This window comes from Sphingomonas sp. 28-62-11 (assembly GCF_002278865.1).
GTDB lineage: Bacteria > Pseudomonadota > Alphaproteobacteria > Sphingomonadales > Sphingomonadaceae > Sphingomonas.
This window is the reverse complement of the sequence record NZ_NCGB01000012.1, coordinates 69,541-114,983: the sequence shown is the minus strand read 5'-3', so window position 1 is coordinate 114,983 and position 45,443 is coordinate 69,541. Positions and strand designations below refer to the sequence as shown.

Below are 45,443 nucleotides of genomic sequence, written 5' to 3'. Positions count from 1 at the left end.
AAATTGAATTTAGGTGTTGGTAGTTTTCCGACCTTTACGCCGTACATTGAGCACGATGTGATTAAAAATATGTTTTGCTCGGTTGAAATGAATATTGTTATTAATGATCTGATAGGAGAGCAATTGGGTTTGCATTTTAATCTTTCGCCTTTTGTAAGCACAGAACGGGGTTGGCACCAGGACGAATATCTTAATCCTCCGGGAACAAACGGAAGGTATCTTGCGGTTTGGATCGCTGTCGATGATATCCCTGAAGAATCTGGTCCTTTCGAGTTCATTCGTGGATCACATAAATATTTACCGGTCAGTCGAGATAAAGTCATGCCTTATTTAAAGGAAGAATTTCAGGCTGGTACTGAGAACTTGCAGGACTGGTCAGTTCATTCTTCGATGTTTATCAATCCTGCATATTTTTATAAATTTTGCCTCGAACAGAAAAAGGTAACTAAATTTTTAGGTAAGAAGGGTGACGTACTATTATGGCATTCTCGTCTAATTCATCGTGGATCACCGCCGACAAGTGACGCTCAACGGCCGGGCATAATTGGACACTTTAGTCCGATACGCACGGCTCGGTGGTTTGGTGGCGGCGTACGACGCAATGGCAATGGCGGCTATTATTGGTATGATGATGAATGGACCGAAGCGTCTCGAAGCCGGCAGAAAGGCGCATCGGGCTTGGTCTGAGCCCCGACGATCCTCCACCTATTAGTAGAGCCGGAGGCCCTGCTGTTGTCGTTGCGAGGGCGTGATGGCATCCGGGTTGGGGTTAACCACCAACCCGGTTGCCAGCTGATCGGGCCGCCATCTCGGCCGGGGTCATGTTACCCAGGCTCGATTGTGGCCTCTGTTGATTGTAATCATGCCGACAGGCTGCAAGCACCGCACGGGCCCGCGCCAGGCTGGTGAAGGGCGTCTTGATCTTCCCTCGCTTTGGCGGACACTGATGATAGGCTTTTTGGAGCCAGGAGGTGAACGATGGCGAGGGTTGGGAAGAGGTATTTTACACCCGAGTTCAAGCGCGAGGCGGTTGCCCTGTGGGAGACGAGCGGGCGGACACAGGCCGAGATTGCAGGCGAGTTGGGGATCATGCCGACGATGCTGCGTCGCTGGCAGCTCGGGATCGGTGTTGGCGCGGTGAAGACGGCGGCGCAGCCGCCCACATCGATCATGTCGTCGCCGTCGGATCAGGCGTCGGAGATCGCCAAGCTGCGGCGCGAACTCGACCGCATGCGGATGGAGCGCGACATCTTAAAAAAAGTCGTCGGCATCTTTGCGGAGATGCCACGATGAGGTTCAGCTTTATCGAGCAGCATGCCGCGACCTATTCGGTGCGCGTCATGTGCCGCGTGCTCGAGGTGTCGGCCAGCGGATATTATGGCTGGCGCGGTCGCCCACCGAGCGCGTGCACGATGGCGAACGTCAAGCTGCTGGGCGATGTCCGTCGCATCCAGGCGCGGCACCATGGGCGTTACGGGATTCCTCGGATGAATGCCGCCCTGCGGGCGGAAGGGCGCGGTTGCAGCTGTGGTCGCGTCGAGCGGCTGATGCGCCGGCATGGCATCCGTGCGCTTGCTGGTCGCCGGTTCCGGCCCTGTACGACTGACAGTCGACATTATCTGCCGATCGCCCCGAACCTGCTCGCGCAGCGCTTTATTGCCCCTGCGCCGAACCGGATCTGGCTGGCGGATATCACCTATATCGCAACCGGCGAGGGCTGGCTCTATCTGGCGGCGGTGCTCGATCTGGCAACCCGCAAGATCGTGGGCTGGGCGACTCTCGACCATATGCGGACCGAGTTGCCGCTGGCAGCATTGATTATGGCCGCGCAGCGGCAAAGACCAGCATCCGGCCTGATCCACCATTCGGACAGGGGATCGCAATACGCGGCCGGGGCCTATGTCGATCACCTGGCCGCCATCGGAGCAACGCCGTCGATGAGCCGGACCGGCAACTGCTATGATATGCCCCGATGGAAAGCTTCTTCCACACATTGAAGGTGGAACTGGTCCATCAATGCCGCTGGGCGACGCATGCCGAAGCAAGGCAGGCCCTGTTCGGCTACATCGAAGGATACTACAATCGGCACCGCATGCACTCGGCCCCCGGGTATCTCACCCCCGAACAGGCCGAGCAAAGCATGACAGGCTAACCCAAGGTGTCCGTGCAAACGGAGGAAGATCATCATCGTCGTCCTCCTTCTGGAAGGACTCTAGCTCAGACTGGCGGAGTTTCAGGGGAGCACGTCAGGCCGGAACAGGTCTGCCAGGCTGCGGTCGTGTTGGGGCGGCCTCTCGACATCACAGGTCGTTAATGTTGTGAAGCAACCAACTCCAGATCATCAAAATGGCCTCATGAGCGCGCCAGCTTCCAGGCGATGGTGTTTAACGCCTTGAGAACTGCGATGAACATCAACAGGCAAGTGCAGCGAAGTTATTAACCCGGGAATACTATCTCTCCCGACCACCGCGCCAATAACTAAACGTGCTAAGCTATTCCTACGCGAGCAGCGGCTGCCACCAGCGCTCATTATCAAGGTACCATCGCAACGTCTGACGCAGTCCCTCATCGAAGCTGTTGAGGGGTGCGTAGCTAAGTTCGGCCCGTGCCTTGGTCTCGTCGATCGCATAGCGACGGTCATGTCCCGCCCTATCGGTGACGAACGTCTTAAGGCTCGAGGTTGGTTTTCCTTGGGCGGCGGGCGCATCGGGATAGCGTGCAGCCAAACCGTCCACCTCAGCAAAAGCGCGGTCAACCTCGCGGCAGATTGCGTCGATCACTTCCATGTTTGGCAGTTCTGCCCCCCCACCAATATTGTAGGTCTCACCTGGCAGACCATGCAAAAGGCATGCCTCGATCCCGCGGCAGTGATCTTCGACATGGAGCCAGTCGCGCACGTTCATCCCGTCGCCGTAGATCGGTAACGCCCGACCATGCAGTGCGTTCAGAAGGAACAGCGGGATCAGTTTTTCTGGATATTGATATGGCCCATAATTGTTCGAGCAATTGCTCGTTGTTACTTCCAGCCCATATGTGTGGTGATAGGCACGGACCAGATGGTCCGATGCAGCCTTGCTGGCGGAATAGGGCGAGTTCGGCGCGTATGGTGTGGTCTCGCTAAAGGCGGGATCGCGAGGTCCTAATGACCCGAACACTTCGTCGGTCGAGATATGATGAAACCGATGCGCGCGTCGGCCATTTGAAAGCCATACCGATCGAGCCGCTTTCAAAAGGCTATTGGTGCCAAGAATATTGGTTTCGATGAAAGCATCTGGTCCGCTGATCGAACGGTCAACATGGCTTTCTGCGGCGAAGTGAACGATCGTGGCGATATCGTGGTTGCGCAGCAATGTTTCGACCAGCGCGGTGTCTCGGATATCGCCTTCCACCAACTCGGCATTGGGCGCGCCCGCGATCGTTGAACGGTTGCCCGCATAGGTCAATGCATCGAGCACGATTACCCGGGTATCGGGGTGATGCGCGTTCCAATAGTGCACAAAGTTGCCGCCGATAAAACCGGCGCCGCCAGTAACGAGCAAATTAGCCAAGCTTCGCTTCCTCTTTCAGCATCAGACGCAGGTTGGTCCGCCAATGAACCGGTTCGTCACCCAAAGTCGAGCGCGTGGCACGACAATCTAGCAGTGAAAACGCTGGGCGCTGTGCTGGGGTGGGATAATCGCTAGCTGTAATCGGCCGAATTCTCGGGATGCGCGCCAACAAGCCGAGCGCGTGCGCTTCCTCTGCGATCGCAACAGCGAAATCGTACCAGCTGGCGACTCCTGCATCACTGTGATGGAAGGTGCCGCTCGCGCCCATGGCCACCAGGTCCCATATCGTGCGTCCAAGGGAGGAGGCCCAGGTCGGCGCCCCGATTTGGTCGGCAACAATGCCCAACTCGTCGCGTTCTGACATTAAGCGGATCATGGTCCGCACAAAATTCGCACCGCCTGCTTCGTAGACCCAGGCGGTGCGCACCAGCAGGTCTTCAGGTCGCAGATGATCCTCGCCTTCGGCCTTGGTGCGACCATAGGCAGACAGCGGATTGCGGACATCATCTGGCAGGTAAGCCCGGGCCGACGTGCCGTCGAACACAAAATCAGTCGAGACGTGGACCATGCGCCCGCCCGATCCGGTCATTGCCTCGACCATCGCAGCGACCGCCTCGGCGTTAATCGCTCGGGCCAAGTGTTCTTCGCTCTCGGCCCTGTCCACCGCAGTATAGGCCGCGGCGTTCAGGATGACATCGGGTGCCTCTGCTGCCAGCCGGGCACGCAGCAAGGGCAGGTCGGTCAGGTCGCAATCCTGAACATCAATCGCCGTGATGTCTGTATGCGCGGGCGCCAGCCGTCTCAACGCACCGCCCAACTGGCCATTCGCGCCGGTGATCAGCACTCTCATGCGAACGCCGGTACGATAGCAAGGGTCAACCCTCGGGTGTCTTTTTCAGAAATTATTGGATCAAGCCCGGCTAACGGCCACTCCACCCCTACCGCCGGATCGTCCCACGCCAGCGTAAACTCTGATTGCGGGGCATATGGGGCGGTACATTTGTAAAGAAAATCAGTATCATCGGCGAGCGTCAGGAAGCCGTGGGCAAATCCTTCGGGTACCCAGAACATGCGCTTGTTGTCGGCGTTGAGTTCAACGCCGACCCACTGACCGAAATGGGCTGAGGATGCGCGAAGATCGACTGCCACGTCAAATACCGCCCCGCGGGTCACACGCACCAGTTTACCTTGAGGCCCCGGATTCTGAAAATGCAGGCCGCGAAGCACGCCCTTTTGCGAATGGCTATGATTGTCTTGCACAAACGAAAGATCCAATCCGGCCTCTGCAAATGCAGCTGCATTCCAGGTTTCCGTAAAGAATCCACGCGCGTCGCCAAATACACGCGGTTCAATGATTAATGGGCCCGGAATTCGGGTTTCAATAACATTCACGGCTGCGTCGGGCTTTCCAGGAGTTTGAGCATGTACTCTCCATAGCCTGACTTGCGGAGCGGCTCTGCGATTTCCCGCAACCGGTCGGCAGTAATAAAACCCTGCCGCCAGGCGATTTCTTCAGGGCAGCAGATTTTCAGCCCCTGCCGTTCTTCGGTAATGCGAACATAGGTCGCCGCATCCAACAAGGAAACATGGGTGCCGGTATCAAGCCAGGCAAAACCGCGCCCCATAATCTCGACCGACATCGCGCCCTCATCGAGGTACAGTCGGTTGAGATCGGTAATTTCTAGCTCGCCGCGCGACGATGGTTTGAGATCGCGGGCGCGATCAACCACTGTCTCGTCGTAGAAGTATAGCCCGGTGACGGCATAGTTCGACTTGGGAACCTTGGGTTTTTCCTCGATCGAGACCGCCTTGCCAGACGCGTCAAATTCGACCACGCCGAATGCTTGCGGGTCATCAACACGGTATGCGAACACGGTGGAACCGGTGTCGCGTGCATCGGCATTGCGCAACAGATCAGGCAGACCATGGCCGTAGAAAATATTGTCGCCTAGGATTAACGCGCTCGGCCCGCCGCGCACGAAATCAGCTCCAATCTGGAAAGCCTGCGCCAATCCTTCAGGGCGCGGCTGCTGGGCATAGGACAAAGATACGCCGAATTCCGATCCATCACCCAGCACCCGCTGGAATTGGGCTGAATCCTCTGGAGTCGTGATGATCAAGATGTCGCGGATCCCCGCCAGCATCAGCGTACTGAGGGGGTAATAGATCATTGGCTTGTCGAATATCGGCATCAACTGTTTAGAAACGCCGCGGGTAAGTGGGTAAAGCCGGGTTCCAGAACCTCCCGCAAGGATGATTCCACGTCTTGCTTGTGTCATAACCAATCGAATAGCGCCGTCAGCCGACTGCGCCAAGCAAAAAAGCAGCTAACCCAAAAAATGATTCCATCGATGAGCTCACTGGCAGCGCTCAACGAATGAAAAAACCAACAGCGTCATATATTTCAAAAATGGTCAAAACAAAACTGAATTATCACCTGCGTCTATAGGGTGATCATTTCGATTAAGGATCGAAGAGTAGGTGTTAATTTGCTGTTTCTGACAATATAGGTTAAATTGAGATCGCCCAACTGACGGAAGATGCCTTAACGTTAGTCCGGTGAATCACTTTTCACCAGGTCATCAATCGCCAGCAATCGCTCCAGGAGCGCTTCTGCCTGATTAAGCGGAATAGCGTTCGGCCCGTCGGACTTTGCATTTTCCGGATCGGGGTGCATCTCCATGAACAGCCCCGAAATCCCGACGGCAACCGCAGCGCGGGCCAGCGGTGCGACGAATTCGCGCTGGCCGCCGCTGGTGGCGCCCATGCCGCCGGGCAGCTGCACCGAATGGGTCGCATCGAACACGACCGGGCAACCCGTTTCGCGCATGATCACCAGCCCGCGCATGTCGGACACTAGATTATTATAGCCGAAAGTGGCGCCGCGATCGGTGACCAGCATTGGCGCGGCCGTGCCGGCCTCGCTGGCGGCGGTGCGTGCCTTGGCCGCGACATGGATCATGTCATGTGGGGCCATGAACTGGCCCTTCTTGATGTTGGCTGCCTTACCGCATGTGGCCACTGCCTCGATCAGGTCGGTCTGTCGGGCAAGAAAGGCGGGGGTCTGTAATACGTCAACAACGCTGGCTACAGCGGCGACCTGGGCGGTTTCGTGCACGTCGGTCAGCACCGGCATGCCGATTTCGCGGCGGACTTTTTCCAAAATGCGCAGACCCTCATCAAGGCCCGGGCCCCGGAACGAGCTGCCCGATGTGCGGTTAGCTTTGTCGAACGAACTTTTGTAGATCAGCAAAATCCCCAGCCGCTCTCCAATCCCCTTCAGCGTTTCGGCGGTAGAGAGCGCCATCGCCTCGCTCTCGATCACGCAGGGCCCTGCGATGACGAACAAGCGCTGATCGATGCCGACGGCGCGGCCGCACAACATGGTGGTTCCATCCTTCATCATCATCATCACTTGCCACGTTGTGCCAGGATAGCCTCGATAAAAGGGATATCCTCGGGATTGTTGAGTTCCCAAAGGTCATGGCCCGGATCGCGCACGTCGACAATGCGTACCGGCTTGCCAGCCTCCAGAAAACGAAGTTGTTCGAGTCCTTCGAGCAGTTCCAATGTGCCCACCGGCAGATCAGCATAGGCACGCAGCGCCGGGACCCGGTAGGCGTAGACGCCGATATGGAAGAATAGCGGCAGTGCAGGGTCACCGATCCGGGCGGGCGGCAGATGCGGGATAACCGATTTCGAGAAGTACAGCGCGTCGCGGCTATGGCCAAACGTCACCGTGGTACCGCCAACGCGGCCGGCGCGCTGATCATCGATCAGGCGGCGCTGCACAGCAGGGGAGGCGCGGATAACGGGTGTCGCCACGTCGATGCTCGGGTCCGCTACCATCGCGGCGATTAGCGATTCGATGACGAAAGGCGGCGTCAGCAGCGCATCGCCTTGAAAGTTGACGACGATATCGGGGATGTCGGTGAGCTCATCGAGTGCGGCGGCGCAGCGTTCGGTGCCGTTGGCGCAGGACTCGGGGGTCATCAGCACCGATGCACCCGCTGCCTCTGCTGCCGCAGCAATCGCCGAATGATCGGTGGCGACATACACGTTTGCCCCGCCGGGCACGGCGCGGGCGGCATCAATTGTCCATTCGATCAGTGGTTTTGACACGCCATCCGGGCCGTGGAGAAACGCAAGCGGCTTGGCCGGGTACCGCGTTGATGCGTACCGCGACGGAATGATGATGGCGACGCGCGCGGGGCCGCCTGAACCCTTATCAATCATGTAAAGTCAGAGTCTTGAGGCGCGCAAGATGTCGTGCACATGGATGAGGCCGACGGGCAGCCTGGGGTTGAGCGCGTGCGTGACGAACAGCGACGTGATCTTGCCAGCTTCCATCAAACTCAGCGCGTCTTCGGCGAAGGCCGATGCCTCGGTGGTCGCTGGATCGCGCGTCATCACGACAGCCGCGTTCGACTCGAGCAGCTGATCGGCGTGGCGGCGCAAATCGCCATCGGTGATCACACCGACCAGCAGGCCATCGTGATCGACCACCCCGGCAATACCGAAGCTGTGCGCCGTCATCTTAAGGATCACGTCGCGCATCGCCGTTTCCTGTGTCACCAGCGGCAGTTCGTCCTGCGCATGCATCAGCGCGGAAACGCGCGTCAGCCGGTGGCCAATATTGCCACCCGGATGCAGCGTATTCAACTTCGTGCGCGATACCCCGCGCAGCTTCATCATCGCGATGGCCAGGGCATCCCCCATCGCCAGCATCATAATTGCTGATGTGGTGGGGGAGATATTCTCAGGGCAGGCTTCGCGTACCGAGGGCAGTACAAGCCGAACAGTGGCCAGCCGCATAATTGTCGAACCCGGCTTAGAGCCAATGCCCACCACCGTGATGCCGTTTTCGGCCGCATAACCGATCAGGTGTTTCAACTCACGCGTTTCGCCTGAAAGCGATAGCAGTAACAGCGTGTCGCCCCGCATCACCATGCCCAGATCGCCGTGCCCGGCCTCTGCTGCATGGACAAAGAATGCCGGCGTGCCGGTTGATGCAAAGCTGGCGGCGATCTTGCGGCCGACATGGCCCGACTTGCCGATACCTGAAACGACAATGCGGCCACGAGTGGACATCAGCGCATCGACGGCAGCCACAAAACTATCGTCAAGCGTATGGCTCAGCGACTCAAGCGCCTCGGCCTCTTCGTTAACGACGCCGCGTCCAAAGGCAATGATGTCCTCGCGCCTTTCCGCAATAGCGTTGCTGGCCCCTTGGGGCCTTTCCATCGCTAACATCAACCTGTCCCCCGATCATCGTGACGTCTGCTTTTTCCGATTTGCTGGTCGCCCAATGCATCAAGTGATGCAAGCCGGATTCCCGCAATCAGTGTTTCCTTGCGCGGGACGCACATTTTTTTGCGTCGAATTGAGCATCGTGTTGCGCCGCAATCACGGCATCAATGCGGCGAATGCGTTTCTGCATGATGCCCTCAGCCCGATCATCGCGCCCACTGACCCGACTGCTGTCAGAGTCGGATGCGGTCAACGCTTGTGCGCTAAAAGCCCAATCGCCTCAATCGTTCCCACCGATCAGGTCGCCCAGTCCGCCGAGAACCGATCCTTCGCCGCGATTGCTGCCGCGTCCGCCCGCTGCCGCGAGCATCCGGCCGGCCAGGCGCGAGAAGGGCAGCGACTGGATCCACACCTTGCCCGGCCCGGTCAGCCGCGCAAAGAACAGGCCTTCGCCGCCGAACAACACGCTGCGCACCCCGCCTGCGGTCACCAGATCGAAATCGACGCTCGGGGTATAGGCGGCCAGGCACCCGGTATCGACATGGAGCTGTTCGCCCGGCTGCAAAATGCGCTCTACCACGGTGCCGCCCATCTGGACGAACACCCAGCCATCGCCGTCCAGCTTTTGCATGATAAAGCCCTCGCCGCCGAACAGCCCGGTCATCACCCGGCGCTGGAACGCGATTCCGATCGACACGCCTTTGGCAGCCGCCAGAAACGCATCCTTCTGGCAGATCAATGTGCCGCCCAGATCAGACAGCTTGATCGGCAGGATCGCGCCAGGCGTGGGCGCGGCAAAGGCGACGCGGGCCTTGCCGGTGCCGTTATGGGTGAACACGGTGGTGAACAGGCTTTCCCCTGTCACCAGCCTTTTGCCTGCACCCAGCAGCTTGCCCATGAACCCGCCACCTGCATCGCCGCTGCCGTCGCCGAACACCGTCGTCATGCCGATCAATGCGTCCTTCCACACAAACGCCCCGGCTTCAGCGACCGCGCTTTCGCCCGGATCGAGCTCGATCTCGACGAATTGAAGCTCCTGGCCCTTGATCTCGAAATCGATATCGTCGGCCACGCCTGCGGATCGGTTATGCTGCCAGGGGCTCTGGGTCATCGGAATCACTCCATTTTAGACTAAGGAGATTATAGCCGGACAGGCGAGATTCGCCACTAGGCCAAATGGGTGGTTTGGCCGAAAACGGCGGTGAAGCGGCATCCAACTTCACGGCCGGCTTTTTCCTACACCCAGCTACTAGGCAGGGCGGAGCACTTCGTAACTTGTCCCATTCATCAGTTTTCAGGCTGAGAGGAATTTGAGCGAGTTCAAAGTGGCGACCGAACTGTTTGCGGCGCGGCGTAACGACTTTACCTGTCGTCCTGATCTGGCAAGATGGAAAGATGACCCTGACGATTGCCACCACCCCGTTCCCCGACCAGAAACCAGGGACCTCCGGCCTGCGGAAGAAGGTTCGGGTGTTTCAGCAACTGCATTACACTGAGAATTTCGTGCAGTCCGTGTTCGACGTGCTCGAGGATTTTGCCGGGCAGACGCTCGTGCTGGGGGGGGATGGTCGATTCCTCAACCGGGAGGTAATCCAGACGGCAATCAGGATGGCCGCCGCCAACGGCTTCGGCCGGGTCATAGTCGGCCTAGGTGGGATCCTCTCGACACCCGCTGCCAGTAACATCATCCGGAAATATGGGGCGTTCGGCGGCCTTATCCTCTCCGCCAGCCATAATCCCGGTGGCCCGGACGAGGATTTTGGCATCAAGTACAACATTGGTAACGGCGGCCCGGCTCCCGAAAGGGTTACTGACGCCATCTACGCTCAATCAAGGGTGATCAACCGTTACATGACCGTTGACGCCCCCGACGTCGATCTCGACCGGCTCGGCGAAACGCAGGTAGCGGGACTAACGGTCGCGGTAATCGATTCCGTTGTCGATTACGCCGAGTTGATGGAGCAGCTGTTCGATTTTGGCGCAATCCGCCAACTAATCGCCGGGGGCTTCCGCCTGAGCTTCGATGCTATGCACGCCGTCACCGGTCCCTATGCACGCGAAATTCTAGAGCAGCGCCTCGGCGCGCCAGCCGGGACGGTCGTAAATGGAACACCGCTGCCGAATTTCGGTGGTCATCATCCGGACCCCAACATGGTCCATGCACACGAGCTGTTCGGGCGGATGTTCGGCGCCGATGCGCCCGATTTCGGCGCCGCCTCGGATGGGGATGGCGATCGCAACCTGATCCTCGGCCGGAAAATTTTCGTTACGCCATCGGATTCACTGGCGGTACTCGCCGCCAACGCCCACCTCGCTCCCGGGTATGCGAGCGGTCTCAAGGGTATTGCCCGCTCAATGCCGACCAGCGGTGCCGCCGATCGTGTGGCGCTAGAACTCGGCTTGTCGCTGTATGAGACGCCGACTGGCTGGAAGTTCTTCGGCAATTTGCTGGATGCCGGCATGGCGACGATCTGTGGCGAGGAAAGCGCTGGCACCGGGTCTGACCATGTGCGCGAGAAGGACGGGTTATGGGCTGTGCTGCTCTGGCTCAACATATTGGCAGTGAGACGTGAGAGCGTGGCGGAGATCATGGCCGGGCACTGGGCACGGTTCGGCCGCAATTATTATGAGCGGCACGATTACGAGGGGCTTGAAATCGTCTCAGCGGAGCGACTTGTGAACGAACTGCGTATCGCCCTGCCTACTCTTCCTGGGCGCATGTCAAACAACCTCACCGTTACGGAGGCGGACGAGTTCGAATATTTGGACCCGGTCGACGGCTCGCTGAGCCGCGGTCAGGGGCTTCGGTTGCAATTCGGGGGCGGTACACGGATCGTGTTCCGCTTGTCCGGCACCGGCACCAGCGGCGCAACCCTTCGCGTCTATCTCGAACGCTTTGAGGGGCCAGACGGCATTCTGGATGCCGAAACTGCATCAGCGCTAGCCGATCTTGTCGCCACTGCGAATGATCTCGCCGGAATCACCCATCATACAGGCCGGCAGGCCCCAACTGTTATCACCTGATCATACTCACCCTGTTCGCCCCTGGAAGGATCGCTCAGCATGTCTGTACGTGGATTTCGGGCGTATGCTCAGCTCGCCCATTTGCGGAAGCGTCAGCCTTGATCCAGCTTTCTAGAACGGAGACATGGAATCAGCGTCCAATCGAAAATTCAGAGGGCCGCTGTTTAATCTGGTAATGAACGCTGGATATTCACGTTAGGCTTGGATGAGCAACCGAGGTACCCTCACAGCGCGAACGTCTATTATGACAATAGCCGCATTTCGGTCGTTGGCCGCCGCCGACGACGCCGTATCCTCTCATTGCAGGATCTTGACGTCATAATCCCTAGGCTCAAATTTGTGGATTCTATTTCCAAATTGTCCAAATTTCCTGCGAGAGTACCGGGTGTGTCCAATAGGCATAAGACAGCATCATGATTTCGCCGTCTTCGTGAGAAGAGTCTGCAGACTGCTTCACTACAAGAAATGCGTCTTGTTGGTCGTCATAACCAACCGCCGTAGCCGCATACACTTCGGCATATTCATCGCTAACAGCACACGCCTCGTTGCTGTTAGTTGGCTGCACTACTGATGCAGTACCGGCATAATTCAGAAATAAGAAAGAGAAGGGCTGCCCTTCAGCCAAACTCGCCTTTAATTGACACAGTGTGAGCGGGGCCACCTGAAGCCCCAAATCAATCAAACCTGTCGTAGGATCATCATTTGCGGCAATCGGGCTTTCCGCCTTACCCGACCCCGCAGCGAGGATTAGCCCCGATGACACAGCGCCAATAGCAGGCGCTGCGTCACCACGGTGTAAACCGGCACCGGGTCCGCGTCCTGCGTTCGCGCCACAAGGCCAGCGTGCCCTGGCGACCTGCGGCGCAAACCCTGCAATGACCAGTTCGCCATATTGAATGAAGAGAGGTGAAGGGTCGGCAGACGATTGAGAAGTTGATTGTCGCCGCACATCCTGAATACATGCCGCAATCGCTTTCAAGGCACTTGGCCCGATACGATCCCGATCGCGAATTGCAAACTTGACGTCTCGCAAATCGGCTGATTGGGGAATCTGTTGCAATGCCATCGGTTGTTCCTCGTCCAATCAATTCGACAATCCATCTATCGATAGAGCCTTGGCAAATCGTCGGTCATCCCCCCATAGGGGCATGCAGACCGTCAGGGCAGCCAGGCTCTTTCTTGTTGACATTGGCCTGCACTCACACTGGATTGATAAAATGCAGGCGCGCGTAATTTGCGCTGTGGATGCCGATTATTGATTGGGGGTTCTATGAAATCGGCTCTTCGCGTGGATTGGGACGACGTGTTCTTCGGTGCTGCGCTCGAGCCAGAACGTTGGCCAGAAGTCCTGGGAATAATGGCGAACCATACCGGCTCGGGGCACGGCCAATTGATCGGCGTTGGGGGTGGTGGTGCGCGGGACATTCCGTTCAATATTCTGACAGGTTTTTCGCAATCGGACGCGCAGGATTTTGTCGCAATAGGGGGTGGCTCGCCGCTGCTGAACTTTAGGATCGCGGCGTGCAACGCAGGTTTAGAGCGCGGCGACTTCGACAGCGTGTTATACGAGCGGGATTACGCTGCAGTTATCCCGTCGCTGCAGTCGGACCGCTATGTTCAGTTTTGCGAGCAGTTGGATATCCCGTTCGGATGCCAGGCCAATTTGGTGGTGGACCGGATGGGGCTTATTGGCCTGGCTGTTCTGCGCAAGCGTAAGGACGGACGCACAAATGCAGAGCAGCGGCGCGTTTTCACTGAAGCCGCGAAGGCCGCCCGACGTGCGGTGCGGCTGCAGGAGCGGCTGGAAGGCGATCAGGCGCGCTTGCTAGCCGGTGCTTTCGAAGCCATCCGCGCGACCGCCTTCATCTTGGATGCGCGCGGCCGGGTCCAAGCGATGACGGAAGGAGCTGAGCAGATTGTGTCGGCAGGCCGCGTCGGCTTGAGCGGCGGCTTTCTCAATGCAGAGGGAACGCCGCTGTCGCTGGCGCAAGGGATCAGTGCAATTGTAACCGATGGCGGGCTGGATCATGTGCGGTTGCGGATCGATGACGCGCAAGCCGAGCAACCGCTGTTCCTAGAAGGTTTCCGTTTGCCGCGACGCGCCTGGTCACTTGGAAATCTACCCCATGCGATCTTGCTGGCGAAGCCGCCACAACGGGACCGGGTTGGCATCGCTGCGTTCCTTACCGCGATCTATCGGCTAACTCCAAGTGAGGCGGACGTCGCTATGCGCATGTACGATGGGGCAAGCCGGCCGGATATCGCGGCGGTGCGCATGGTCAAGGATGAAACCCTTCGCGGGCAGATCAAGAGAATCTGTGCCAAGACAGGGTCGCGCAATGAAGCAGATCTGATGCGCATTCTGAGCGCAATAATGGCGTGAAAAACACTGCTATACTTGTGATTGTTAATCGACCCCCAACACCGAATCTCATAATCGACATTAACAAATTGATTTAAAATGGTTTATAAGGTTGGTTGTCCTGACAGCTACGCCTCTTTGGATATCGCACGACTGGGCCGTTTTCCGGGCCAATTAGTCGCCTGCTGAGATGATCAAAGGTATCTTAACTGGGATACCGATCCACGGGCAGCTTTTTGGGTTCATCGCGGCTGGATGTTTCTTTCTTCTAACGGGCAAGGTCGTTCGATCCCCGATGACATGTAAGCATAGCCAAACCCTGGCTCCTGACGAACGCCGTCGGGCGCGGATGAAGTCGGGAACGGCGACTAACTCCCACGAATGGACAATCGCTGCGGGTCGGTAAAAGCCGGTGTCGCCCTAGAACAACCCCTCGATCCGCCCCTCGTCATCGAACCCAATCGCCTCAGCGGCCGGCACGCGCGGCAGGCCCGGCATTGTCATGGTCTCCCCGCACACCGCCACCACAAAGCCCGCCCCTGCAGACAGCCGCACTTCGCGGATGTGGACGGTGTGGCCGGTCGGCGCGCCGAGCGCGGTTGGATCGGTGGAGAAGCTGTACTGGGTTTTGGCGATGCAGACCGGCAGATGGCCGAATCCCGCCGCCTCGAACCGGGCCAGCTGCGCGACGATTGCCGGTTCGGCATCGACGTTCCCGGCGCGGTAGAGCCGGGTGGCAACCGTCTTGATCTTGTCGAGCAATGGTAGGCCATCGTCATAAAGCGGCGCGAACTGCGCCGATCCGCTTTCCGAGAGTGCGGCGACCGCATCGGCAAGCTGGGTTGCGCCCGCGCCGCCTTCGGCCCAGTGGCGGCACAGGATCGCCTGTACGCCGTGCGCGGCGGCAATATCGCGCAGCGCCTGGATTTCGGCGTCGCTGTCCGTGCCGAAATGGTTGATCGCCACCACAGCGGGCACGCCGAACTGACGGACATTTTCGATATGGCGCACCAGATTGGCCGCCCCGCGAGAGACCGCGTCGACGTCCTCATGGGCAAGATCGGTCTTCGCCAACCCGCCATTCATCTTCAGCGCACGCACCGTCGCCACAATCACGACGGCGGCAGGCGCCAGCCCGGCCTGGCGGCATTTGATGTCGAAAAATTTCTCCGCGCCCAAATCGGCTCCGAACCCCGCTTCGGTGACGACATAATCCGCCAGCCCCAGCGCGGCGCGTGTCGCGATCACTGAATTGCAGCCATGCGCGATATTCGCGAAGGGCCCGCCATGAATGAACGCGGGATTGCCGCCGAGTGTCTGCACCAGATTGGGCTTGATCGCCTCGGCCAGTAGCACCGCCATTGCGCCGTCGGCCTTCAGGTCGTGCGCGGTCACCGGCGTCCGGTCGCGGGTATAGCCCACTACGATCCGCGCGAGCCGATCGCGCAGATCGGCGGGGTCGCGCGCGAGGCAGAGAATGGCCATCACTTCGGACGCGACGGTGATGTCGAAGCCCGATTCGCGCGGATATCCATTGCCGGTGCCGCCCAGCGACTGGACGATCTGGCGCAGCGCGCGATCATTCATGTCCATGGCACGCCGCCAGACGACGCGGCGCACGTCGATACCAAGCGCGTTGCCCCAATGGATATGATTATCGAGCATCGCCGCGAGCAGATTATGCGCCGCCGTGATCGCGTGAAAATCGCCGGTAAAGTGCAGGTTGATGTCCTCCATCGGCACCACCTGCGCATGGCCGCCCCCGGTCGCGCCGCCCTTTTGCCCGAAGCACGGCCCAAGCGACGGCTCGCGCAGGCACAGCATCGTCTTGCGCCCGGTCAGGTTGAGCGCATCGGCCAAGCCCACCGACGTGGTCGTCTTGCCCTCCCCCGCAGGCGTCGGGCTGATGGCGGTGACCAGAATGAGGTGGCCGGTCTTGCCCCCGGCTGGCAGCGGCAGCGCGGCAGGATCGATCTTCGCCTTATGGCGGCCATAGGGCTCGACTGCGCTTTCGGGGATACCGGCCTTGACGGCGATATCGGCGATTGGGTGGAGCGGATAGCCACGGGCGATTTCAATGTCGGTCTGCATGGATGCTTTCTTAGATCATTTCTGAGCAACAAATCATCCCTTCCCGTTCGTGTCGAGCGAAGTCGAGACACCCTGCGCAGCGCGTGGGGCACGTCCCTCGACTTCGCTCGGGACAAACGGGGAAAATGGGCAAACCAGATGCGTTGCCAGCTACCGCCGCACGCCGCTATGCCCCCACTCATGAGCCAGCCCGACACCATCGTTCCCGACAGCGAAATGCGCGGCCTGCTCGGCTGGTTGCCAGCAGCGGCGCGGCCCTTCGCGTCGCTCGCGCGATTCGATCGGCCGATCGGCTGGTGGCTGTTGTTCTGGCCTGGCGCCTGGGGTGTTGCGCTGGCGGGCGGGGCGATCGAGCGCTGGGATTTGCTTCTCTGGCTGCTGCTCGGCGCGATTGCGATGCGCGGCGCGGGCTGCGTGTACAACGATATCGTCGACCGCGATCTCGATGCGCAGGTCGAACGCACCCGGCACCGCCCGCTCGCCAGCGGTGCCGTGTCGCTCCGCGCGGCGTGGATCTGGCTGGTGATGCTGTGCCTGATCGGGCTGGTGGTCCTGCTGCAACTCACTCCATGGGCAGCGTTGGTCGCCGTCCTCAGCCTCGCCCTGGTCGCCGCTTACCCGTTCATGAAGCGGATCACCTGGTGGCCACAAGCTTGGCTCGGCATGGTGTTTTCCTGGGCCGCTTTGGTCGGCTGGGTCGATGTCGCGGGCGCACTGACGATGCCGGGAGTACTGCTCTATCTCGGCTCGATCGCCTGGGTGGTCGGCTATGACACCATCTACGCGCTGCAGGACCGCGACGACGATGCGATGATCGGGGTGCGCTCCTCGGCGCGGGCAATGGGCAGCAAAGTCCGCCCCGGCGTGGCGATCTTCTACGCGCTTGCGATCGCGCTTTGGGCAGCGGCGATCTGGCTCGTGCGGCCAGACTGGTTGGCGGTCGCGGCGTTGTTGCCGATTGCCTGCCATCTCGGCTTGCAAGTGCTAACGCTCCAGCCCGATGACGGCGACAATGCACTCGCGCGCTTCCGATCGAACCGGGGGGCAGGGCTGTTGATGGCCGCCGCATGCTTCGTCGTAGGTACCTCGACGGCTTTATAATCGGCTGGTGGTTCTCATTTCGGTGGATGCTGCCTAAATCAGGGGCATGCACACACCTGACCATGCCTGTGACCGGGCGCATGACATTGTTGCCCGCGCGATTGCTGCCGGGGCCGACGCCGCCGATGCCGTTTTTGCCGCAGATACCGCGCTTGACGTGTCGGTTCGCCTTGGGGCGCTGGAGGATGTCGGGCGTTCGGAAGGGGCAGAGCTTGGTCTGCGGGTGTTTGTCGGGCGCCGCAACGCGAGCGTCTCGACATCCGATCTTTCCATCGAAGCACTTGATACGCTGGTCGAACGCGCGATTGCGATGGCGCGGGAGGCACCCGAGGATGACTGGGCGGGCCTTGCCCCCGCCGACCGGCTGTTGCACGGTAAACCACCGCATCTTAATCTCGACGACGGCGTCGAAGTATCGCCCGAAGCTTTGAAGGCGCGCGCGCTGGCCGCAGAGGATGCCGCCCGCGCGGTGCCCGGTGTCTCGAACAGCGAAGGCGGCAGCGCCAGCGCCGCGCGATCGGTGATGGGGCTCGCGACGAGTCACGGCTTTGCCCATGGCTATGCGGTGTCGAGCCACGGCGTGTCGGCCAGCGTGCTGGCGGGTAGCGGCGGCGATATGCAGCGCGATTACGCCTATCATTCGGCGCGTCATCTCGATCGGCTGGAGGATGCCGCGCTGGTCGGCACCAAGGCCGGCGAGCGCGCGGTACGGCGGATGAATCCCGGGCGGCTGGAGAGCGGGCCGATGCCGGTGGTGTTCGATCCGCGCGTCGGCAACAGCCTGCTCGGCCATCTGATCGGCGCGATTGCCGGATCGTCGATCACCCGCAAGACGAGCTTCCTGCTCGATGCGCTGGGCACCGCTGTGTTTGCCAGCGGGGTTACCGTGCGTGACGATCCGCACCGCCCGCATGGCATGCGATCGCGCCCGTTCGACGGTGAGGGGCTGGCGGTGTCGCCGTGCTGCCTGATCGAGGCCGGCGTGCTCGAAACCTGGCTGCTCGACAGCGCATCGGCGCGGCAATTGGGGCTGGAGCCGACCGGCCATGCCTCGCGCGGTGTCGGCGGTGGGCCGGGCGTTTCGTCGAGCAACCTGCACATGGAACCCGGCCATGTGCCGCCCGCGACGCTGATCGGCGATATCAAGCGCGGTGTGTACATCACCGAACTGATCGGCATGGGTGTGAACGGCGTGACCGGCGATTACAGCCGGGGCGCATCGGGTTTCCTCATCGAGGATGGCGTGGTGACAACGCCGGTTGCCGAATTCACCATTGCCGGTAACCTGCGTGATATGTTCTTGGCGCTAACCCCGGCCAATGATTTGGAATTCCGATACGGCATCAACGTGCCGACCCTATTGATTGACGGGATGACGGTGGCCAGTGGCTAAAGCGTCGGCTGAAACGCTGGCCGATGCGGTCGCCGCGATCGCGGGTGAAGCGGGCAGGCTGGCCATGGCGCGCTGGAGCGATGATTTCAGCCGCTGGGAAAAATCCCCCGGCAATCCGGTGAGCGATATCGATCTTGAGGTGGACGAGCTGCTCCGCCGACGCCTGTCAGCGCTCGATCCGGCGGCTGGCTGGCTCTCCGAGGAAACCGCCGACAATGCCGATCGGCTGGCGTGTGAGCGGCTCTGGGTGGTCGATCCGATCGACGGCACGCGGGATTATCTGCGCGGGCGGCCTGGCTGGGCGGTGTCGGTGGCGCTGGTCGACCGGGGGTTGCCGGTGATCGGTGTGCTCGATGCCCCGGCACGCGGCGAGGTATGGCTGGCGACGACCGGAAGCGGCGCGACGCGCAATGGCGTGCCGGTGCGGGCCGGGGGCTGCGCGATTTTTCCAGGCGCGCGTGTGCCGAGCGATACGCTACCGAGCGCAGACAGCGATCTGGTGCTGGTGCCCAAGCCCAATTCGATTGCGCTGCGGATCGCGATGGTCGCCGCCGATGAGGCTGATCTGGTCGCCACTTTGCGCTGGGGTTTCGAATGGGACATCGCCGCCGCCGCGTTGATCGCGATGGAGGCTGGCGCGACCGTGACCGATGCTTTTGGCGCACCGCTTGCGTTCAACACCCCGAGCGCGCAGGCCTTTGGCGTGCTGGCGACCGCGCCAGGAATCCATACCGATGCAGTGGCGCGGCTGGCGGACCGGGCAAAGGCGCTGGTCGGCACCCGTGCTTGAAGGTCGGGTAAAGGGAAGAACGTGATGACTGCACCCGTAGTGACTTGGGACGATATTCTCGAAGTCGGCCAGGGCGGTCCGGGCTGCGGCCTGCTCCACATCGACGGCAAACAGCCACGCGGCAATTACCGCTATCTGCCGCCCGCGCTGGTCCACAATGGCAAAGTCTATGCCTCCACCTTCGTCTCGGGCGGCTTCATCATCTGCGCCGTCGATCCGGTGACGCTGGTGCGACAGGAACTGTCAAAGCGCATCCCCTATGCGCGGCTGAAGTCCGTCGAGGACGGCCGGATCACCTATTTCGATCACCACTCCGGCGATAGCGAAAGCGTGCTGGAGATCGTGCCGAGACAGGGCCTGCTCGCCCGCCTTTCGGCGCGGCGGGCGAAGGGGTGAGAGGGCGGATGTCTGCTAATGGTGGATAGTTCTCGGGCAGCCTTTGGTTCGCAAACCTCGCATAGCTGCCGTTCGATCGCGCCGCACTGTTCCAGCGGCTATTGCGCCAGTTCAAGCCGTTCTGCTGTGGGAGCGCGAAGGTCTGATCCGGACGGGAGCCGCCGCTCGCTTTCCATCGATCAGTCAGGCGGCTGAGCGCCCCATCGCGGCGATGCCGATACACTAAGTCGAATCCTGGAGCCCATTGGTCGGGTTTTCAAATTAGCGCAGCCGGTCGCCCACGATGTCGACGTTCAACTCCATTGTGCCGTCGGCCTGCCGCTGCAAGATTGCCACCCACTTGCCAGCCATCTCGATTAGGTTGTGCGACTCGATTAAACCTCGCGAGCATAGCTCATCAGCGGTGCACTCGACCCATTTACGAAATGGATTCCGCCTGTCCATCCATGCACTTGAAGTCAGTTCATTGACTCGATGGCACATTCCTGTTGCCCTCATCTTTCTTGTACCGCGTAAAACATAAAAATATCAGGAGCAGGAATCATGAAAGCTATATTCTACTTTGTAGCCTCTGTCGGGGTGATTGCTTGTTGTGGCACGGCTAGTGCGCAATCTTTTACATATACTTCAACGGCTTCCGCGCCCAGCACGTCAGTCGGCGGCGTTAGAGATGATGGAACCGCGTACGGCGCACAGGTCTCGGCCAGCACCGCTGAGGCAATGATGGACGGGAAAATGATGAAGTCCACCTCAAAGTGCATCACGATGACCCAACCGGCAAGGTCCTCGATTTATGACTCTCACATGATGTGTAATACAGAGGATGCAACCGGAACTTGGACATCGGCGTGGGGATGCTCCAATGTCGGCACGACCGTCATTTCCTGCGTCGGCGGTATGCGGGGACTGACAGGGGCTTATGCCAAGCGCCGTGGCAATATCACCGCCCAGATCAAAGGAAACATGGCAACCGGTGCGGGCGAATGGTTCAAATGAGTTTGAGCTGATTTCACGGGGTCGGTCGAGCATGGCTGACCCCGTACTTCACACCGTCCGTCTGAGCCATCTGGCCCCCTCACATCGCAATCGCGTCTGCTTTCCCCGATGCCAATCAAGCCATGAGGACAGTGCGCGTCAAGTGCCGCGCATCGGCTCGGGCAGGGTCCGCGGCCGGCACGCATGAATGGCTGGTTATAGGGATTCAGATCGACGCACCGAGCGACCGACTTTGGGGCAAAAGCCGAATGGCAGCTATATGCGCGAATGCCGCCGCCCATTAAACGGCCCTGCAGCCAACCCGACCCCCGCTACCCTTCCGCCGCGATACCCCGCAGCGCCCGTTCGAAGGTCTCAGCGGGCTGGCCGCCCATGATGACGTATTTGTCGTTGATGACGACGGCAGGTACTGCGCTGATGCCCGCGCCCTGCCAATGGCGTTCTTCAGTGCGAACCGCCTCGGCATAGCGATCGGACGCTAGGATCGCCCGCGCTTCATCCGGGTCGAGCCCGACATCGGCCGCAGCGGCGACCAGCGCATCGGGATCGGAAGGATTGCCGCCCTCCGTAAAATACAGCGCGAACAACCGGTTCTTGAGTGCCGCCTGCTTCCCCTCGATCTGCGCCCAGTGGAGCAGCCGGTGCGCGTCGAACGTGTTGTAGATGCGGCTGTCGGCGGTGCCGTTCATCGCAAAGCCAAGCTCGGCGGCGCGCGCGCGGATACCGGCGCGGTTGCTCGCCGATTGTTCGGGGGTCGCGCCATATTTCTCGGCGACATGCTCGACGATGTTCTGCCCCTCGGGTGGCATCGCGGGGTTCAGCTCGAACGGGTGAAAGGTGATCGTCGGCGCCACCACGTCGCTCGCCGCCGCGATCGCCTGCTCCAGCGCGCGCAGCCCGATGATGCACCAGGGGCAGACAATGTCCGACACGAAATCGATCTTCATCGGGCGCGCCGAAGATATGGTCACGCCTGCGTCTCGTCACCGCGATATTTGATTTCCAGAAACCGCCCCCGTGTCGCCAACTGGTCCAGATCGCCTTCGGCCAGCTGCGTCGTCATTTCGCCGATTTGGCTTTCGATCAGCCGCAGCCCGTCGAGCAATTGCGCATCGGGGGTCGATCCATTGCGTTCGGTGCGGCGCAGCTCGGGCGGCACGCGGGTATAGCCCTTGATAAATTCGGGTAGCTGCTCGCCTACCAGCTTGCGGACCTCAGTCGCGGCAAGTTCATTCTCGTCGAGCGTCGCGAGCTGCGGGCTCAACGTTTCGAGCCGAACGCTGATCTGGTCGATCAGGGTGATGGCGGGCGCGGGCAGTGCGGCGCGCTGGGTGCTGAGCCAGCGCTCGGTTTGCGCCGGCAGCGCCTTTAGCGGCACTTCGCGGAGCTTTTCGGGGGTAGGGGCGGGAGCGCCAGGCAAGACCGCGAGCGCAATCGTCGTCGCGATCATCAGCGCCATCACGCCCACCGCGCCCAGCAACCCGAGCGGCCCGATGACGATCGCGAAGATGATCGCGGCCAGCAGGATCGCGCCGTCGGCAATTGCGATCCGCGTGATCCGCTGGCCAATGCCATCTGCACGCTGCTTGCGGACCATGCCCGCGCGGTGGCGCTCATTCGTCCGCTCCAGCAATTCGGCAGAACGCGCGATCTGGCGATCGACGTCGGTCATCTCACACCGCCTCTAGCTTGAACGGATCGCTGTTCGGCCCGGTCAGCGCACCCTGGGCCTGGCCCTCGGCCCGCGCGATATAGCCCTTGGATTTCTCCACCTCGACACCGAGCGAATTGACCGTCGTCTTCATGCTGTCGAGTGCCTTCAGCTTGAAGGCATCGATCGCATCCATCGTGTCATAGATGTTCTGGAAGGCACGCTGGAGCGTCTCCAACGGGATCGTGGAGGCCGCCGCCTGTTCATGGATCGTCGCGGTCTGGCTTTTCAGCAGCTTGCCGGTCGAATCGATGATATTCGCGGTGGTCGTGTTGAGCGACGTGATTTGTTCGAGCACGAGCCGCTGGTTGGTCAGCGCCTGCGCGACCGTCACCGCGGTGCGCAACGCGGCCACCGTGGTGGTGCTCGCGCGGTCGACGCCCTTCACCAGCTCGACATTGTTCTTCTTGACCAGATCGAGCGCGAGATAACCCTGCACCGTCACCGCCATTTGCGTCAGCAGATCCTGGGTGCGCTGGCGGACATAGAACAACGCAGTCTCGCGGATCGCCTTGGCTTTGGCGGGATCGGTGTGGTCGAGCTCGTTGGCGGTTTCCTCGAGCTTCGTATCCATCGTCTGTGCCAGCACGATCATCTGTTCGAGCCGCCCCATCGAGGTCCACAGATTGGCGCGCTCGACGTCGATCGCGGCGTTATCCATCAACAGCTCGTCCTTGCCCGAGCCGAGCGACTTCAGGATCGACGAAATGTGCCCCTGTGACGATTTATAGCCGTCAAAATAATCGCGCATCTTGTTGCCGAACGGGATGATCCCGAAAATCTTCTTGGGCGCGAGCAGGCTGCCCTTCTTGCCGGGATCGAGATCCTCGATCGTGCGGCGCAGTTCGGCCAGATCAGCACCGACGCCCGATTCCTGGTCCATCGCGCGGACGGGCCGATCGAGGAAGCGGTTCGATTGCCCGGCGGCGTCGCGGATTTCCTTTTGCCCCATCGCGCTGATCGCATCGACGCGCTTGCCGAATTCGGGCGAGTTTACATCCTGCGCGACCAGATCATCGACAAAGCTGTCGACCTTGAGCTGCAACTGCGTGCGTGTGCCATCGTCCACCGGCACCAGCCCCACGGCCTTTTCGGGCGCGACAACGGGCACGGGATCGGGCGGGGTCAGCACCAGGCCAGTCGTTGCGGTATCGGTCGCGGTCGCCATTATCTTCTCCAGCGAAAAGCCCAGTTCGTCGTCCCAGTTCGTCGTCAATGCAGCGGATCGGCCCGCCGCACAACTGTGCCATATAACTAATACGCCTTGCCGTGATGTTCAATCCATTGCCGCGCAACCTGTGGTCTCAGGCCATATTTACCATAACGGCTGCGTTATGATATCATTGGAGAATCAAGTTGTTGAGGAGAAAGTCGATGCAGGGCTTGGCAAAGGTTTCGCGCTCACCATTGTTCCGAACGGGCGTGTTTGCGTCCGCACTAATCGCCACGGCGGCGATGCTCGGGGCCGCATCGGGCGGTGGTGGGGGGGGAAGCGTGGGCATGGACGCGCCTTCATCGACAACGCCAGTATACGATCCTGTGATCGAGTACCAAAAGGGCAGGGCCGCGCTCGATCAAAAGAATTTCAAGGATGCCAGCAAGCATTTCGGCCATGTTCTCTCTGTTGATCCGCGCAACGCCAACAGCCATTATCTGCAGGGCATGGCGCTGGTTGGCCTGGGCAACGCAAAGAAGGCAGCAGGGGCGTTTGAAAAAGCGACCAAATATGACGCGCGGCTAACCCCGGCGTTCCAGCAGCTTGGCGTCGCGCGCGCGCGGCTGGGCGAGATGGACAAGGCAAAGGTCGCGCGTGATGCGCTGGCCCAGAAGCTCGCCGAATGTGGCGAGACGTGCAGCACCGCCGGTGAACTCAAAGCCGCAATCGCTGCCATCGACGAAGCGATTGCCGCTGGCCCCCAGGCGCGGATCGACACGCGTCTGCCTGCCGCTTTTGCCCATCCGGCGGATGGTGATCGCTCCTATTTGGCAGCGGCACGCCTGATCAACCAGCGGCGCTTTGGTGCAGCAATCGATTCGCTAGACGATGCGCTCAAAAGCAGCGGCCCGCACCCCGATGTGCTGACCTATCTGGGCTTTGCGAACCGCAAGCTCGGCAATCATGCAACCGCCGAACGCTATTACCAGGCAGCGCTTGCCATCGCGCCCACCCACCGTGGCGCATTGGAATATTACGGCGAGCTAAAGGTTGAGCGCGGTGATCTGGCCGGGGCACGCCGCCATCTGGCGCTGCTCGATCAGGCATGCAGCTTTGGATGCCACCAGGCCGAGGAACTGCGCCGATGGATTCGCGCTGGTCGCGCCCCCGAAAGCTGATCGGGCGGGTTTTCGGGTCGATCGGCGCCGTTGCGCTGATCGCGGCGGCGGCACCGCTTTCCGAAGCACAGCCCAGTTTGCGGGCAGCCCAGTGGCTTTTACCCGCTGATCGCGTTTCGGCGCTGGGCAGTCGGCCGCGTGAATGCCTTGCCCCGTCGGCGTTGGTTGACGACGCCGATGCCGTGGCGATTGGTCGCGTTGCATTTCGCACCCCGGTCCTGCTCGGCGGGCAGGCAGCACGGGGCGGGATCAGCTGTGCGAGCTGTCATAGCAATGGCCGGCGCAACGCTGCCTTCTTCCTCGCCGGGCTTTCGGGGGCGCCCGGGACGGCCGATGTGACGTCGGCCATGATGAGCACGCGGCGCGACAATGGCGTGTTCGATCCACTGCCGATTCCCGATCTCGCCGCACCGGGGCGTATTTCGCGCGCGCCCGGCGATGGGGCGCTCGAGGCGTTTGTGCGAAGCGTGATCATTGACGAATTCGATGGTAGCCCACCCACCAGCGCCACCATGGCGGGCTTGGTCTCTTATTTGCGCCATTTGCGCCCCTGTGCGCCTGAGAAGCGCGAGGCTATTACGCTCGCGACAGCGACCGCCGATATCGAGTCGGCGATCGGGGCGGCGCGGGCGGCGCTCCGCCGTGATGATCAGGAGACGGCACGATTGATGCTGGCGGGCGCGCGCTGGACGCTGGGCGAGATGGATGAGCGCTATCCGGGGGAGGAATTGGCGCGCCACCGTGCCGCGATCCGCATGGCGGATCGGTCGTTGGCGGCCCTTCAGCAGCAGCTGGACCGCGATCCTGTTGCAGCAGCACGCGCGTTGGGCGCATGGCGACTCAAACCAGCGACCCTGGCAGCGCTGCGCCGTGCAGAACCGGACTCGCTTTATGCGGCTGGGGTGATGGCGGCGGCGTTTGGCGTAGCGGCGGTTCGCCCGTGAACGGTGGCATTTAGTGTTCTGACGGCGGCTCGCCCGCCATCCCGGGCGCGATCCACGCCGATAGCATCAGCTGCAATTGGTGATAGATCAGCAACGGTAGAATAACTGCACCGGCAATCGCAGGCGGAAACAGAATGCGCGCCATTGGCGCACCGGTCGCCAGGCTCTTTTGCGCGCCGGAGAAGAGCAAGGTCACCCGGTCTTCGCGGTTCAGTCCAAGCGCTGCGCCAAGGCCCCAGGCGGCCGCAAAGGTGATCAGCAGTAAAGCGAATACCAGCGCCATCAAGGCGCCCAGTTCGCCTGCCCCGATCCGCTGCCACAGCCCTTGTGCCGCTGCCTCGGCAAAAGCGGTGTAAACCGCAAGCACGATCGTCAGCTTGTCCATCATGCCCGCGATCTTCGCGTGCCGTTGAATACTGGGCAGCACGAGGCGGCGTAAAATCTGCCCCAGCGCGAACGGCAGCAACAGCAGCATCGCCACCCGCCCGATGCTCGACAGCGAAAATTCGCCGAACGCGGTGCTTGCCAGTACCGCCAGCAGCAGGGGCGCGAGTACAACGCCAAGCACATTCGATACCGCCGATGCAATCACTGACGCGGCGATGTTGCCCCGCGCCATCGATGCATAGGCGATCGAAGACTGCACCGTGGTCGGCAGCACCCCCAGAAAGATCAGCCCGAGCAGCAACCCCGGCGTGAACTGGCCATGCAATGCGTGGCTAACCCCCAGCATCATCGCAGGCATGGCGACATAGCCAAAGCCCAGGATCGCCGCGTGCAACCGCCAGCGCTTTGCCCCGTCGAGCACCGCCTGCGGGCTCAGCCGCGCGCCGTGGAGGAAAAACAGCAGGAAAATCGCCGCGTTCGATGTCCAGCCAATCGCCGCCAGCACCTGCCCGCGCGCTGGAAACAGCGTGGCGGCAACCAGCGTCGCCATCAACAACAGAATGAACCGATCGGGCAGCAGGCGGCGGAGCAGGGTCATACCATCGCCCTAGTCGATATAAGGGTGACCGGCAAAACCCTGTAACCGTGCCATCTTTACCCAAAATGGGGCGCGCGTGACCGGTGGTGGGGCATTGTTTACGCCACTTTCATCATTGTCCTGCCATGCCGTCCAAGGGTGGCGGAGGCGACAATGAAGGGTGTAATTTTCAATCTTCTCGAAGAAGCTGTCGTCGATCAGTTCGGCGATGCCACCTGGGATGATCTGCTTGATGCCGCCGAGCTCGAAGGGGCCTATACATCGCTGGGCAGCTACCCTGATAGCGAGATCATGGCGCTGGTGGCTGCTGCTTCAGAGAAGCTGTCGCTTTCACCCGCAGCAATCCTGCGCTGGTTCGGGAAAAGCGCCATTCCGTCGCTGGCCGTCCATTATCCTGACTTTTTTACATCACCGGGCAATGTCCGTAATTTCTTGCTGAGCGTGAACACAATCATCCACCCCGAAGTCCGCAAGCTCTATTCGGGGGCCGGGTGCCCGCATTTCCAGTTTCAGGAACTGGGCACGGGCGAACTGATCATTGGCTATTCCTCACCGCGCAAGATGTGCGCCTTGGCGGAAGGTTTTATCGATGGCGCCGCTGATCATTTCGGCGAGAAGGTGACGGTTGCCCATCGTGGTTGCATGCATGATGGCAGCCCCGAATGTTCCCTGGTGGTCGAATGGGTGTCCTGAACCCCAGCGACTTCGTCAATTCGACAGATGTCGACGAAGAAATCGTTCGGCTCCGCCGCCGCCTTGCCCGTGAACGTACCGCTCGGACAACCGCTGAGGGGATTGCCGAACGCGGGCTGCGCGCGCTCTATCTCTCGCAACAGCGCATCGAGCTGCTCCACCGCATCGCCGCCAAAGCCAATGCGGCTGCCGATACGCGCGAAGCCTTGTCCTACGTGATTGCAGAGATTTGCACGCATACCGGCTGGGCGTTCGGCCATGTCTATCTCGCCGATGAAACCAATCGCGACCTGCTCGTGGCGCCGCAGATCTGGTTTTCGGCAAATCCCGAACCCCTGATGCCGTTCATCACCGAATCGCTCGAACTGCAATTCGCCCGCGGTGTCGGGCTGCCGGGGCGGGTGCTCGACACGCTGATGCCGATCTGGCTGGTCGATCTCGGCAATGCCGATAACTTTCTTCGCCGCGATGTCGCAGGGCAATGCGGTTTGCATTCCGCCTTTGCCTTCCCGGTCTGCGTGCAGGACGAAGTCGTCGCGGTCATGGAATTTTTCGCGCGCGAGAATCTGGCCGAGGATGCAGAATTTCTGGAGCTGATGGCGCAGATCGGCGTCCAGCTGGGCCGCGTGATCGAACGGGAACGTTTTACCGCGAAACTCTATTTCGATGCGCTGCACGATTCCCTGACGGGCCTTCCCAATCGCGCGCTGTTTGCCGAGCGCGTCGCGATAGCGCTTGAGCGCCGCGAACGGCGCCCCGAATATGGCGTCGCTGTGCTGTTTCTCGATCTCGACGGATTCAAGTTCATCAACGACAGCCTTGGCCATCAGGTCGGCGATGATGTGCTGGTGGCCACCGGGCGGCGGCTCGCCGATGTGCTGGCGGCACAAGCGGCGGCACAGGCTGCAGCGGGGGCGGATTGGCCAATGATAACGCTCGCGCGGCTTGGCGGGGATGAGTTCACGGTTGTGATCGAGGATTTCGACGATGAAGCCGCCGTGCATGCCGTCGCCAATGCGATGCTGGGCGCGTTGGCCGAACCGCATCTTGTGGACGGCAATGAAATCCATAGTGGTGGCAGCATCGGCCTGGCCTTTGCGCATAAGCCCGGCGCAACCGTGCAGGGTCTGCTTCGAAAGGCTGATACCGCGATGTACGAGGCCAAGGCGCGCGGGCGCGGCCAGGTCGCGGTGTTCGACAAGGTGTTGCAGCAGCGCGCTTCGACCCGGCTTCAAACCGAGAATGATCTGCGCGGTGCGCTCCGGCGGGAAGAATTTCAGCTATACTATCAGCCCATCGTCGAACTGAAGACGGGGACGATTTCTGGGTTCGAGGCGCTGCTGCGCTGGCAGCGCCGTCCTGATGAGCTGGTCGCACCCGGCCATTTCATCGACATTGCCGAGGAAACCGGGCTGATCGTCACCATTGGCAGTTGGGTGCTCCGCGAAGCCTGTGAGGCGACCGCGCGCTGGCACCGCCGGTTTGCACACCGCAAGCCGGTGACCATGAGCATCAACGTGTCACCGCGCCAGTTCCTCCAGCCTGGCTTTGTCGAATTTGTCGAGACGACCATTCGGGAGACAGGAATCGATCCTGCCACGATTTCGCTCGAGATTACCGAGGGGATTGCCATCGCCAACCCGGACCGTGCCGTCCACATCATGACGGAGTTGCGTGCGTTGGGCGTAAAGATGAGCCTCGACGATTTCGGCACGGGGTATTCATCGCTTGGCCATCTTCATCGCTATCCGTTTAACACCTTGAAGCTGGACCGTAGTTTCGTCTTGGGGCTGGGTGAGGGCAGCGATCGCATCGGTACCGGGATCGTGCAGGCGGTGCTTGATCTGGCATCGACGATGAACCTGTCGGTGATCGCCGAAGGGCTGGAGACCAACCGTCAGCGCCGCCATTTGCGTGGCATGGGGTGCGAATTCGGCCAGGGCTATTTCTATTCAAAGCCGGTCAGTGCAGAGTCCGCCGAGCTGCTGCTCGTAAACGCGCGATAGCCGTTCCGCCCCCGGCCTTTGCGCAGCGCAACATTTTGCGCTATGCGGCGACGCGAACACCCCCGCTTTAGCATCAGGACACTTTATGAGCCTCCGCAACGTGGCGATCATCGCCCACGTCGATCACGGCAAGACAACGCTGGTCGATCAACTGTTCCGCCAGTCGGGCACCTTCCGTGACAACCAGCGCATCGAAGAGCGCGCGATGGACTCGAACGATCTCGAAAAAGAACGCGGGATCACGATTCTCGCCAAGCCCACGTCGGTCGACTGGACGCCCCCAGGCGCCAGCGAGAGCATTCGCATCAACATCGTCGACACCCCCGGTCACGCTGATTTCGGCGGTGAGGTCGAGCGTATCCTGTCGATGGTCGATGGCGTGGTGCTGCTGGTCGATTCGTCGGAAGGCGCGATGCCGCAGACCAAGTTCGTCACCGGCAAGGCGCTGGCGCTCGGGCTGAAGCCGATCGTGGTGGTCAACAAGGTCGATCGCAACGACGCGCGCATCCAGGAAGTGCTCGACGAGGTGTTCGACCTGTTCGTGTCGCTCGACGCGAATGACGAGCAGCTCGATTTCCCCGTGCTCTATGCCTCAGGCCGCAACGGCTATGCCTCGACCGACATGAACGCGCGCGAGGGCACGCTGATCCCGATGTTCGAGACGATCGTCAGCCACGTCCCGCCGCCAGCCGTGGAAGTCGCGGGCGTGCCGTTCACTTTCCTCGTGACCTTGCTCGATCGTGATCCGTTTCTCGGCCGTATCCTTACCGGCCGCGTCAATTCGGGCGTGGTCAAGGTCAACCAGCCGATCCACGCGCTCAACAATGACGGCAAGATCGTCGAGACCGGCCGCGCGTCGAAGATAATGTCGTTCCGTGGGCTAGACCGGGTGCCGGTCGACGAAGCCAAGGCAGGCGACATCATCAGCCTTGCCGGCCTGTCGACCGCGACCGTCGCCGATACGATTGCCGACACCAGCGTGAGCGAGCCGCTCCACGCCCAGCCGATCGATCCGCCGACGCTGTCGATGCGCTTTGCGGTTAACGATTCGCCGATGGCGGGCCGCGAGGGCACCAAGGTGACGAGCCGCATGATCCGCGAACGCCTGTTCCGCGAAGCCGAGAGCAACGTTGCCGTGAAGGTGACCGAGGCGGCCGACAAGGACAGCTTCGAAGTGGCCGGCCGCGGCGAGCTTCAGCTCGGCGTGCTGATCGAGACGATGCGCCGCGAGGGCTTCGAACTCGGCATCAGCCGCCCGCGCGTGCTGTTTGGCGAAGACGAGCACGGCAACAAGACCGAGCCGTACGAGACCGTCATCATCGACGTCGATGACGAATATTCGGGCACCGTCGTCGAAAAGATGAACATCCGAAAAGCCGAGATGACCGACATGCGGCCATCGGTCGGCGGCAAGACGCGCATCACCTTCTCGGCACCGTCGCGCGGCATGATCGGCTATCACGGCGAGTTCCTGTCGGACACGCGCGGCACCGGCATCATGAACCGGCTGTTCGAACGCTACGGCCCGTTCAAGGGCAAGATCGAGGGCCGCAAAAATGGCGTCCTGATCTCGAATGGGACGGGCGAAGCCAATAACTATGCGCTCGGCCCGCTCGAAGAGCGCGGCATCCTGTTCATCGGCCACGGCGAGGCCCTGTATGAGGGTATGATCATCGGTGAGAATGCCAAGCCGGACGATCTCGAAGTCAACCCGATGAAGACCAAGGCGCTGACCAACTTCCGCGCGAGCGGCGGCAAGGACGATCAGGTCCGCCTCTCGCCCCCAAAGCGCGCGACGCTCGAACAGGCGATCGCCTATATCGACGATGACGAGATGGTCGAAGTGACGCCGAAGTCGATCCGGCTTCGCAAGCGCTTTCTCGACCCGAACGAGCGCAAGCGCGCGAGCCGGGCGAAGGTGGCGGCTTAATCGGCCTGCGCTAGGCAAAGTCTTGGCAATATTTCCCGAAAAGTCATTGCCTTCCAGTGATGACTTTCACGGGAAGGCAACGCTGTTACACGATGAATCAGCCCGCCGCGCGCCGACTTCGGAAACCACGACCGTGCAATATGGCAAAATCGGTCCCGCGGTATTGCAATCTTGAAGGGAAGATGGTTTCTGCGGGTTAACTCACGGATTCGCTTGGTTTTATTGGTGATTCTGACAGCTTTTGAGGAGCACTTCATGCGGCTAATCTCGATGCTCGTCTTGTTTTCGCTGCTGGCTTCCCCCCAGATGGCCCGATCTGCTGAACCGACCCCGATGCCACTCGCTAAGGTCGGGCCGTGGGAAATGAGTTATGATACCGATTCCTGCCATTTGTTGGCGGCGTTTGGGACTGGTGATCAGGCGGTATCGATGAGGATCACTCGGCTGGCACCAGGCAGTAGCTTCGATCTCACGCTGTATGGCAACCGGCTCGGGACAAGCGATCTGAGGGTGGATGCCAGCATAGGTTTTGGAGATCGCCCAGCTGAGATTAAACGTACAGCCCTTTCGGGAACCATCGGCAGTGAACGCAAGCTACCAATGTTGATCATCACGTCGTTGCGCATTGATGGCAACGTCGGCTTTACGAAGGGGTCGTCGCCCACTCCTGAAGTCACGCCGGCAGAAGAAGCTGCAACAACATCGATCACGGTGAAACTCCCATCGCGTAAGCAATTTCGCTTCGAAACTGGACCTCTTGCCGTTCCCTTCAAGGCCCTGCGCAATTGCACGGCCGATTTGGTAAAGTGGTGGGGTTTTGATCCAGAAGTTGAAGCACGATTGAACAAGCGGCCAGAGACGACCGGCAGACCGGAAAATTGGCTGACCTCGAATGACTTTCCCCGCGGTCCAAACCAACGTGGTCAAAGCGGCGCGTTAACCTTTCGCCTTGATGTCGAAGAAACTGGCAGGGTGAGCGGATGTCGTGTCCTTTTCAGGACCGATCCTGATGATTTCGCTGATCTGACCTGCAAGCTGTTGATGAAGAGGGCAGCAATGTCACCAGCACTTGATGAATACGGCAAACCGGTCAAGTCATTCTATATCCGAAAAGTTCAGTGGTTGGCCGCTCCTTAAGGTGATCTCGTCATTATGCCCGGCACCTTAGGTGTTTAGGGCCAGCGGCAATCAACCTTTGCTATCGCAGTGATCAAGTTGGTCATTCTCCCATCGTCATCACCACCGCCCACTCCTGGGCGGTCACCGCGCAAACCGACAGCCGCGATTGCCGGAGTAGCGCCATGCCAGCCAGCTTGGCTTCGGCCTTGATCGAGGCAAGCGTTACCGGGCGGGCGAGCGGGCGGACGGGTTCGACCTCGACCGAGGCCCATTTGTCGCCCTCGCCATCGGGCTGCCACGCGCGCGTCACCCGGACGATGCCGACCACGGCCTTATCGCTGACGCTGTGATAGAAAAACGCCTCGTCGCCGACCGCCATCGCGCGCAGGTTGATCGCGGCGCTGTGGTTGCGCACGCCGGTCCATTCGGTGTGGCCGTCGGCCACCAGATGCGCCCAGCCATAGCTTTCGGGCTCCGATTTGATCAGCCAGTTCGCCATTTGTCGTTCCTTTCGTGCCGCCTGCCGACGTCTCGCCGAGCTAAACGCGCGATGAACATCCCATTCTGGTACAGTTCAGCGCGACTCACCTACCCAATGCAACAGGCTCTCCATGCAGCGCGTTGGTGCCGGGTGTCGGGCTGGTTGAGAAGAGGAGATGGGACATGAATGCAATGATGAAGAAAGCCGGTCTGGGCTTTGCCCTTGCCGTCACCGCGCTCGCCACCGCCGCCCCGGCAGAGGCACAGCGTTATTATGGCCGCAACCGCGGTAACAATGGCGGCGCTGCCGTCGTCGCCGGGATTGCCGGTCTGGCGATTGGTGCCGCGATCGCGTCGAACCGCAATGATCGGTTTCGTGATGATTTTTATTATAATCGCGGCTTTCCGCGCGGTTATGACGATATCTATTTCCGCGATCACGGCTTTTATCCGAACGACGGCTACTACGCTTATAATTATCGGCCACGGTTCAACCGCTGCCGCGTCGTGCGCCAGTGGGACCCCTATTGGCAGCAGCCTGTGCGCATCCGCATTTGCCGCTAACGGTTGACGGCGGGGGATTTCCGGGGCGGTGCGCATGGTCGCGCCGCCTCGGTTGCGTCCGGGCATTGCGTTCCCGCTGGCATTTTGCGTGGCGCTGCGCCAAAGCCCGTCGCCATGAGCGATACACCCCCCGATCGACTATCGTCGAACCCGCGCAGCCCGTTTTTCGAGCAAAGTCTGCTCGAACGCGGCATCGGCATCCGCTTCAAGGGCCTGCAGCGCCATGATGTCGAGGAATATTGCCTGTCCGAAAGCTGGATTCGCGTTGCGCTTGGCAAGAAGGTCGATCGCCACGGCAATCCGCTGACACTGAAGCTCTCGGGTGAAGTTGAGGCGTGGTTCGAACGCCCAGCCGACGGGACCGAAGATTCGGGTGAGGGGTCTGCGGACTAAGCGCTAGTCGTTCTGGATTAACCGCAGCAACGTCCCGTCGGGATCGATGAGCGCGCCGATCCGGCCGCCCCAATCCTCAACCTTTGGCGGGTGAATCCGGGGATGGCCACATGTCGTTTCGGGTAGTCCGGCCGCGACACAGGCCGCATAAAGGCCGTCGAGATCATCGACCCGCAGGCAACAGCTGAACGAACTCGTCCAGGGATTGAGATCGGGATAGGGGAAGAATTCGAGCGTTAGCTCGCCTCGCTCCATGATCATCCAGCCATCGTCGCGCCAGCCCTCCTCAAAACCCAGCTTGGCGTAGAATTGCGACGTGGCCTCGAAATCGCGTGAGGGCAGGTTGGGGGTGGCGTGGTCGGCCATTGCGCCTTGCCGCTTAGTGCACGAACCGCGCCACCACGTCGCGGTAGCTGCGGCTTACCTTCACCTGAGCGCCTGACCCCAACACCAGAAAACATTCGCCATTGGTGTGCGGCTTCACCTCTTTGACGAGGTCGAGGTTGACGATCGTCGAGCGGTGGACGCGCTGGAACCGCCGGGGATCGAGCCGCTTTTCCAAATCCTTCATCGTCTCACGCAAGATCAGCGTGTTGTCGCTGGTCTTGATACACATATAATCGCCTGCCGCCTCGACGCTTTCGATCGTATCGACATCGACCCGGAAAATCTGGCCGCGATCCTTGATGTTGATCAGCTTTTCGAAGCGGTTCGCCGATAGCTGGTCGCCGCCGTCCTGCATATCGGCCGCGGCATCAGGCGCCACTTCGGCGAGCACTTCCTTCAACCGGTCGACTTCCTCCGCGCCGCGCTTCTCGGCGAGCCGCTGGCGCACCCGGTCGAGCGTATCGGCCAGCCGTGCCTCCTCGACCGGCTTCATCAGATAATCCATCGCCTGCGCCTCAAACGCGCGGATCGCGTGATCGGAATAGGCCGTGACGAACACGAACAGCGGCGGCTCGACCTCCATCAAACCCTGCACGACAGAAAAGCCGTCGAAGCCGGGCATCTGGATATCGAGAAAGACCAGGTCGGGCTTGTGCGTCTTGATACTGCGGATCGCCTCGCGGCCATTCACGCAGGTGTCGATGATCTCGACATCGTCATGCGCCTGCAGTCGCAATTGCATGCCTTGGATGGCAAGCGGTTCATCGTCCACCAGGATTGTTCGGATCGTCATGCGGCCTCTTTCGTCGGTTCCTCGAGCTGGAACGGAATGTCGATCTCTACCCCAAAGCCGCCCCCCGGGTTTGATCGCGTCTCGAAACGGTGGTCGGGCCCGTAAGCCTGCGCCAGCCTGTCCCTGATATTGGCAAGCCCGACCCCGGTTGAAAGGCTTGGCCGCGATTTAGTTTCAATCAAGCCGGGGCCACTGTCAGATACGGTGATCTGCACCCGCTCGCCGTTCAACCGAGCGACGACGTTGATTTCTGCACCGTCCTCCTGCGGGGTGACGGCATACTTGATCGCATTTTCGACCAGCGGCTGAAGCAACAGCGAGGGCAATCGCGCCTTGGCGACGCGCGGATCGATCGAAAAGCTGGGGCGCAGTCGATCCTCGAAGCGCATCTTCTCAATCTCGAGATAGAGTTTCAGCGTCTCCACCTCCTGCGCGATGGTGACATTGGCAGTCGGTTCATTGGCGAGCGTATAGCGAAGGAACGACGACAGCCGACTGAGCATTGCATTGGCGCGGTCGGTTTGCTTCAGCAGCACCAGGGTGGAGATGGAATTGAGCGTGTTGAACAGGAAATGGGGGTTGAGCTGATAGCGCAGCATCGCCAGCTGCGCGGTCGACGCCTGATTGCCGAGCTTTTCGAGCTGGTCGATCTGTTCTTCGACGATCAGGTAGAAATTGATCCCGAAATAGAGTGCTGACCAGCCCGCCAGCACGGTGAAATTGAGAAACAGGGTCGCCAGCACCAGCGACAGGTTGATGCCGGGATTGTCGAGTTTGATGAACGAAAATGAAAATGCATCGAGCACCGCGTACAGGATCGTCGCGGCGACCAGGGTGAAGATTGTCAGCAGCACCAGGCTGATCCGCGGCAGCGTGCGGTAATAGCCATAGAGGGTAGAGAGCAGCAGCGTGATGCAATAGCCAATGATCGATTCGATCACGACCGCGACCAGCACGGTAAACGACAGGCCGTTGGAGATGCTCGAAACGCTGCGCAGCACCAAATAGCCCGACCAGCCCGCGGCTTGCAGCATCCAGAAGGCGCGGTTCTTTTCTTCGAAAAAGGGTCGAGCAAAAATGCCGGGCTTGGGGCCGGTAATTGGCTCGGCCAGCGCGCCGGTTTGGGCAAGATCGCTCATCGATTGGTCTGGCGCGGCATCGGTATGGTCATCCCCGCCTTATAGCTGCTGACAAACAACCGGGAAGGGGCCTATGTTGCGCCAACGATAGGAGAGAGAGTCGATGGCCGACGGAAACGATTTGCCCGCTACTCATCAGGGGGACCGAGCGCAGTTCACCGCGATGACAGAGGGAACGCAGGCAGACTGGCTGACGATCGCGACCCATTTTCGCGAGTTTTCGCACGGCCTGCCAGCGCGCGTGCTCACCCACCTGAAGCTGCTCGACGGCGATTATGGTGGTTTCCCGGTCGATCGGCTGGAGCATTCGCTGCAGACGGCGACGCGGGCGTATCGCGATGGCCGTGACGAGCCCTATGTCGTCACCGCGTTGCTTCACGACATTGGCGATACGCTGGGCAGCTTCAACCATCCGGAAATTGCCGCCGCCATGCTGCGGCCGTTCGTGTCGGAGGAACTCCACTGGATCGCCAATAATCACGGCGTGTTCCAGGGTTACTATTATTTCCACTATGTCGGCATGGACCGTGACCTGCGCGAGAATTTCCGCGGGCATCCGCATTTCGAGGCCTGCGCCGAATTTTGCGAGAAATATGATCAGTCGGCGTTTGACCCGAATTACGACAGCGCACCGCTGGAGTTCTTCGAACCGATGGTCGCGCGGGTGATGGCCCGGCCGATCAACAGCATGTACGCGAAGGTCGCTGAACCAGCCTGAACCGGGACACACATTCGCCGAACAAAAAAGGGCCTCGCCGATCGGATCGGCGAGGCCCTTTTGAGTCGAGGATCACCCCAAAAGCAAACCGCCGCCCCCTTTCCGGGGACGGCGGCCTGTTAGTCTCGAGAGCGCTTACAGCGTGAAGCGCGCGCCGATACGGATGAAGTAGGTCGACGCGTTGAAGTTCGGCGCCAGATTTGTGTTCGGATCGCGGAATGAATTGTAGCGATACTGTGCACAAGTCTGCGACGAGTTGGTGTTTACCACACCGGCTCCAGGAGCCGTTCCCGTTGGTGTCGCTGTGGACAGGCACTGCACTGTTACCACGGCCGCCGACCCGATCTGGCGGAGGCCACCCCAGTTGCTGTTGAGCAAGTTCGGGAGGTTATTGATGTCGGCAAACACCGAAACCCGTGAACGCCCGACGAACAACGGAATTTCCTGCTCAAGATGCAGGTCGAGGCGCGTGACCGCCCGGTTCCGAGCGATATTCTTCGGTGCAATCTGGCCTCGGAAATTGGCCAAGCCGGTTCTGCTGATCAGCGCGTCAAGCGAGTTTTGCGTAGCCACGCTGTCATAGCTTACGATCGGATCGGCTGTGCCGGTCGGGACGTATAGCAGGTTGGCAGGTGCATTGCCGGTCAGCACGGTCCCGAACACGGGCGAACGGGTTGCCACGTTGTCAAGCGCGAGGAAGCTGTAGGGATTGCCCGCACGTGTTTCGCCGAACAGCTGGATCTTCGTATGATAATCACCGAAGAACGCGTGATCATAGCCAATGCTGTACTTGAACTGCCAGCTTGTCTGGTTGTCCGACGTCCCGAGGACCGGCATGTTTGGATCGGCGAAGATCTGGAAGCGATAGTTCGAGTTCGGCGTTGATGCGCTGGCGTTGCCAACGTCACGAACGTCCTGAAGAATGTAAGCACCCGACAGCGAGAGACCGAAATCGAACTCCTTGTCGAAGCGCACAACACCAATATGGCTGCGGCCACCCTTGGCATTAATGCCCAGAACGTCCCAGTTGTTGTCGGTGAAGGCGATACGACCGGTGTAGCGCGGGCGACCATCTGGCAATATGCCGATCTGGATCGAACGAGCGTCGGTAAACGTGATGTCGTTACGGGTCTTCGAGAACAGATAGTCTGCGCCGAAGTTCACACCGAAGAAGTTCCATTCGGCCGAGAGTGTCGCTTTAAGCGAGGTCGGGAGAACGAAATCGGGTGAAAGTGCAGCGGTATTGGTGGCCGCTGCGGCAGTGCCGCCCTGTGCAAAGCTGACCAGCGCCGGATTCACATTGGCGCCAACATTGTTGAGCGCGGCCGCGCAAACCGCCGCCGTCAAACCAGACGGTCCGGAGCAACCGGGCCCGCCGGCTGCGCGCGTAATCGTCAGCGAGTTGGTGGTGACGGTGTTCGAAAAGCTGTTCGACAGATAGATGTCGGGGTTACCACCAGCAAGGATGCCCACGCCGCCGTGCAGACGCAGGTTCGAGGTTACCTTCCAGTCGGCGCTCAAGCGTGGCTCGAAGGTTTCCTGGCCCTTATAGGTCTTGGTGTTCGCAAAACCGTTGCGCGTTGCGAAGGCCTGGTTGAACACAGGCGCCTGATCCATGGCGTACACATTCCACCGGAAGCCGTACGTCACCGTCAGGCCGGGCGCTGGGCGCCAATCATCCTGAATACCGAACGACAGCTGATCATAGCGGAAGTTCGCCGCTGCTCCATTGGCGCCACCAACAATAACGGCAGCGTATTGGACCTGGTTCGCATTACCTGCCTGGAAATCGGCAAGCGAGTCGAAATAATAGCTGCCCAGGCTGTTCGGCACGAAGTTGTTGAACGTCCGGTTACGGGTCATTTCGGCCAGCAGCTTCAGTTCATGGTTGCCCATCGTCAGGCGACCGAGGAACGAACCGTTATAGGTATCGGTGAACAGCTGGTTGGTTTGACGGAAGTTGTCGGGGCCGAAGAAGATGCGTGGAACACCAATGCTGCAGCCCGTTGCGCTGCCGACTGAGGCAGCGTCCTGACAAATCTGGAACTGGGAGTTGCCCCGACCGCCCAGCGGCTCCTGGCCGCGGACATAGCTCTTGTAGCTAAAGCGCACTTCAGTCGACAGCGTGCTCGACCAGGTCGAGTTGAACTGTGCGATACCAGCGCGAAGCAACTCGCTGAGCGTGTAAGCGTTAGAGCTCAACCCATAAGCGGGCGTTGTGCCCGAGGTCGAGGTGTTGTTCGGGCTAATTTGCGCGTTGTACGCGTTGATATAGGAGATCGACAGGCGTTGGCCATCCGCGACGTTCCAGTCGACCCGTGTCGAAAACTTTTCGTCCAGCCGTGGATTGATTCGCAGGAGATCGCCAAAGGCATCACCGGTGATGCCATAGCGTGGTGCGCTTGCAAGCGTTCCCAGCGCGGTCACCTGCGCGGGGGTCAAGCCAGGAATGCTCTCTGGCTGGGTGCCGAATGCACGCGGATCGACGTTCTTTTCGTATGAGAACATCAGGAACAGGCGATCCTTCAGGATCGGGCCGGCGATCGTCGCACCATAGGTTTCGGACTTGAACGGCGGCAACACAACGCGCGTCGATCCAATGGTGTCGCCCGACAGGCCATCTGTATTCTGCGAATAGAAACCCGTCAGATAAAGCTTGTTCGAGCCCGAGCGGAGCACGGCGTCAATCACGCCGCCCTGATAGTTGGTCTGGCGGATGTCGAAGTTTGCTGCCGACGTCGAGACCTGGTCAAGCGCGTCGAATGGCACCGGGCCACGGATCGTCGGGCTGGCGTCCTGGTTGAGACCGAAGGTATCGCCCACGGTGACGCCGTTGATGGTGAAGCGGTTGAAGCGCGGATTGACGCCAGCAAATCGAATGGCACCGCCGCGATCGGTCGAGTTACCGAGGTCGAAGGTTGCGAAGGGATCGCGACGCTGGATGTCGCGAATGTCGCGGTTGACCGAAGCGACCTTGCTGATGTCGGCGGCCGTCAGCGTCGTCTGAACACCCTTTGACTGGTTACCTGCACCGCGGATCGAAGAAGCGGTCACGACGATGTCGGCACCCGACGCCTGCGCCAGTTCGATCGGGAGATCGAAGGTCTGCTGCACCACAGTGAAGATGTCGCTGACCGAAGAGTTACCCTGATCGCTCTGGACGTCGACCGTGTAAGGGCCGCCCGGACGAAGACCGGCGAACGAAAAGCCGCCTTCGGTATTGGTGGTGGTCTGCAAGCGCGTGCCCGACGCCACATCGGTGGCAACAACAGTCGCCCCAGCTACGCCCACACCATTGCTCGTCACGGTGCCGCGAATCTGCGCCGTCGTTTCCTGCGCGCCTGCGGCAGCAGGAATAATGAGCGCGGCTGCTGCCGCACCAAGAAGTAGTTGGTAACGCATGATTTTCCCCTTGAGGCGTTTGTTACGTGGCGATTTGGACGCTTTTTGAGTCGGTAACGATGGTGTTTTCACCACTCTTTTCCGCCCATGCATGGAAATTATTTCGCTTCCATGACAGACCAAGCGCTCCCGCCAAGACTCCCAATTTGTGGCATATTTGTTTGATAGTGCGTTGCAAAAAGGCACCACCATGCACGATGCTTAAATACCGTCGACAATCGCCTTCCACGCGGCTTCGTCGATCACTGGGATGCCTAGGTCACTGGCCTTTTTCAGCTTTGATCCTGCCCCCGGCCCGGCCACGACCAGATCGGTCTTGTTCGATACGGAACCGGCGACGCGCGCGCCCAGCGCTTCGGCCTGGGCCTTGGCTTCGTCCCGGCTGATCGATTCGAGATTGCCGGTAAACACCAGTGTCTTGCCATTCACCGGTGATTCGCGCGTAATGAGGTTGACGTCGGCGGGCCGCACCTGCGCGAGTAGATCGGCGATCACCTGCTGGTTGTGCGGCTCGGCGAAGAAGTCGGTCAGCGCCAGCGTGACTTCGGGGCCGACCTGCGGCGTTTCGGCGATCGCGGCGAGCACCTTGCCAACGCGGGCGAGGAACTTGTCGTCGGTTTCGCCCAGTGCCGGGGTAAGCTCGGCACGGGCTTTGGCCATCGCCTCGACCATCGCCGCAAAGCCCGCCCAACTCGTCCAGCGGCGCGCAAGATCACGCGATGTCGTCGCGCCAACATGACGGATGCCCAGCGCGAACAGAAACCGGTCGAGCGGGGGCGTGCGCTTGGCATCGATTGCGGCGATCAGCTTGGCCGCCCAGACGCGCCCGTCCTTCTTGCGTTCGAGCAATTGCGCTTCGGTGAGCGTGAAGATGTCGGCGGGCGCGTGGATCAGGCTGTCGCGGACAAATTCTTCGATCTGGGTCGCGCCCAGCCCGTCGATGTCGAGCGCGGCCCGGCTGGCGAAATGGCGGAGCCGCTCCACCCGCTGCGCCGGGCAGATCAGCCCGCCGGTGCAGCGAATGTCGACCTCGCCCTCCTCGCGCACCGCAATCGATCCGCATTCGGCGCAGTGATCAGGAAAGGGCCAGGCACCCCGTGTCTCGTTTCGGGACAAATTCTCGACGATTTGTGGAATCACGTCCCCCGCGCGCTGGATGACGACCGTGTCGCCCGGCCACACGTTCAGCCGCGCAATCTCATCGGCATTGTGGAGCGTTGCATTGGTGACGACGACGCCGCCGACCGTGACGGGCTCCAATCGCGCGACCGGGGTGAGCTTGCCGGTCCGCCCGACCTGAATGTCGATCGCACGGAGCGTGGTCTGTGCGCGCTCGGCGGGGAATTTATGTGCGATCGCCCATCGCGGCGCGCGCGACACCGCGCCAAGCCGATCCTGCCAGTCGAGCCGGTCGACCTTGTAGACCACACCGTCGATATCGAAGGGGAGCGCGGCACGTGCCGTCTCGATCATTCGGTAATGGCCGAGCGCGGCGGGGACGTTTTCGACGCGGATCAGCATCTCGCTGACGGGCAGGCCCCAATCGGCAATTGCGTGCATCACGCCCAGCTGTGTGTCAGCCGGGATCGTGCTCGCCTCGCCCCAGCCATGGGCCAGAAAGCGCAGCGGCCGGGTGGCGGTAATGCTCGCATCCTTCTGGCGGAGCGATCCGGCGGCGGCGTTGCGCGGATTGGCGAACTGGCGCGCTTTCTCCGGATCATCGGCTTCGGCGAGCAGGCGGGCATTGAGCGCAGCAAAATCGGCCTTGGCCATATATACCTCGCCGCGCACTTCGAACACATCGGGCGGGGATCCGGTGAGCATGTCCGGAATATCGGCAATGGTGCGGACATTGGCGGTCACATCCTCGCCGATCGCGCCATCGCCGCGAGTCAGCGCTTGCACCAGCCTGCCCTTTTCATAGCGGAGCGAGCAGGACAGCCCGTCGATCTTGGGCTCGGCGGTGAGCGCAACGGTGGCGTCGGCGGCAAGCGACAGGAAACGCCGCACGCGGGCGTCGAAATCGGCGATGTCCTCATCCGAAAAGCCATTATCGAGGCTCATCATCGCCTTGGCATGCGCAACCTTGGCGAGATGCCCGGCGGGGGCGGCTCCCACCTTTAGGCTCGGCGAATCGGCGCGGACGAGATGCGGGAAGGCCGCCTCGATGGCCTGGTTGCGGCGGACGAGCGCGTCATAATCCGCATCGCTGATCTCGGGTGCGTCCTCGGTGTGATAGCGCGCATTGTGATAGGCGATCTCGGCGGCAAGGCGCTCAAGCTCGGCGGCGGCTTCGGACTCGGTAGTGGGGAGCGACGGCGTCATGCTGATGCGCTACCGTTGCGCGAGAGTCGGTTCAAGGAGGGGACGATGCCCAACTTCATCCAGATCACACCATTCATCCATGTGCCCGATCTCAAGGCAGCGCTCGAGTTCTTTTGCGATCTACTTGGTTTCACGGTGCCGTACCGCCAGCCGGGCTATGCCTATATCGAGCGCGATGGGTGCGGCATACGCCTGATGCAGGCTGACGGAGATCAAGGCGCCCCGCCGGGTAACCGCCGATTTGCCTATTATATCGATGTTCGCGATGTCGACGCGCTCTACGAGGAATTGAAGCCCAAGCTCGATCGGTTGCCGAAGGGCGATGTTTTCGGGCCGATCGACCAGCCTTATGGCCAGCGGGAACTGTTGATTTTGGCACCCGAAGGCAACCTCCTCGCCTTTGGTCAGGCGATTCGCAGTCAAAACGATCAAGCGTCGAAATAGGCCAGCACGATCGTCGGTCCCGGGAACGCCATATAGGGCGGGAAACCGACGAGAAGATACAGCAACAGGCACCAGCCAACGAACAGGCCAATCGCGCCCGCCAGCCAGCGCGCGTCATTGTTGTGAAAGGCGCGATACGCCATCGTTGCATCGGTAATCACGACCAGTGGCGTCGACAGCATCAGCAGTGCGCCCAGCCAGGCAGTCGGATCATTGGTCGATCCTGGCGCATCGAATGCCATGGCAGCGGCGATGATATAGGCCAGCGAGCCAGGGATCGAGAGCGCGGCGTTGATCAGGAAAGGCAGGGCGAGCCAGCGGGGCCAGCGCGATGCGGTGTTGGCAGTGGGTTCAGTGGTCATAGCCTTCCCCCGGTCGGTTTATCCCGATTTACGCCGCCTCCAGCAACCGTGCGGCCTGTGCGCGCGCCTCATCGGTCACGGTCGCGCCTGAGAGCATCCTAGCGATCTCTTCCTGGCGTTCGGCCTCGTCGAGCGTGCGGACGCCGGTGCGGGTGACGGTGCCGTCATGGCTCTTGGCGATCAGCAGATGATGCTGCCCGCGCGCGGCAACTTGCGGGCTATGGGTGACAACGAGCAACTGCGTGCTCTCCGCCAGCCGCGCGAGCCGCTCGCCAATCGCGCTCGCCACTGCGCCGCCCACGCCCCGATCGATCTCGTCGAAGATCATCGTTGCCGCCCCGCCCTGTTCGGCAAGGCTGACTTTCATCGCCAGAATGAAGCGGGAGAGTTCGCCGCCCGAGGCGATCTTGATCAACGGCGCAAACGGGGCACCGGGGTTGGTCGAAATTTCGAACTCCACCCGGTCCTTGCCAGACGCCCCCCAATTGTCCTCGCCCAGCGGCGCGACGACGGTGCGGAAGCGGGCAGCATCGAGTTTAAGTGGGGCAAGCTCGCCCTTGACCGCTGCGTCTAGCCGGGCGGCGGCATCAGTCCGGGCTTTGGTCAACAAATCGGCTTGGCCGTTGTAATCGCTTTTCGCCGCCGCGAGCGCGCGTTCTAGCGCAGCAATGCCCGCATCCCCGCTTTCGATCCGCTCAAGCTTTTCAGTCAGTTCCTGTGTCAGTGCGGCCAGATCATCAGGTTGGACCCGGTGCTTGCGCGCCACTGCTCGCAATTCAAATAGCCGCGTCTCGTCGGCCTCCAATTGGGCCGGATCGAACGCCAGCGCAAAGGCCGCCGCATCCACCTTTTCCTGCGCGAGTGCCCCGTCGCTGATCGCCCGGTCGACTGCCGCGAGCGCTTCGCCTAACGCTTCATGGTCGCCCGCAATCCGATCAAGCACCCGCGCGGCCTGACGTAACCGGGCGAGCCCGCCCTCCGATCCATCGAGAAGATCGGCGATCGCCTGCAGATCGCCCGCAATTTTTTCTCCGCGCTGCATTCCCTGGCGGCGGGTGGCGAGGATTTCCTCCTCGCCCGGTTCGGCAGCAAGCGTAGTGAGTTCGGCGACGGCGTGATCGAGCCATTCACGGTCGCGCGCGGCGGCATCGAGTTCAGCGCGGGCTTCATCGAGCGCGGTCTGGGCGGCATGCATTGCGCGGTGAGCGAGGGCGACGGGGATAGTATCGATCCGTCCGAACGCATCGAGCAGCGCCCGATGGCCGCGCGGGTTCAGCAGCCCGCGATCGTCATGTTGGCCGTGGATTTCCACCAGATGCCCCGAAAGATCGCGCAGCAGCGTCGCGGACGCCGGCGAATCGTTGATGAAGGCGCGGCTGCCGCCATCGGCCTTGACGATACGCCGGATCAACAATGGTTCGCCGGGATCGAAATCAATGCCGTTAAGCTCAAGCAAACCAGCGACCGGGGTGCCGATCGCGGGCGGATCGAAGCTCGCGGTGACGACGGCCTGTGCCGTGCCCTGCCGCACCAGCGATGTTTCGCCGCGCGCGCCAAGCGCCAGTCCCAGCGCATCGAGCAGAATTGATTTGCCTGCGCCGGTTTCCCCGGTGAGCACCCCCAGACCCTGCCCGAAATCGAGGTCGAGTGCTTCGATCAACACGACATCGCGGATCGAAAGGGCGTTCAGCACGGATTGATCATCATGGGTGCAACGGTCGCATCGCGCCCGACCGGATTAAAGGCCGGCCTTCTCGACCGGG

The 45,443-nt window shown here is 60.9% G+C and carries 41 protein-coding genes and 2 pseudogenes (1 of these 43 running past the window's edge); 19 read left to right on the top strand and 24 right to left on the bottom strand.

Annotated elements, in window-relative coordinates; all coding sequences use genetic code 11:
* Positions 1-687, top strand: a 687-nt coding sequence (locus B7Y49_RS05690) for a phytanoyl-CoA dioxygenase family protein (RefSeq protein ID WP_374126605.1), incomplete at its 5' end; no start/stop codon positions are given.
* A gap of 82 nt (positions 688-769) precedes the next feature.
* Here the strand turns inward: B7Y49_RS05690 and B7Y49_RS05685 are convergent.
* A pseudogene (locus tag B7Y49_RS05685) lies at positions 770-910 on the bottom strand (integrase core domain-containing protein); the annotation flags it as partial.
* 68 nt (positions 911-978) lie between these two features.
* Between B7Y49_RS05685 and B7Y49_RS05680 the strand changes: the two are divergent.
* Positions 979-2,152 (top strand): annotated as a pseudogene (locus B7Y49_RS05680) (IS3 family transposase).
* Positions 2,153-2,498: 346 nt separating this feature from the next.
* On the opposite strand, the gene rfbB reads toward B7Y49_RS05680, so the two are convergent.
* From rfbB to B7Y49_RS05640, 8 genes are all read right to left on the bottom strand, one after another.
* Positions 2,499-3,548: a dTDP-glucose 4,6-dehydratase gene (rfbB, locus tag B7Y49_RS05675; protein WP_374126604.1), complete on the bottom strand. Its 1,050-nt coding sequence runs from the start codon at positions 3,546-3,548 to the stop codon at positions 2,499-2,501.
* Positions 3,541-4,398: a dTDP-4-dehydrorhamnose reductase gene (gene rfbD, locus B7Y49_RS05670; protein WP_374126603.1), complete on the bottom strand. Its 858-nt coding sequence runs from the start codon at positions 4,396-4,398 to the stop codon at positions 3,541-3,543. The genes rfbB and rfbD overlap by 8 nt, the downstream gene beginning before the upstream one ends.
* Positions 4,395-4,940: a dTDP-4-dehydrorhamnose 3,5-epimerase family protein gene (rfbC, locus tag B7Y49_RS05665; RefSeq protein ID WP_374126602.1), complete on the bottom strand. Its 546-nt coding sequence runs from the start codon at positions 4,938-4,940 to the stop codon at positions 4,395-4,397. Before rfbC ends, rfbD begins: the two co-directional genes overlap by 4 nt.
* A complete protein-coding gene (rfbA, locus tag B7Y49_RS05660) occupies positions 4,937-5,827 on the bottom strand; it encodes a sugar nucleotidyltransferase (RefSeq protein WP_374126601.1) in 891 nt (296 codons plus the stop codon). The genes rfbC and rfbA overlap by 4 nt, the downstream gene beginning before the upstream one ends.
* Before the next feature lie 272 nt (positions 5,828-6,099).
* Complete coding sequence (kdsA, locus tag B7Y49_RS05655) at positions 6,100-6,951, bottom strand: 3-deoxy-8-phosphooctulonate synthase (RefSeq protein ID WP_374126600.1); 852 nt, start codon at positions 6,949-6,951, stop codon at positions 6,100-6,102.
* An 8-nt stretch (positions 6,952-6,959) separates the two neighbouring features.
* Complete coding sequence (gene kdsB / locus B7Y49_RS05650; RefSeq protein ID WP_374126599.1) at positions 6,960-7,784, bottom strand: 3-deoxy-manno-octulosonate cytidylyltransferase; 825 nt, start codon at positions 7,782-7,784, stop codon at positions 6,960-6,962.
* Positions 7,785-7,790: 6 nt separating this feature from the next.
* Complete coding sequence (locus tag B7Y49_RS05645; protein ID WP_374126598.1) at positions 7,791-8,792, bottom strand: SIS domain-containing protein; 1,002 nt, start codon at positions 8,790-8,792, stop codon at positions 7,791-7,793.
* A gap of 286 nt (positions 8,793-9,078) precedes the next feature.
* A complete protein-coding gene (locus B7Y49_RS05640; RefSeq protein ID WP_374126597.1) occupies positions 9,079-9,909 on the bottom strand; it encodes an AIM24 family protein in 831 nt (276 codons plus the stop codon).
* Between the two features lie 284 nt (positions 9,910-10,193).
* On the opposite strand from B7Y49_RS05640, the gene B7Y49_RS05635 reads away from it, so the two are divergent.
* Positions 10,194-11,822 carry an alpha-D-glucose phosphate-specific phosphoglucomutase gene (locus tag B7Y49_RS05635; RefSeq protein ID WP_374126596.1) on the top strand — a complete coding sequence of 543 codons (1,629 nt, stop codon included), beginning with the start codon at positions 10,194-10,196 and terminating at the stop codon, positions 11,820-11,822.
* A 346-nt stretch (positions 11,823-12,168) separates the two neighbouring features.
* Here the strand turns inward: B7Y49_RS05635 and B7Y49_RS05630 are convergent, their stop codons facing one another.
* Positions 12,169-12,888: a hypothetical protein gene (locus B7Y49_RS05630; protein WP_374126595.1), complete on the bottom strand. Its 720-nt coding sequence runs from the start codon at positions 12,886-12,888 to the stop codon at positions 12,169-12,171.
* A 204-nt stretch (positions 12,889-13,092) separates the two neighbouring features.
* Between B7Y49_RS05630 and B7Y49_RS05625 the strand changes: the two genes are divergently transcribed.
* Positions 13,093-14,205, top strand: coding sequence for a helix-turn-helix transcriptional regulator (locus B7Y49_RS05625; RefSeq protein ID WP_374126594.1), 1,113 nt, complete (start codon positions 13,093-13,095; stop codon positions 14,203-14,205).
* A 399-nt stretch (positions 14,206-14,604) separates the two neighbouring features.
* Here B7Y49_RS05625 and B7Y49_RS05620 read toward each other — a convergent pair whose 3' ends face one another.
* Complete coding sequence (locus B7Y49_RS05620) at positions 14,605-16,275, bottom strand: formate--tetrahydrofolate ligase (protein WP_374126593.1); 1,671 nt, start codon at positions 16,273-16,275, stop codon at positions 14,605-14,607.
* Positions 16,276-16,455: 180 nt separating this feature from the next.
* On the opposite strand from B7Y49_RS05620, the gene ubiA reads away from it, so the two are divergent.
* The 5 genes from ubiA (at position 16,456) to B7Y49_RS05595 (ending at position 20,951) form a co-directional block, all read left to right on the top strand.
* Positions 16,456-17,376 (top strand): 4-hydroxybenzoate octaprenyltransferase, encoded by a 921-nt coding sequence (ubiA, locus tag B7Y49_RS05615; RefSeq protein ID WP_374126592.1) that lies wholly within the window; start codon positions 16,456-16,458, stop codon positions 17,374-17,376.
* A 46-nt stretch (positions 17,377-17,422) separates the two neighbouring features.
* Positions 17,423-18,769, top strand: a complete 1,347-nt coding sequence (locus tag B7Y49_RS05610) for a TldD/PmbA family protein (protein ID WP_374126591.1) — start codon at positions 17,423-17,425, stop codon at positions 18,767-18,769.
* Complete coding sequence (locus B7Y49_RS05605; RefSeq protein ID WP_374126590.1) at positions 18,762-19,559, top strand: 3'(2'),5'-bisphosphate nucleotidase CysQ; 798 nt, start codon at positions 18,762-18,764, stop codon at positions 19,557-19,559. Before B7Y49_RS05610 ends, B7Y49_RS05605 begins: the two co-directional genes overlap by 8 nt.
* A gap of 24 nt (positions 19,560-19,583) precedes the next feature.
* Positions 19,584-19,955, top strand: a complete 372-nt coding sequence (locus B7Y49_RS05600) for a hypothetical protein (protein ID WP_374126589.1) — start codon at positions 19,584-19,586, stop codon at positions 19,953-19,955.
* Positions 19,956-20,498: 543 nt separating this feature from the next.
* Entirely contained in the window at positions 20,499-20,951 is a 453-nt protein-coding gene (locus B7Y49_RS05595; protein ID WP_374126588.1) for a hypothetical protein, read from the top strand.
* A 311-nt stretch (positions 20,952-21,262) separates the two neighbouring features.
* Here the strand turns inward: B7Y49_RS05595 and B7Y49_RS05590 are convergent, their stop codons facing one another.
* Genes B7Y49_RS05590 through B7Y49_RS05580 form a run of 3 tightly spaced genes read right to left on the bottom strand, consistent with a single transcriptional unit; the run spans position 21,263 to position 23,830 of the window.
* Positions 21,263-21,898, bottom strand: a complete 636-nt coding sequence (locus B7Y49_RS05590) for a DsbA family oxidoreductase (protein WP_374126609.1) — start codon at positions 21,896-21,898, stop codon at positions 21,263-21,265.
* Positions 21,899-21,918: 20 nt separating this feature from the next.
* Positions 21,919-22,623 carry a hypothetical protein gene (locus tag B7Y49_RS05585; RefSeq protein ID WP_374126587.1) on the bottom strand — a complete coding sequence of 235 codons (705 nt, stop codon included), beginning with the start codon at positions 22,621-22,623 and terminating at the stop codon, positions 21,919-21,921.
* A gap of 1 nt (position 22,624) precedes the next feature.
* Positions 22,625-23,830 (bottom strand): toxic anion resistance protein, encoded by a 1,206-nt coding sequence (locus B7Y49_RS05580; RefSeq protein ID WP_374126608.1) that lies wholly within the window; start codon positions 23,828-23,830, stop codon positions 22,625-22,627.
* 206 nt (positions 23,831-24,036) lie between these two features.
* Here B7Y49_RS05580 and B7Y49_RS05575 point away from each other — a divergent pair, with 206 nt between their 5' ends.
* A complete protein-coding gene (locus tag B7Y49_RS05575) occupies positions 24,037-24,996 on the top strand; it encodes a lipopolysaccharide assembly protein LapB (protein WP_374126586.1) in 960 nt (319 codons plus the stop codon).
* Positions 24,963-25,940, top strand: coding sequence for a hypothetical protein (locus tag B7Y49_RS05570; RefSeq protein ID WP_374126585.1), 978 nt, complete (start codon positions 24,963-24,965; stop codon positions 25,938-25,940). The genes B7Y49_RS05575 and B7Y49_RS05570 overlap by 34 nt, the downstream gene beginning before the upstream one ends.
* Before the next feature lie 10 nt (positions 25,941-25,950).
* Here B7Y49_RS05570 and B7Y49_RS05565 read toward each other — a convergent pair whose 3' ends face one another.
* Positions 25,951-26,925, bottom strand: a complete 975-nt coding sequence (locus B7Y49_RS05565) for a bile acid:sodium symporter family protein (protein ID WP_374126584.1) — start codon at positions 26,923-26,925, stop codon at positions 25,951-25,953.
* 153 nt (positions 26,926-27,078) lie between these two features.
* On the opposite strand from B7Y49_RS05565, the gene B7Y49_RS05560 reads away from it, so the two are divergent.
* The 4 genes from B7Y49_RS05560 (at position 27,079) to B7Y49_RS05545 (ending at position 32,691) form a co-directional block, all read left to right on the top strand.
* Positions 27,079-27,618: a heme NO-binding domain-containing protein gene (locus tag B7Y49_RS05560; RefSeq protein WP_374126583.1), complete on the top strand. Its 540-nt coding sequence runs from the start codon at positions 27,079-27,081 to the stop codon at positions 27,616-27,618.
* Entirely contained in the window at positions 27,606-29,624 is a 2,019-nt protein-coding gene (locus tag B7Y49_RS05555; RefSeq protein WP_374126582.1) for a putative bifunctional diguanylate cyclase/phosphodiesterase, read from the top strand. The genes B7Y49_RS05560 and B7Y49_RS05555 overlap by 13 nt, the downstream gene beginning before the upstream one ends.
* A gap of 85 nt (positions 29,625-29,709) precedes the next feature.
* Positions 29,710-31,554: a GTP-binding protein TypA gene (gene typA, locus B7Y49_RS05550; protein ID WP_374126581.1), complete on the top strand. Its 1,845-nt coding sequence runs from the start codon at positions 29,710-29,712 to the stop codon at positions 31,552-31,554.
* 255 nt (positions 31,555-31,809) lie between these two features.
* The gene (locus B7Y49_RS05545; protein WP_374126580.1) at positions 31,810-32,691 is read left to right on the top strand and encodes an energy transducer TonB; all 882 of its coding nucleotides are present in this window, start codon (positions 31,810-31,812) and stop codon (positions 32,689-32,691) included.
* Positions 32,692-32,773: 82 nt separating this feature from the next.
* Here B7Y49_RS05545 and B7Y49_RS05540 read toward each other — a convergent pair whose 3' ends face one another.
* The gene (locus B7Y49_RS05540) at positions 32,774-33,172 is read right to left on the bottom strand and encodes an EVE domain-containing protein (protein WP_374126579.1); all 399 of its coding nucleotides are present in this window, start codon (positions 33,170-33,172) and stop codon (positions 32,774-32,776) included.
* Between the two features lie 164 nt (positions 33,173-33,336).
* On the opposite strand from B7Y49_RS05540, the gene B7Y49_RS05535 reads away from it, so the two are divergent.
* Both B7Y49_RS05535 and B7Y49_RS05530 read left to right on the top strand, forming a co-directional pair.
* Positions 33,337-33,717, top strand: coding sequence for a hypothetical protein (locus B7Y49_RS05535; RefSeq protein WP_374126578.1), 381 nt, complete (start codon positions 33,337-33,339; stop codon positions 33,715-33,717).
* Positions 33,718-33,831: 114 nt separating this feature from the next.
* Positions 33,832-34,110 carry a DUF3297 family protein gene (locus B7Y49_RS05530; protein WP_374126577.1) on the top strand — a complete coding sequence of 93 codons (279 nt, stop codon included), beginning with the start codon at positions 33,832-33,834 and terminating at the stop codon, positions 34,108-34,110.
* A gap of 3 nt (positions 34,111-34,113) precedes the next feature.
* Here B7Y49_RS05530 and B7Y49_RS05525 read toward each other — a convergent pair whose 3' ends face one another.
* From B7Y49_RS05525 to B7Y49_RS05515, 3 genes are read right to left on the bottom strand one after another with little or no spacing between them, the layout of a single operon-like run.
* Positions 34,114-34,476, bottom strand: coding sequence for a bleomycin resistance protein (locus B7Y49_RS05525; protein WP_374126576.1), 363 nt, complete (start codon positions 34,474-34,476; stop codon positions 34,114-34,116).
* Between the two features lie 13 nt (positions 34,477-34,489).
* Entirely contained in the window at positions 34,490-35,290 is an 801-nt protein-coding gene (locus tag B7Y49_RS05520) for a LytTR family DNA-binding domain-containing protein (protein WP_374126575.1), read from the bottom strand.
* The gene (locus B7Y49_RS05515) at positions 35,287-36,429 is read right to left on the bottom strand and encodes a sensor histidine kinase (RefSeq protein ID WP_374126574.1); all 1,143 of its coding nucleotides are present in this window, start codon (positions 36,427-36,429) and stop codon (positions 35,287-35,289) included. Before B7Y49_RS05515 ends, B7Y49_RS05520 begins: the two co-directional genes overlap by 4 nt.
* Positions 36,430-36,532: 103 nt before the next feature.
* On the opposite strand from B7Y49_RS05515, the gene B7Y49_RS05510 reads away from it, so the two are divergent.
* Entirely contained in the window at positions 36,533-37,147 is a 615-nt protein-coding gene (locus B7Y49_RS05510; RefSeq protein ID WP_374126573.1) for an HD domain-containing protein, read from the top strand.
* 135 nt (positions 37,148-37,282) lie between these two features.
* Here B7Y49_RS05510 and B7Y49_RS05505 read toward each other — a convergent pair whose 3' ends face one another.
* Positions 37,283-40,621, bottom strand: coding sequence for a carboxypeptidase regulatory-like domain-containing protein (locus B7Y49_RS05505; protein ID WP_374126572.1), 3,339 nt, complete (start codon positions 40,619-40,621; stop codon positions 37,283-37,285).
* A gap of 129 nt (positions 40,622-40,750) precedes the next feature.
* The gene (gene ligA, locus B7Y49_RS05500; protein WP_374126571.1) at positions 40,751-42,874 is read right to left on the bottom strand and encodes an NAD-dependent DNA ligase LigA; all 2,124 of its coding nucleotides are present in this window, start codon (positions 42,872-42,874) and stop codon (positions 40,751-40,753) included.
* 45 nt (positions 42,875-42,919) lie between these two features.
* Between ligA and B7Y49_RS05495 the strand changes: the two genes are divergently transcribed.
* Positions 42,920-43,318 carry a VOC family protein gene (locus B7Y49_RS05495; protein ID WP_374126570.1) on the top strand — a complete coding sequence of 133 codons (399 nt, stop codon included), beginning with the start codon at positions 42,920-42,922 and terminating at the stop codon, positions 43,316-43,318.
* On the opposite strand, the gene B7Y49_RS05490 is transcribed toward B7Y49_RS05495, so the two are convergent.
* The 3 genes in view from B7Y49_RS05490 to B7Y49_RS05480 are tightly spaced (at most 45 nt apart) and all read right to left on the bottom strand, a layout consistent with a single transcriptional unit that may run on beyond the window.
* Entirely contained in the window at positions 43,303-43,680 is a 378-nt protein-coding gene (locus B7Y49_RS05490; RefSeq protein WP_374126569.1) for a hypothetical protein, read from the bottom strand. The two genes, B7Y49_RS05495 and B7Y49_RS05490, sit on opposite strands and share 16 nt — an antisense overlap.
* A gap of 28 nt (positions 43,681-43,708) precedes the next feature.
* On the bottom strand, positions 43,709-45,373 hold the full coding sequence (recN, locus tag B7Y49_RS05485; RefSeq protein ID WP_374126568.1) for a DNA repair protein RecN: 1,665 nt from the start codon (positions 45,371-45,373) through the stop codon (positions 43,709-43,711).
* 45 nt (positions 45,374-45,418) lie between these two features.
* Positions 45,419-45,443, bottom strand: the 3' end of a protein-coding gene (locus B7Y49_RS05480) for an outer membrane protein assembly factor BamD (RefSeq protein ID WP_374126567.1). It continues 776 nt past the right edge of the window; only the last 25 of its 801 coding nucleotides appear in the window; its start codon lies beyond the right edge, outside the window; its stop codon occupies positions 45,419-45,421.

Bases quoted from the DNA above. Each gene is read 5' to 3' on its own strand.
- rfbD (WP_374126603.1), bottom strand. From the start codon at position 4,398: ATGAGAGTGCTGATCACCGGCGCGAATGGCCAGTTGGGCGGTGCGTTG.
- rfbA (WP_374126601.1), bottom strand. From the start codon at position 5,827: ATGACACAAGCAAGACGTGGAATCATCCTTGCGGGAGGTTCTGGAACC.
- kdsA (WP_374126600.1), bottom strand. From the start codon at position 6,951: ATGAAGGATGGAACCACCATGTTGTGCGGCCGCGCCGTCGGCATCGAT.
- kdsB (WP_374126599.1), bottom strand. From the start codon at position 7,784: ATGATTGATAAGGGTTCAGGCGGCCCCGCGCGCGTCGCCATCATCATT.
- B7Y49_RS05645 (WP_374126598.1), bottom strand. From the start codon at position 8,792: ATGGAAAGGCCCCAAGGGGCCAGCAACGCTATTGCGGAAAGGCGCGAG.
- B7Y49_RS05640 (WP_374126597.1), bottom strand. From the start codon at position 9,909: ATGACCCAGAGCCCCTGGCAGCATAACCGATCCGCAGGCGTGGCCGAC.
- B7Y49_RS05635 (WP_374126596.1), top strand. From the start codon at position 10,194: ATGACCCTGACGATTGCCACCACCCCGTTCCCCGACCAGAAACCAGGG.
- B7Y49_RS05630 (WP_374126595.1), bottom strand. From the start codon at position 12,888: ATGGCATTGCAACAGATTCCCCAATCAGCCGATTTGCGAGACGTCAAG.
- B7Y49_RS05625 (WP_374126594.1), top strand. From the start codon at position 13,093: ATGAAATCGGCTCTTCGCGTGGATTGGGACGACGTGTTCTTCGGTGCT.
- B7Y49_RS05620 (WP_374126593.1), bottom strand. From the start codon at position 16,275: ATGCAGACCGACATTGAAATCGCCCGTGGCTATCCGCTCCACCCAATC.
- ubiA (WP_374126592.1), top strand. From the start codon at position 16,456: ATGAGCCAGCCCGACACCATCGTTCCCGACAGCGAAATGCGCGGCCTG.
- B7Y49_RS05610 (WP_374126591.1), top strand. From the start codon at position 17,423: ATGCACACACCTGACCATGCCTGTGACCGGGCGCATGACATTGTTGCC.
- B7Y49_RS05600 (WP_374126589.1), top strand. From the start codon at position 19,584: ATGACTGCACCCGTAGTGACTTGGGACGATATTCTCGAAGTCGGCCAG.
- B7Y49_RS05595 (WP_374126588.1), top strand. From the start codon at position 20,499: ATGAAAGCTATATTCTACTTTGTAGCCTCTGTCGGGGTGATTGCTTGT.
- B7Y49_RS05590 (WP_374126609.1), bottom strand. From the start codon at position 21,898: ATGAAGATCGATTTCGTGTCGGACATTGTCTGCCCCTGGTGCATCATC.
- B7Y49_RS05585 (WP_374126587.1), bottom strand. From the start codon at position 22,623: ATGACCGACGTCGATCGCCAGATCGCGCGTTCTGCCGAATTGCTGGAG.
- B7Y49_RS05580 (WP_374126608.1), bottom strand. From the start codon at position 23,830: ATGGCGACCGCGACCGATACCGCAACGACTGGCCTGGTGCTGACCCCG.
- B7Y49_RS05575 (WP_374126586.1), top strand. From the start codon at position 24,037: ATGCAGGGCTTGGCAAAGGTTTCGCGCTCACCATTGTTCCGAACGGGC.
- B7Y49_RS05570 (WP_374126585.1), top strand. From the start codon at position 24,963: ATGGATTCGCGCTGGTCGCGCCCCCGAAAGCTGATCGGGCGGGTTTTC.
- B7Y49_RS05565 (WP_374126584.1), bottom strand. From the start codon at position 26,925: ATGACCCTGCTCCGCCGCCTGCTGCCCGATCGGTTCATTCTGTTGTTG.
- B7Y49_RS05560 (WP_374126583.1), top strand. From the start codon at position 27,079: ATGAAGGGTGTAATTTTCAATCTTCTCGAAGAAGCTGTCGTCGATCAG.
- B7Y49_RS05555 (WP_374126582.1), top strand. From the start codon at position 27,606: ATGGGTGTCCTGAACCCCAGCGACTTCGTCAATTCGACAGATGTCGAC.
- typA (WP_374126581.1), top strand. From the start codon at position 29,710: ATGAGCCTCCGCAACGTGGCGATCATCGCCCACGTCGATCACGGCAAG.
- B7Y49_RS05545 (WP_374126580.1), top strand. From the start codon at position 31,810: ATGCGGCTAATCTCGATGCTCGTCTTGTTTTCGCTGCTGGCTTCCCCC.
- B7Y49_RS05540 (WP_374126579.1), bottom strand. From the start codon at position 33,172: ATGGCGAACTGGCTGATCAAATCGGAGCCCGAAAGCTATGGCTGGGCG.
- B7Y49_RS05535 (WP_374126578.1), top strand. From the start codon at position 33,337: ATGAATGCAATGATGAAGAAAGCCGGTCTGGGCTTTGCCCTTGCCGTC.
- B7Y49_RS05530 (WP_374126577.1), top strand. From the start codon at position 33,832: ATGAGCGATACACCCCCCGATCGACTATCGTCGAACCCGCGCAGCCCG.
- B7Y49_RS05525 (WP_374126576.1), bottom strand. From the start codon at position 34,476: ATGGCCGACCACGCCACCCCCAACCTGCCCTCACGCGATTTCGAGGCC.
- B7Y49_RS05520 (WP_374126575.1), bottom strand. From the start codon at position 35,290: ATGACGATCCGAACAATCCTGGTGGACGATGAACCGCTTGCCATCCAA.
- B7Y49_RS05515 (WP_374126574.1), bottom strand. From the start codon at position 36,429: ATGAGCGATCTTGCCCAAACCGGCGCGCTGGCCGAGCCAATTACCGGC.
- B7Y49_RS05510 (WP_374126573.1), top strand. From the start codon at position 36,533: ATGGCCGACGGAAACGATTTGCCCGCTACTCATCAGGGGGACCGAGCG.
- ligA (WP_374126571.1), bottom strand. From the start codon at position 42,874: ATGACGCCGTCGCTCCCCACTACCGAGTCCGAAGCCGCCGCCGAGCTT.
- B7Y49_RS05495 (WP_374126570.1), top strand. From the start codon at position 42,920: ATGCCCAACTTCATCCAGATCACACCATTCATCCATGTGCCCGATCTC.
- B7Y49_RS05490 (WP_374126569.1), bottom strand. From the start codon at position 43,680: ATGACCACTGAACCCACTGCCAACACCGCATCGCGCTGGCCCCGCTGG.